A 57,671-nucleotide genomic window follows, 5' to 3' on the forward strand; every position below is an offset into this window, starting at 1 on the left:
GCTCAGCTATTTCGCTTTTCAGCTCTTCAATTTAACAATGAAGCCTCTGGCCATTTAAACCACAAACCCCTTGACCAGTACATGCCATCGCTGGCGGCTGGGTTGGGACCAATCAACGGCTTGGGGGCCTTGCTGACGGGGCTTTCAGGGTTGCGAACGTGCCTTGGGCAGACATCGATCCAGCGTTATGTAGTGCGCGCTGCGGCATACTACATGATGAGTTACGGTTGTGAAAATCAGACTAATTACGTCGTTCTGCGACCCCATGACGCATTGCGGTCACGGCGCGGATCGGGATGTTCTCAAAAAACCAATGGATTGTTCCAGTTAAATATAAAAAGTTGTACACGATTTGTGACTTCGAGCGTCTGAGGCGCGCTTGCCTATACTTGCTTTTCTATAACAAAAGTCATGACAAGAGGGCTGCGCCATGGATCACCTCGTACTCACCGTCTTCGCACCGGACAAGCCCGGGCAGGTCGAGCGCATCGCCCAATGCATTGCCGAACACGGCGGCAACTGGCTGGAAAGCCGCATGTCGCGGATGGCCGGGCAGTTTGCCGGGATTTTGCGGGTGGGCGTGCCGGCGGAGGCTTACGACGAATTAGTCGATGCCTTACAAGCACTGTCGGCTCAGGGCATTCGCGTGCTAGTGGCCGAAAGCGGTATCGAACAGGCCTGCACCTGGAAACCGATCGCCATGGAGCTGGTGGGCAATGACCGACCGGGCATCGTGCGCGACATCACCCGGCTGCTGAGCGAGCAGGGCGTGAATCTGGAAAGGTTGGTGACCGAAGTACGTCCGGCCCCCATGAGCAGTGAGCCGCTATTCCACGCTGAAGCCATTTTGGCGGTGCCGCTGACCCTGTCGCTGGACGTGCTGCAATCGCGCCTGGAAACCCTGGCCGATGACTTGATGGTCGAACTGGTGTTGCGCACCGACCTGTGAAGACGGATCGGGTTATCCAGTTTAAACCTGCACCTGCCTGTGGATAACCTGTAGAGACCGAGCGCCAGGTCACGTCCGCCGTGGCTTGGCGAGAATTGATCAAAAAACCGCCAGCATTCAGTGACTTGCGCACAAACGGCGGGGATCACGCTGTGGATAACCTTGGGAAGAAACGATACAGGCCACGAGAACCGTGGCCTGTGGAGGTTTGTGCGTTTTTTGATCAGCTGCGCCGGCGCAGACTCATCCACGCATCGACGCTGTAGACCGCCAGACCGGCCCAGATAAACATGAAGGCGATCAGCGTGCTGGACGACAGGTGCTCGCCGAACAGCAGCACGGCTTGCAGCAGCACCAGCGTCGGCGCCAGGTATTGCAGGAAACCGAGGGTGGTGTAGGGCAGGTGCCGCGCTGCCGCGTTGAAGCACACCAGCGGCACCAGCGTCACCGGACCGGCCGCCACCAGCCACCAGGCTTCGGAGGTGGTCCAGAACTCGGCCTGGGCACTGGTTGCAGTCGGATTGAACAGCAGCCACGCGATAGCGATCGGCACCAGCATCCAGGTTTCCACCACCAGCCCCGGCAACGCCTTGACCGGAGCCTGTTTGCGGATCAGCCCGTAGAAACCGAAGGTCAGCGCCAGCGCCAGCGAGACCCACGGCAGACTGCCGACCTGCCAGACCTGCTGCGCCACACCGACCGCCGCCAGACCAACCGCCAGCCACTGCATGCGCCGCAAGCGTTCGCCGAGGATCAGCATGCCCAACAACACGTTCACCAGCGGGTTGATGTAGTAACCCAGGCTCGCTTCCAGCATCCGGCCGTTGTTCACCGACCACACGTAGGTCAGCCAGTTGGCCGCGATCAAGGTGCCGCTGAGCGCGAGAATCGCCAGACGTTTCGGGTTGTTGCGCAGCTCCTGCCACCAGCCGGGATGCTTCCACACCATCAACAGCAGCGCGCCGAACAGCGCTGACCACAGCACCCGGTGAATGATGATTTCCACCGCCGGCACTTCGGCGATGGCTTTGAAGTAGAGCGGGAACAATCCCCAGATGATGTAGGCGCTCAGGCCCAGAATGTACCCGCGACGCGGGTTGGCGGCTTGCATGCAGAATCCTTGCTCAGGCAACTGACAAAGCAGCGATTGTACGGGCAGTTGTCTAGACGTGTCGTGTCAGAAAAGCTTCAACGGCTCTTCGTTCAGCGCCGCCAGTTGCTCGCGCAACGCCAGTACCTGATCGCCCCAATACCGCTCGCTGCCGAACCACGGAAAGCTGCGGGGGAACGCCGGATCATCCCAGCGCCGGGCCAGCCACGCGCTGTAATGCATTAGGCGCAGGGCGCGCAGCGGTTCGATCAGCGCCAGTTCGCGCGGGTCGAAGTCATGGAATTCGTTGTAGCCGTCCATCAATTCCGACAACTGCCCCAGACAATCCTGACGGTCGCCGGCAAGCATCATCCAGATGTCCTGCACTGCCGGGCCCATGCGGCAGTCGTCGAGGTCGACGATGTGGAACATCTCGTCGCGGCACATCATGTTGCCGGGGTGGCAGTCGCCGTGCATGCGGATGTTCTGGTGCGGCGTGTTGGCGTAGACGTCTTCCACACGCTTGAGCAGGTCGCGGGCGACGGACTCGTAGGCCGGCAGCAGGCTTTTGGGGATGAAGTTGCCTTCCAGCAGTGTGGTCAGCGAGTCATGGCCGAAGTTCTTCACCGCCAGCGCCTCGCGGTGTTCGAACGGTTTGGTGCCGCCGACCGCGTGCATGCGCCCGAGCAACTGGCCGAGGCGATACAGCTGATCGAGATTGCCCGGCTCCGGCGCCCGGCCACCGCGACGGGGAAACAGGGTGAAACGAAAACCGGCGTGTTCGTGCAGGGTTTCGCCGTTGTGGATCAGTGGCGCAACCACGGGGATTTCGACGTCGGCCAGCTCGAAGGTGAACTGGTGCTCTTCCAGGATCGCTTCGTTGGTCCAGCGCTGCGGGCGATAGAACTTGGCGATCAGCGGTTCCGAGTCTTCGATGCCGACCTGATAGACGCGGTTTTCGTAACTGTTGAGCGCCAGAATGCGCGCGTCGCTGAGGAAGCCGATGCTTTCGACGGCATCGAGCACGAGGTCTGGGGTGAGGGTTTCAAACGGGTGGGCCATGCTGACTCCTGCGCGCAGCAGGCTGCCGCGTCCGGCTCAGCATGGTAGCGCAGACGGGCTGTCTTGAGTGGGATCGTTCCCGTGCCGCGCACGGGAACGATCAGCGCGTCGTCCGATCAGGCGCCGACGATCCCGCCGTCTTCACGGGTAATCGCCATCACCGATGACCGCGGCTTGCCGTTCGGCAGGTGCTCGGGGAAGGTCGAACCGCCGTTCTCGCCCGGGTGCTGAATGCCGACGAACAGGGTTTTCTGATCCGGCGAGAAGCTGATCCCGGTGACTTCACAACCGATCGGCCCGACCATGAATCGACGAATCTCGCCGGTCGCCGGATCGGCGCAGAGCATCTGGTTGTTGCCCATCCCGGCGAAGTCACCGGTGTTGCTCGAATCACCGTCGGTGAGAATCCACAACCGTCCGGCCTTGTCGAAGCCGAGGCCGTCCGGGCTGTTGAACATGTTCTGCGGGGTGATATTCGACGAACCGCCCTTCGGTGTCCCGGCGTGCACGCCCGGGTTGCCGGCGACCACGAACAGATCCCAGGCGAACGTCTTCGCCGCGTGATCGTCGCGGTCGGTGCGCCAGCGCAGAATCTGCCCGTAGACGTTCTTCTCGCGCGGGTTCGGTCCGCCCACCGGTTGGCCGTCTTCGCCGCGCTTGGCGTTGTTGGTCAGGGTGCAATAGACCTGGCCGTCTTTCGGGCTGACCACGATCCATTCCGGACGGTCCATGCGCGTGGCGCCGACCACGCTGGCGGCGAGTCGCGCATGAATCAGCACTTCGGCCTGATCGGCGAACCCGCTGCTGGCGTCGATGCCGTTCTTGCCGTGGGTCAGTTCGATCCACTGGCCCTGGCCTTTCGGGTGATCCGGATTGCCGTCGCCGGCATCGAATTTGGCGACGTACAGCGTGCCGTGATCGAGGATGTCGCGGTTGGCCTTGGCGTTGCGGTGATTGATCTTGTCGCGGCTGACGAATTTGTAGATGAACTCGCCGCGTTCGTCGTCGCCCATGTACACCACGGCGCGACCGTCGTCGGTCTCGGCCAGCGCGGCGTTTTCATGTTTGAAGCGGCCCAGCGCGGTACGTTTGACCGGCGTCGATTGCGGGTCGAACGGATCGATCTCCACGACCCAGCCGTGACGGTTGAGTTCGTTCGGGTTCTTGGCCATGTCGAAGCGCGGATCGAATGGATGCCAGTTGATCTCACGGCTGGCGGCCGACACGCCGTAGCGCTTCTGCGCCGGGTCGAACTGTTGCTGGGCGTTGCTGCTGCCGAAGCAGTCGGTGAAGTTCTCTTCGCAGGTCAGATAAGTGCCCCACGGCGTCTTGCCGTTGGCGCAGTTCTGGAAGGTGCCGAGGACTTTCTTGCCGTGTTTGTCGGCGCTGGTTTTCATCAGCTCGTGGCCGGCGGCCGGGCCGCTGATACGCAGCGGCGAGTTGCCGTGAATGCGCCGGTTGTAGCGCGAGCCCTGGACGAACTGCCACTGACCGTTCTTGCGCTGGACTTCGATCACCGACACGCCTTCGCAGGCCAGGGCCTTGCGCACGTCCTCGGCCGACTGCGGCATGCCGCCGTGCGGGTAGAGGTAGCGGTAGTTGGTGTATTCGTTGTTGATCGCCATCAACGCGCGGTTTTTCTCGCCCGGGAATTCGAACAGGCTCATGCCGTCGTTGTTGTCGCCGAACTGCACTTCCTGTGCGGCCGCGGTGCCATTGCCGCTAGGGTCGAAGGCCGGGCCGTTCTTGTGCAGCGGCTGACCCCAACTGATCAGCACCGACGACTTGTAGCCTTTGGGCAGGCTGATGGTGTCGGTGGTGGCAGCCGGTATGCTGTCGAAGCCGAGCAGACGGCTGTTGCCGGCGCTGACACTGGCGGCCAGCACGCTGCGACTCAGCAGGTTGCCGCCGAGGAACATCGCCGCGCCACACAGCGCGCCCGCGCTGATGAAACCGCGACGGCTCAGGCCGACCATTTTTTCCAGGTCTGTGGATTGGTTTTCTTCTAATAGGCTCACATCAGGCTCCCTGCATGGTTTTGGCAGCCACCTTAATGCGGGTCGATGACGCTTTCGTTGCAGTGCGGTCAGAGCGGTGTTCCGAGCAGCACATTGGACGGGGAGAATTGCACCTGCACCGGTTGCTCGACCTTCAGACCACGGCTGCGCAAGTCCAACGGTTCGGCCAGCGCGCACAGGGTCTGGCCGTTGGGCAGGGTGATGCGCACTTCGCTCGGGCCGTCTTCGGCGTCGAGAATCGCCTCGATCCGACCGCTCAACAGGTTGTGGCCGACGGCAGGGGTGGCCTGTGGCGCGAGCAATTCGAGCCAGCCGGCCTTGATCAGCGCCACCACTTCGGTGCCCGGTTGCAGCTCCAGGTGCACGGTGCTGTCGTGGGTGATCTGTGCGTTGATCGACAGACCTTCGGCCAGTTCGAGGCGAATCAGGTCGTTGCGGCCCTGACCTTCGATCAGCACGACTTTGCCGTGCAGCTGATTGCGCGCACTGGTCCTGAGCATCAACCGACCGAGCAGATCCAGGTCGCTGGCGTCCTCGGCCGCCTCCAGCACCTGAGCCTGCAAGGCTTGCAGCTTTTGATACAGGCGCAGCACCCGCTCGCCCTCGCTCGACAATCTGGCGCCACCGCCACCCTTGCCGCCGACCGCTCGCTCGACCAGAGGCTTTTGTGCGAGGTTGTTCAACTCATCGATGGCATCCCACGCCGCCTTGTAACTCAGGCCGGCGCTTTTTGCGGCGCGGGTGATCGAGCCCTGTTCGGCGATGTGTTGCAGCAAGGCGATGCGCTGCGGACGGCGGACGATGTGCTGGGACAACAGGCTGGGCAGGGACATGGCGGGCGCTTTGTGCTGAAGGGTTGAGGAAGGACGTTGGCGACTCGTGGCGTATCCGTCAAGCCGCGTCGCCGGGTTTTGGCGTGCGGGCGAGGCAGTACACATCCACCCGCGCGGCGCCGGCGTCCATCAGCAAACGGGCCAGCGCCTGCGCGGTGGCGCCGGTGGTCAGCACGTCGTCGACCAGAGCCAGGTGTCGGCCTTTCACCTGTGCATCGGGACTGAGGGCGAAGGCATGACGCAGATTATGTTTACGCGCCTTGGCGTTGAGGGTCTGCTGGGCGTCGGTATCCTGCACGCGCAAAAGATTGTGTTCCTCGCAAGGCAGGTCGAGTGACTTGCCCAGCCACTGCGCGAGCATCGCCGCTTGATTGAAGCCGCGCTGGCGCAGGCGTTTCGGTGCAAGCGGCACCGGCAGCAGGGCATCCGGGCGAGGCAGGTCTTCTTCGAAGCGATGTTGCAGAAACTCGCTGAGAACGTCGGCGAGCAAGTGGCCAAGCGGCCATTTGCCGTTGTGCTTGAAACGGGTGATCAGGGTGTCCACCGGAAAGCTGTACGTCCAGGGTACGGCCACCTGTTCAAAGGCCGGCGGATCGTTCAGGCAGCCACCACAGGTCAGGCCGGCGGCGAGGGGCAAAGCGCAGGTCCGGCATTGATCGCCCAGCCACGGCAGATCGGTTTCACAGGCGGTGCAGATCGGGATTTGCGCGTCCGCCGGTTCATCGCACAATAAACAGTTCTGTTTGTTTTTTAACCAGATGTAAACCGGTCTTTCGTAGTGTGGTTGACAGCGCATGGCTCTTCCTTAAATATGCCGAACATCCGTGTCGTGCCTGTGGATATTCCGTTTCCCCAGGCGCCAGCCAAGCATAACCAAGGAAACGCCCATGAGCGCCAGCACCACTGCCACCCTGCGTCACGACTGGACTTTGGCCGAAGTCAAAGCACTCTTCGTTCAGCCATTCAATGACCTGCTGTTCCAGGCGCAAACGGTGCACCGCGCGCATTTCGACGCCAACCGCGTCCAGGTCTCCACGCTGCTGTCGATCAAGACCGGCGCCTGCCCGGAAGATTGCAAATATTGTCCGCAGTCCGGTCACTACAACACCGGGCTGGAAAAAGAAAAGCTGATGGAAGTGCAGAAAGTGCTCGAAGAGGCCGCCCGCGCCAAGGCCATCGGTTCGACCCGTTTCTGCATGGGCGCGGCGTGGAAACATCCATCGGCCAAGGACATGCCTTACGTGCTGAAAATGGTCGAAGGTGTGAAGGCCATGGGCCTGGAAACCTGCATGACCCTCGGTCGTCTCGATCAGGATCAGACCGAAGCCCTGGCCAAGGCCGGGCTCGATTACTACAACCACAACCTCGACACCTCGCCGGAGTTCTACGGCAGCATCATCACCACCCGCACCTATGCCGAGCGTCTGCAAACCCTGGCCTACGTGCGCGACGCGGGGATGAAAATCTGCTCCGGCGGCATCCTCGGCATGGGCGAGTCCCTCGATGACCGCGCCAACCTGCTGATCCAGCTGGCCAACCTGCCAGAGCATCCGGAGTCGGTGCCGATCAACATGCTGGTGAAAGTCGCCGGTACGCCGCTGGAAAACGCTGACGACGTCGATCCGTTCGACTTTATCCGCATGCTCGCCGTGGCGCGGATCCTGATGCCGCAATCCCACGTGCGCCTGTCCGCCGGCCGCGAAGCGATGAACGAGCAGATGCAGGCCCTGGCGTTCCTCGCCGGTGCCAATTCGATTTTCTACGGCGACAAACTGCTGACCACCGCCAACCCGCAGGCCGACAAGGACATGCAGCTGTTCGCGCGTCTGGGCATTCAGCCGGAGGCGCGCGAAGAGCACGCCGACGAAGTGCATCAGGCCGCCATCGAGCAGGCACTGGTGGAGCAGAAGAGCAGCGAGCAGTTCTACAACGCGGCGGTCTGATCGCCCGTTCTTTTTCAGGCGCTGCCTCGGGCGGCGCCTGCTGATTCATTTGCCACCCGTGAGGCTTGCATGTCTTTCGATCTCGCCGCACGCCTTGCTGCCCGTCGTGCCGACAATCTCTACCGCCAGCGCCCGCTGCTTGAGAGCCCGCAAGGGCCGCAAGTGGTGGTCGACGGCCAGCCGTTGCTGGCGTTCTGCAACAACGATTACCTGGGCCTGGCCAATCATCCGCAAGTGGTCGAAGCCTGGCGCGCCGGTGCGTCGAAGTGGGGCGTCGGCGGCGGTGCTTCGCATCTGGTGATCGGCCACAGCGGCCCGCACCACGCACTTGAAGAAGCCTTGGCCGACCTCACCGGACGGCCCCGCGCGCTGCTGTTTTCCACCGGTTACATGGCAAACCTCGGCGCGGTCACGGCGCTGGTCGGGCAGGGCGATACGGTGCTGGAGGACCGGCTCAATCATGCGTCGTTGCTGGATGCCGGATTGTTGTCCGGTGCGCGCTTCAATCGTTATCTGCACAACGATGCCGACAGCCTGGCCAAGCGACTGGAGAAAGCCACCGGCAATACTTTGGTGGTCACTGACGGCGTATTCAGCATGGACGGCGACCTTGCGGATCTGCCGGCGCTGGCCCGGGAAGCCAAGGCCAAAGGCGCGTGGCTGATGGTCGACGACGCCCACGGTTTCGGCCCGCTGGGGGCAAACGGTGGCGGGATCGTCGAGCATTTCGGTTTGAGCCAGGAGGACGTGCCGGTGCTGGTCGGCACGCTCGGCAAAGCGTTCGGCACGGCGGGCGCATTCGTTGCCGGCAGTGAAGAGCTGATCGAAAGCCTGATCCAGTTCGCCCGCCCATACATCTACACCACCAGCCAGCCGCCGGCGCTGGCCTGCGCAACCTTGAAAAGCCTGGAACTGTTGCGCAGCGAACACTGGCGCCGCGAGCATTTGCAAACGCTGATCCGCCAGTTCCGCCACGGTGCCGAACAGATCGGTCTGGAACTGATGGACAGCTTCACGCCAATCCAGCCGATCCTGATCGGCGATGCCGGTCGCGCCGTGCGTCTGTCGCAAATGCTGCGCGAGCGTGGGCTGATGGTCACCGCAATCCGTCCGCCGACTGTGCCTGCCGGCAGCGCGCGGCTGCGGGTGACGCTGACCGCCGCCCATAGCGAGGCACAGGTGCAGCTATTGTTAGAAGGACTGGCTGATTGCTTTGCTCAACTCACGTCGGAGCCAAGCCATGCGTGATCGCCTGATTCTGCTACCGGGTTGGGGGCTCGGCGTTTCGCCGCTGGAGCCACTGGCCGCTGCATTGCGCGGACTCGATGAACACCTGCAGGTCGACATCGAGCCGTTGCCGGAACTGGACTCCAGCGATCTGCAAGACTGGCTCGACGAACTCGATGAACGCATCCCCGAAGATGCCTGGCTTGGCGGCTGGTCGCTGGGCGGCATGCTCGCGTCCGAGTTGGCGGCCCGGCGTGGCGAACATTGCTGCGGCTTGCTGACCCTGGCGAGCAATCCTTCGTTTGTCGCCCATGAACAATGGTCGAGCGCGATGCCCGGCGAGACCTTCGATGCGTTTCTGGCCGGCTGCAGCGCCGACCCGCGCACGACCCTCAAGCGATTCTCTCTGCTGTGCGCCCAAGGCGCGCAAGACGCGCGCAGCTTGTCGCGGCTGTTGCTCGGCGGCGCACCGAACACCTCGCCGACGGCTTTGATGGCCGGTCTGGAGTTGTTGGCGCAGATCGATACGCGGGAAGCCTTGCAGGCGTTTCGTGGCCCGCAACTGCATCTGTTTGGCGGGCTGGACGGGCTGGTGCCGGCGGAAGCCGCGGGCGAGCTGTTCGCGTTGCTGGCGGATGTCGAGATCGGTCTGATCGAACAGGCCAGCCATGCGTTTCTTCTGGAAGACCCCCACGGTGTGGCGGGTGCGATCCAGGCGTTTTTAAGTGAGTGCGGTGATGACTGATCTGTCTGTTGCGGCGTTGCCCGGCGGCTTGCCTGACAAGCGCCAGGTCGCGGCTTCTTTTTCTCGCGCAGCGGCCAGCTATGACAGCGTCGCCGAGTTGCAGCGTGATGTCGGAACGCAGTTGATGAATCGCCTGCCGACGGAGTTTCGGCCGGCACGCTGGCTGGATCTGGGTTGTGGTACCGGTTATTTCACCCGTGCATTGGCCGAGCGATTTGGTGTGGGACTGGCGCTGGATATCGCCGAGGGCATGCTCAATCACGCCCGGCCCTTGGGCGGCGCCACGCATTTCATCGTTGGCGATGCCGAACGTTTGCCGTTGCAGGATTCGACCTGCGATCTGATCTTCTCCAGCCTCGCCGTGCAGTGGTGCGCGGATTTTGAAGCGGTGCTCGGCGAAGCGCTTCGGGTGCTGAAACCGGGGGGGATTTTTGCGTTTGCTAGTCTTTGTGCAGGGACGCTGTATGAATTGCGCGACAGCTGGCGTCAGGTCGATGGCCTGGTACACGTCAACCGCTTCCGCGAGTTCGCCCGCTACGAGCAATTGTGCGCGGGCAGTGGTCTGCGTACGGTCAGTCTGGAGAATCGGCCGCATGTGCTGCATTACCCGGATGTGCGCAGCCTGACCCATGAACTCAAGGCCCTGGGCGCACATAATCTGAACCCTGGCCGGCCGGGTGGATTGACCGGGCGGGCGCGGATTCTGGGGCTGGTCGAGGCTTACGAGCAGTTCCGTCAGCCCCAGGGGCTGCCAGCGACCTATCAGGTGGTCTACGCCGTGTTGGAGAAACCCTTATGAGCGCAGCCTATTTCATCACCGGAACCGACACTGACGTCGGCAAGACCACCGTCGCCGCGGGGTTGCTGCATGCTGCGCGGTCGGCGGGATTGAGCACGGCAGCGGGCAAACCGGTGGCGTCCGGTTGTGTGGTGACCCCCAGAGGGTTGCGCAATTCCGATGCGCTGGCGTTGCAGGCCGAATGCTCGTTGCCGTTGACGTATCAACAGGTCAACCCGGTGGCGTTCGAGCCAGCGATCGCGCCGCATCTGGCCGCGCGTGAGGCGGGTGTCGCGCTGACCGTGCAATCGTTGCTGGCGCCGATGCGCGAGATTCTGGCCATGAACGCCGACTTCACGCTGATCGAAGGCGCGGGCGGCTGGCGGGTGCCGTTGGCGGATCAGGACAATCTGTCGGATCTGGCCATTGCGTTGAAGCTGCCGGTGATTCTGGTGGTCGGTGTGCGTCTGGGGTGTATCAGCCATGCGCTGTTGACTGCCGAGGCGATTGCCCGGGACGGGCTGCAACTGGCGGGATGGGTGGCGAATATCATTGATCCGAAGACGTCGCGGCTGGAGGAGAACCTGGCGACACTGGCCGAGCGGATTCCGGCGCCGTGCCTGGGGCGGGTGCCGAAACTCAAGGCGGTCAGCGCCGAAGCGGTCGCCGATCACTTGCAACTGGATCTGCTCGACTGATTTTGGCTATGACAAGGCACTGTGCCATTAGTGTTTTTGACGGGTGTTTTTCTGACGCCTCTGGTTAAATGGCACCCATCGATCCTTCCCAAGGATGAGAGCTCCCATGGAAATCTCCGGAAACACAGCTTTTTATGCAGGTCTGAGCACCATTCAGACCGGGCAGAACCGTGTCGATCAGGCCGCCAGCCAGATTGCCAGCAGCACCATCGAGCGTTCGGTGACCAGCCAGTCTTCGCAAGTGCAGGTTGATCGTCTGCGTTCCGTGGATCCCGCCCAGCAATCAGACCTGGCGAGCAACATGGTCGAGATGGCCCAAGGCAAGTTTCAGGCGGAACTGGGCGTGAAAGTCGCCAAGGCTTCCGATGAAATGCTCGGTACGATTATCGATACGTTCGCCTGATTATTTGATCTCCGCTTTGTCAGACGCCGCGACTGTTCGCGGCGTTTTTCGTTGTAAGTCCTTCTCCCTCAACTAATCTTTTTTCAGTGCACATGGCTCGGTCGGGCGCATGTCGCGCGGCTGTGTCCGGCGTTCGGAAAATGTGATGACGAATGGCAAAAGAACGACGCTTGACAAGATTTCGGCGTAAACGTATGTTTCAAACAACTGTTTGACCGTCACAACAAATCAACGCGGTCGTTCATTCCCGGTTACATCAGCAGAGGTTTATCGCTATGCCTGACTACAAGGCCCCCTTGCGTGATATTCGCTTCGTTCGTGACGAACTGCTCGGCTACGAAGCGCACTATCAGAGCCTTCCAGCGTGTGCAGAAGCAACGCCGGACATGGTTGACGCCATTCTCGAAGAGGGCGCCAAGTTTTGTGAGCAGGTGCTGGCACCGCTGAACCGCGTGGGTGACACCGAAGGCTGCAACTGGAGCGAGTCCGGCGTGAAAACCCCGACTGGCTTCAAAGAGGCCTACAAGCAATTCGTGGAAGGCGGCTGGCCAAGCCTGGCCCATGACGTCGAGCACGGCGGTCAGGGCCTGCCTGAGTCGCTGGGTCTGGCTGTCAGCGAGATGGTCGGCGAAGCCAACTGGTCGTGGGGCATGTACCCGGGCCTGTCGCACGGCGCGATGAATACCATTTCCGAGCACGGCACCCCAGAGCAGCAGGAAGCCTATCTGACCAAACTGGTGTCCGGCGAATGGACCGGCACCATGTGCCTGACCGAGCCGCACTGCGGTACGGACCTGGGCATGCTGCGCACCAAGGCCGAACCTCAGGCCGACGGTTCCTACAAGGTTTCCGGCACCAAGATCTTCATCTCGGCCGGTGAGCACGATATGGCCGACAACATCGTCCACATCGTACTGGCCCGCCTGCCGGACGCACCGGCCGGCACCAAGGGCATTTCCCTGTTCATCGTTCCGAAGTTCCTGCCGAACGCCGACGGCACCGTCGGTGCACGCAACGCCGTGACCTGCGGTTCGATCGAACACAAGATGGGCATCCACGGCAACGCGACCTGCGTGATGAACTTCGACGGTGCGACCGGTTTCCTGATCGGCCCGGCGAACAAAGGCCTGAACTGCATGTTCACCTTCATGAACACCGCACGTCTGGGTACCGCGCTGCAAGGTCTGGCCCATGCCGAAATCGGTTTCCAGGGTGGCCTGAAATACGCTCGCGATCGCCTGCAAATGCGTTCCCTGACTGGCCCGAAAGCGCCGGACAAGGCCGCTGACCCGATCATCGTTCACCCAGACGTACGCCGCATGCTGTTGACCATGAAGGCATTTGCCGAAGGCAACCGTGCGATGGTGTACTTCACCGCCAAGCAGGTCGACATCGTCAAATACGGCGTGGACGAAGAAGAGAAGAAGAAAGCCGACGCGCTGCTGGCCTTCATGACTCCGATCGCCAAGGCGTTCATGACCGAAGTCGGTTTCGAAGCCGCCAACCACGGCGTACAGATCTACGGCGGCCACGGCTTCATCGCCGAGTGGGGCATGGAGCAGAACGTTCGCGACAGCCGCATCTCGATGCTGTACGAAGGCACCACCGGCATCCAGGCACTCGACCTGCTGGGCCGCAAAGTGCTGATGACTCAAGGCGAGGCCCTGAAAGGCTTCACCAAGATCGTCCACAAGTTCTGCCAGAACAACGAAGGCAACGAAGCCGTTAAAGAATTCGTCGCACCGTTGGCTGCACTGAACAAAGAGTGGGGCGAGCTGACCATGAAGGTCGGTATGGCCGCCATGAAAGACCGCGAAGAAGTCGGCGCGGCCTCCGTGGATTACCTGATGTACTCCGGTTATGCCTGCCTGGCCTACTTCTGGGCTGACATGGCGCGTCTGGCAGCTGAAAAACTGGCCGCCGGCACTACCGACGAGGCGTTCTACACCGCCAAGCTGCAAACCGCGCGCTTCTACTTCCAGCGCATCCTGCCGCGTACTCGTACGCACGTGGCCACCATGCTGTCGGGTGCCAACAACCTGATGGACATGAAAGAAGAAGACTTCGCACTGGGCTACTAAGCCTTAACGCGGTCCTTCAAAAAACCGCTGCGCCTTCGGGGGCAGCGGTTTTTTTTGCCCGGATTTCCCCAATCCCGGTGCTGATTCCCCAGCATTCATGACGTCGCTAATCCGCCGAACCCCTGCGCATATTGATTCAAAGTATTTCAAGAAGAGTGGCCAATTAATTGCACTGCCCGAATTACCGGTGCTAACCAGAACTGCCTGCTCCAAGAAGCAAGACGCCCGGCACTTAACAACAATCGTCAGGGTGAAGCCTATGAACATCAGTCGACTCGCTCGTTTGACCTTCTGGTTACCCATCGCGCTGTCCGTCCACCGCGCGTGGGCCGCCGACCCCGCCGTAGTCGATCCTCCCGCGCCGGAGGTGCCTTCTCTGCAATCGCTGCGCGGGAGGGTGCCCCCCGATCCGTCCGGGACCGAAGACGGGCGCAAGGTCGACCTGATGACCGACTATGTGCTCAATCGCCAGGCCGCGATCCTGCTGGGCAAAGCGCTGTTCTGGGACATGGAGGTCGGCAGCGATGGCGCCACGGCCTGCGCCTCCTGCCACTACCACGCCGGCGTCGATCACCGCATCACCAACCAGCTCAACCCCGGCCAGGCCCATACCAACGCCAACGTCGCGTCGATCTTCAACAAGCCGTTTGTAGCTTCCGACATTCCGGGGGATGTGGCGTCCTACGCGACGTTGTCCGGCGGCAAGGGCGGCCCGAACTACACGCTGAAGAAAACCGACTTCCCGACCCACGTTTTGAGCAATCCGCTGGAGCGCAACTCGCCCATCGTGTACTCGACGGACGACGTAGTAGGCTCGCAAGGCGTATTTGACGCCAACTTTGTCAAACCCAATCAGGCGCGTTTCGACAAATGCACTCAGCAACCGGACGGCATTTTTCAGGTCGGCGGCATCAACGTGCGTCGCAGCACCGGGCGCAATGCGCCGTCGGTGATCAACGCCGCGTTCAACGTGCGCAACTTCTGGGACGGCCGGGCCAACAACGTGTTCAACGGCTTCTCGCCGTTCGGCAACCGCGACCCGGATGCCGGGATTTATGTGACCAGCGAGCGCAGCACGGTCGCGACCAAAGTGCGGCTGGCGCTCAACGATGCGTCTGCCGCCTTGCAAGCCGTCGGCCCGCCCGGCAGCGCAGTAGAAATGTCCTGCGGTGGCCGCACCTTTGCCGACATCGGTCGCAGGATGCTCGACACGCTGATGCTCAAGCAGCAGCGGATCTCGTCCACCGATTCGGTACTGGCTCCGGTGTCCGGCGCACGGCGACCGACCTATCGCGAGCTGATCAAGAACGCCTTCCAGCCCCGGCTGTGGAACGCCACGCAGAACGTTCTGGTGGGCGGCGCACCGTACACCCAGATGGAGGCCAACTTCCCGCTATTCTTCGGCCTGGCGATCCAAATGTATGAGGCGACGCTGGTGTCCGATCAGGCGCCGATCGATGCCTATTTGCAAGGCGATCACGCCGCGATGAACGCGCAACAGGTCGAGGGCATGAACCTGTTTCTCGGCAAGGGCAAATGCGTCAATTGCCACGGCGGGCCGGAGCTGACCAACGCCGCCAGCCGTCTGCTGATGCACCCGCGCGAACGCATCGAACGCATGGTGATGGCCGACAACCTGATCACCCTTTACGACAACGGCTTCTACAACACCGGTGTGCGCCCGACCTCGGAAGACCTCGCCCTCGGCGGCGCGGATGCCTGGGGCAATCCATGGTCGTTCACCCGGCAGTACAACAGCGTGTTGCAGGGCGGCCGGTCGGTGGATCCGCTGGAGGTCGATGTCTGCACGTTCGAGGCGCCATTGAGCGCGGCGATTCCGTGCGATGCCACGCTCAAGCCGAATGTCGGTTTCCGCGACTCGGTCGACGGTGCGTTCAAGACCCCGACCCTGCGCAACATCGCCCTGACCGGGCCGTACTTCCACAACGGCAGCCGCTCGACGCTCAAACAGGTGATGGAGTTCTACAACCGTGGCGGTGACCGGCGCGGCGAAGACGCCAATAACACCAGCGGCTTCGAGCATCCGGCGGTGAACCAGCACAACACCTCCAACCTTGATCCGGACATGACGGCGCTGAACCTGACGCCTGACGAAATCGACGCGCTGGTGAAATTCATGGAAGTCGGCTTGACCGATCCGCGCGTGGCCTGGGAGCGAGCACCGTTCGATCATCCGTCGCTGGTGATCCCGCACGGCCATATCGGCGATGAAAATGCCGTGACTCAACGCCCGGCCAGCCCGAAAGCCACGACCCGTCAGGCGATGGACGCTTCGTTCAGTCTCAAGCCTTACGGTGCTGAAGGTCGGCCGGCAGCAGAGGGGCCATTGCAGCCGTTCTACAACGATCTCTGAGCAGTAAAAACACACCATGGCCATCAAGTATGATGGCCATGGTGGCCGTCTAGCGGCCATTACGCAAAAAACCTTACTGAATTACTCAGCAACTGCGAATGTCGGCCGTTAAAGAGACAGCCTGTGATCTGGATCACATTGTGTGTGCTTAACTGGCCACATTGCAGGCACAATGCCATCTCTTTGCCATGACGGGTCGGAGCTTTTACCCTTGCCGCGTTCTTCCGCTGTACGTTTCAGTCATTTCCTGCCTTCACTGCTGTTGTTGCTCGCGGGGCTGGCGGCTGCGTACGTCAAAGACCTCAACGTGTTCTTCACCTCGCTGTTTAACGTGCTGCCGACTCTGGTGCTGCTGTTGGGCGGTTCGTACTGTGCGGTTTACCGACGTCAGCGTGAGCTGTTTCTGATGGTCACGGTGTACATCGCCTACTTCCTGCTCGACACCCAGACCGACTATTACCGTGACAACGGCAAAGTGCGTGAAGACGCAGCGGTGGTGTTCCATCTGGTCTGTCTGCTATTGCCGCTGTTGTTCGGCCTGTTCGCCGCTTGGCAGGAACGCACGCACCTGTTTCAGGACATGGTGGCGCGCTTCGCCGTGCTGCTGGCCTTTGGCAGCGTGGCGCTGGGGCTTGAGCAAAGTTACCCGCAGGCGTTGCTGATGTGGCTTTCCGAGATCCGCTGGCCGGCGCTGCATGGCGCATGGATGAGCCTGATCCAGTTGTCGTATCCGGTGTTCATCTCGGCGTTTCTGTTGCTGGCCTGGCAATACTGGCGCAACCCGCGTCCGCTGCACGCCGCGCAACTGGTGGGCTTGCTCGGGGTGTTCTGGATGCTGCCGAAAACCTTCATCCTGCCGTTCACCCTGAACATCATGTGCAGTCAGGTGATGTTGATGATTGCGGCGGCGGTGGCGCACGAGGCTTATCAAATGGCCTTCCGCGACGAACTCACCGGTCTGCCGGGCCGCCGCGCACTCAACGAGCGCATGCAGCGTCTGGGTCGCAACTATGTGCTGGCGATGAGCGACGTCGATCACTTCAAGAAATTCAACGACACCCACGGCCACGACGTGGGGGATCAGGTCTTGCGGCTGGTCGCCAGCAAGCTGTCCAAAATCAGCGGCGGCGGTAGGGCGTATCGCTATGGCGGTGAGGAGTTCGCCCTGGTGTTTGCGGGCAAGACTCTTGAAGAGTGCATGCCGCACCTGGAAGTCATCCGTGAGTCGATTGCGTCCTACAACATCCAGCTGCGAAATCAGGAAAGCCGCCCGCAGGATGATCAGCAGGGCCGTCAGCGTCGCTCGGGGTCGGGCGCGTCCAGCGTGTCGGTCACCGTCAGCATCGGCGTGGCCGAACGTCTGGAACAGCGCACCCCGGAAGAGGTGCTGAAATCCGCCGACCAGGCCCTCTACAGCGCCAAGGGCGCAGGCCGTAACTGCGTGATGGCGTTCGGGCAGAACCGCCGTGGCGCGGTGCGCATGGACAACGCCGCAGGTTGAGTGATGACGGCGCATTCAGCGTCTGGACAGTGATTGTGGGGCAGGGTGGCCGGCAGTAGGTTGAAGCAATCTGCTGAAGGAGAAGCCACCATGCCCGAGTACAAAGCTCCCCTGCGCGACATGCGCTTTCTGATCGACCACGTCTTTGACTTCCACACCCAGTACGCGGCCCTCGGCGCTCACGACGCCAGCCCGGACATGATCAACGCGATCCTCGACGAGGGCGCGAAGTTCTGTGAGAACGTTCTGGCACCGCTCAATCGCAGCGGCGACGAAGAGGGCTGCCATTTCGACAATGGTGTGGTGACAACGCCTGCAGGCTTCAAGCAGGCCTTCGCACAATATGTCGAAGGTGGCTGGCACGGTCTGGCGGCAGATCCGGCTTACGGCGGCCAGGGCTTGCCGAGTTCGCTGGGGCTGGTGATCAGCGAAATGGTCGGCTCCAGCAACACCTCCTGGGGCATGTACCCGGGCCTGACCCACGGCGCCATGTCGGCGATCCACGCCCACGGCACCGAGGAACAGAAAAACACCTATCTGCGCAAACTCACCGCCGGCCAGTGGACCGGCACCATGTGCCTGACCGAAGCCCATTGCGGTACCGATCTGGGCATCATCAAGACCCGCGCCGTGCCCCAGGCCGACGGCAGCTATTCAGTGACCGGCAGCAAGATCTTCATCTCTGCCGGCGAGCACGACATGAGTGACAACATCATTCATCTGGTGCTGGCCAAACTGCCGGACGCACCGGCCGGGACCAAGGGCATTTCGCTGTTCATCGTGCCGAAATTCCTGCCGGATACCGCCGGCGAGGCAGGAGAGCGCAACGGCGTTTCCTGTGGCTCGATCGAACACAAAATGGGCATCAAGGCCTCGGCCACCTGCGTGCTGAACTTCGACGACGCCAAAGGCTTCCTGATCGGCGAGCCGAACAAGGGCCTGAACTGCATGTTCACCATGATGAACCATGCGCGTCTCGGCACCGGGATGCAGGGGTTGTGTCTGGGCGAAGCGAGTTTCCAGGGCGCGATTAAGTACGCCAATGACCGCTTGCAGATGCGCGCCCTGACCGGCGCCAAAGCCCCGGACAAACCGGCGGATCCGATCATCGTCCACCCGGACGTACGGCGCATGCTGCTGACGATGAAAGCTTTCAACGAGGGCAACCGCGCGCTGACCTATTTCACCGCGCAAATGCTCGATGTCGCGCACCTGAGCGCGGACGCCGAGGCGCGTCAGGAGGCCGAAGACCTGTTGGCGTTCCTGACCCCGATCTGCAAGGCGTTCATGACCGACACCGGGCTGGAAGTGACCAACCACGGCATGCAGGTGTTCGGTGGCCACGGATTTATCCGCGAGTGGGGCATGGAACAACTGGTTCGTGATTGCCGCATCGCGCCGATCTACGAGGGCACAAACGGCATTCAGGCGCTGGATCTGCTCGGGCGCAAAGTGCTGGGCAGTCAGGGCAAGCTGCTGCGTAACTTCACCAAGATTGTCCACAAATTCTGCGCGGCCAACGCCGGGCATGCGCAACTGGGTGAATTTGTCGCGCAGCTTGATGGCCTCAACCAGCAGTGGGGCGAGCTGACCATGAAGGTCGGCATGGCGGCGATGAAGAACCCGGATGAAGTGGGCGCCGCGTCGGTGGATTACCTGATGTACAGCGGTTACATCGTTCTCGCCTACCTGTGGCTGCGCATGGCGCTGGTCGCGCAGGCGCAGCTGGAGTCGGGCGAGGGTGATGGCGATTTCTGTCAGGGCAAACTGGCGACGTGCGAGTTTTACTTCAAGCGGTTGCTGCCGCGCACCGCTGCGCATCGTGCGGCGATCGAGGCGGGCAGCGATTGCCTGATGAAACTGCCGGCCCAGTTGTTCGCTCTGTAACACGGCGCTGGTAAACCAAAGAGCCCGCTGATTGCGGGCTTCTTTATGGTTGATTGCTGATGACTAAAAATAACAAATCAGTCACCGCCTGACCCTATGTGTCGCAAAAGTTGTTGGGTTACACTCCAGCTCAACGAAAACACCCTTCCACGAATCACCTGTTTAGATCTTTGCGAGGTTTGCCATGGCTGACTACAAAGCGCCGCTGCGCGATATGCGCTTCGTCCTCAATGAAGTGTTCGAAGTCGCCAAACTCTGGGCCGAACTGCCGGCCCTGGCCGAGACCGTGGACGCGGAAACCGTTGAAGCCATTCTCGAAGAGGCCGGCAAGGTCACCAGCAAAAGCATCGCGCCCCTGAGCCGCGCGGCCGACGAAGAAGGCTGCCACTGGGCCGACGGTGCCGTCACCACGCCGGCCGGTTTCCCTCAGGCCTATCAGACGTATGCCGAAGGCGGCTGGGTCGGTGTTGGCGGTGATCCGGCCTACGGCGGCATGGGCATGCCCAAAGCCGTGTCGGCTCAGGTCGAAGAAATGGTCAATTCCGCCAGCCTGTCCTTCGGTCTGTACCCGATGCTGACCGCCGGCGCCTGCCTGTCGATCAACGCCCACGCCAGCGAAGAACTGAAAGCCGCTTATTTGCCGAACATGTACGCCGGTGTCTGGGCCGGTTCCATGTGCCTGACCGAGCCGCATGCCGGCACCGACCTGGGCATCATCCGCACCAAGGCCGAACCTCAGGCCGACGGTTCCTACAAGGTCAGCGGCACCAAGATCTTCATCACCGGCGGTGAGCACGACCTGACCGAAAACATCATCCACCTGGTGCTGGCCAAGCTGCCGGATGCCCCGGCGGGTCCGAAAGGCATTTCGCTGTTCCTGGTGCCGAAGTTCATGGTCAATGCCGATGGCAGCCTGGGCGCACGCAACCCGGCCAACTGTGGTTCGATCGAACACAAGATGGGCATCCAGGCTTCGGCCACTTGCGTGATGAACTTCGATGAAGCCGTGGGTTACCTGGTCGGCGAGCCGAACAAGGGCCTGGCCGCGATGTTCACCATGATGAACTACGAGCGTCTGGGCGTCGGTATCCAAGGCCTGGCCACCGGCGAGCGCTCGTACCAGAACGCCATCGAATACGCCCGCGACCGCCTGCAAAGCCGTTCGCCGACCGGCGCGCAAAACAAGGACAAGGTGGCAGACCCGATCATCGTCCACCCGGACGTGCGTCGCATGCTGCTGACCATGAAAGCCTCGAACGAAGGCGGCCGTGCGTTCTCCACCTATGTGGCGATGCAACTCGACACCGCCAAGTTCAGCGAAGACGCTGCCACCCGTAAACGTGCGGAAGACCTGGTTGCCTTGCTGACACCTGTGGCCAAGGCGTTCCTGACTGATCTGGGTCTGGAAACCACTGTCCACGGTCAGCAGATCTTCGGCGGCCATGGCTACATCCGCGAGTGGGGCCAGGAGCAACTGGTGCGTGACGTGCGCATCACCCAGATCTACGAAGGCACCAACGGCATTCAGGCGCTGGACCTGGTGGGGCGCAAGATCGTCGGCAGCGGCGGCGCGTTCTACAAACTGTTCGCCGACGAGATCCGCCATTTCACTGCAACCGCCAGTGCCGATCTGGGCGAATTCACCCAACCGCTGAATGACGCCGTCGGCACCCTCGACGAGCTGACTTCGTGGCTGCTGGACCGGGCGAAAACCAACCCGAACGAAATCGGCGCGGCGTCGGTCGAGTATCTGCAAGTGTTCGGCTACACCGCTTACGCCTACATGTGGGCACTGATGGCCAAGGCCGCGCTGGGCAAAGAAGCGCAGGACGATTTCTACGCGAGCAAACTGGGCACGGCGCGGTTCTATTTCGCCCGTCTGCTGCCGCGGATTCACTCGTTGAGCGCGTCGGTCAAGGCCGGCAGCGAGTCGCTGTTCCTGCTGGACGCTGCACAGTTCTGATGATGTAACGTCATGTAAGCGATCTCTTACATGACGTGCTGCTGTTCTCCCATAGGCGTAGATTGGATCCAGAGCTAATCTACTTTCCATGGACGTCGCGCAGGAAGCGCAAAGCAACAACACGGACACGTAGGATTCTGCCAGGGTGGCGGAGTGAAATGGATGTCAGGGAAACAGTCTGCAAAGCCCCGCTTCGGCGGGGTTTTCTTATGCCCGCAGAAAAAGTTTTCAGCTCAGCGCGTCCAGTGGCGGCGCACCTTTCAGCGGCTTTTCCTCGCGCTGCATCACTTCCTCCAGCAACGTTCGCAACAAGGCCAATGACGCCTGCTGGCGCTGCACATCGCGACACACCAGCCCGACCTTCAACGGCACGCGCGGCTCACTCAACGGTTTCCACAGCAGATCCTGATCGTCGTGCTCCTTTTGCGAACGACCGGGCAGCACCGTCGCCAGACGCGTATGCGGCAGGCTGTCGAGAATCCCCACCATGTTGTTCAGTTCTGCCTGAACTTGCGGGCGTCGTCCGAGGCTGGCCAGTTGCGCTTGCCAGATCTGGCGGATCTGAAATTCTTCGCCCAACAGCAACATCGGCAATTCGGCGGCCTGACTCATCGAGACTTTCTTGAATTCCCGCAGCGGATGATCCGCCGGGATGACCAGCGTCAGTTCATCTTCGTACAGCATCACGCCGTGCAGCCCCGGCTGGCGAGGCGGCAGGTAGCTGATGCCGATGTCCAGCGAGCCATTGAGCAGACGCCGTTCGATCTCCAGCCCCGTCAATTCATAAATCTGCACCACCAGATGCGGCTGGGCCTTGCGCACTCGCTCCAGCATTTGCGGCACCAGGCTGGTGTGCACGGTCTGCAGCACGCCGATCGCCAGCGTACGTAATGCCTGACCCTTGAAGTTGCCCAGCGCCTCACGCGCCCGCTGCATACCGTCGAGCAGCGGCAGGGCGTGGTTGTACAACGTGTGGGCGGCTAGGGTCGGCAACAGGCGTTTGCTGCTGCGCTCGAACAGAGTGACGTCGAGGTTCTGTTCCAGATGGCGAATCTGCTGGGACAGCGCGGGCTGAGAGATCGACAGGCGCTCTGCGGCGCGTCCGACGTGACCTTCTTCGTAGACCGCGACGAAATAACGCAGTTGTTTGAAATCCATAAGTAACACTTATCGAAAATGCTGGGAAATCGAAATGGCTCGACACCGTGAACCGGCCTAGTCTAACCGCATTCACAAGGCTTACAGGGCCGGAAAGCGCAATGACCAGCGTTTGTTTCGAAAGTGTTTACATAGGCAGTTCAAAAAACCTCGATCGAGGTTTTTTTCAATGAATCTGTTCAGCTTGCGGCGCCAGACGCCGAGCCTCGATGACCTGGCTTTTGAAACCCGTGAATCGGATGCCGCTGATGGCTTGAATGCCGAGCGCCTGATGCCCAGCGTCGAGCGTCCGCAGCAGGTATTCGTTCGCGGCCAGGGTTCCTGGCTGTGGGACAACAATGACCGCGCCTACCTGGACTTTTCCCAGGCCGGCGGCGCCAACAGCCTCGGCCACAGCCCTTCGGCGCTGGTCAAGGCGATCGCCAGCCAGGCCCAGGCCCTGATCAATCCCGGTTTCAATCTGCACAACCGCGGCATGCTCAGCCTCGCCGAGCGTCTGTGTGCCAGCACTGCCAGCGATCAGGCCTACCTGCTCAACAGCGGCAGTGAGGCCTGTGAAGCGGCAATCAAACTGGCGCGCAAATGGGGTCAACTGCATCGCGGTGGCGCTTCACGGATCATTGTCGCCAGACAAGGCTGTCACGGACGTAGTCTGGCGACGATTTCGGCGTCGGACAGTTGCAACCTGCAAAACCGTTTCGCACCGTTGCTGCCCGGTTTCGATCCGGTACCGTTCAATGACCTGCCGGCGCTGCATGCAGCGGTGGATGCGCAGACCGTGGCGATCATGCTCGAACCGATCCAGAGTGATGCCGGAGTAATCGCGGCGACCGAGCATTACCTCAAAGGTGTCGAACGCCTCTGCCGTGAGCTGGGGATTCTATTGATTCTCGACGAAGTGCAGACCGGCATCGGCCGCTGCGGCACCTTGCTCGCCGAACAGTCCTACGGCGTTCGCGCCGATATCGTCGTGCTCGGCAAGGGCCTCGGCGGTGGCGTGCCACTGGCGGCGCTGCTGGCGCGAGGCAAGGCGTGCTGTTTCGACTCCGGCGAGTTGGGCGGCACTCATCATGGCAACGCACTGATGACCGCCGCAGGGCTGGTGGTGCTCGACAGCGTGCAGGATCGTGCTTTTCTCGAGCAAGTCCGGGGCAACGGCCAGTATTTGCGCGAAGGGCTCGCCCGTCTGGCCCATCGTTATGAACATGGCGATTTGCGTGGGCAAGGGCTGTTCTGGGGACTGACCCTGTCGGAGGACTCCGCCGAGGCTGTGGTCAAAGCCGCACTTCACGAAGGCTTGCTGCTCAACGCCCCACAAGCCAACTGCCTGCGCTTCACCCCGGCGCTCAACGTCAGCAAGGCCAACATCGACGAAATGCTCCTGCGCCTGGCCCGCGCCTTCTCCCGGGTCCGCACTGCGCAACTGCAATGCCGCAAAGGCATTGCCGTCTGAGCTGAAGTTTCCCACCCGAATTCAAGAACCGTCTCGCGGTATAACGCACGCCCCACGCCTGATTCTTTTGACGTGGGGCGTTTTTTTTGCGGCCGGGTAATGGCAATCAAATGGCGAGATCACGGGTTGCACTGAACCCTGACGAACGGCACAGGTCGATTAGCTTGTATGGCTCAGGTGAGCCAACCCCCAATCAGGAGCTGCCCCATGGACTTTATCCGCATCATCATTGCCATTCTGTTGCCGCCTCTGGGTGTGTTTCTGCAGGTCGGGTTCGGCGGCGCGTTCTGGCTGAACATTCTGTTGACGTTGTGCGGCTACATCCCTGGGATCGTGCATGCGGTGTACATCATCGCCAAGCGCTGAGATTTAATCCGCCAGGCCCATCACCCGCCGGTAGAACCGCCATTCCTGCTCCAGTGCATGGGCCTGATTGGCGGCCCGGCGGAAGCCGTGACGTTCATCGGCGTAGTAATGCGCTTCGACCTCAATGCCGTTTTGCTCCAGGGCCGCGACCATGTCGCGGGTCTGTTGCGGCACGACGACGGCGTCCAGTTCACCCTGAAAGAAAATCATCGGCACGCGGATGTTGCCTGCGTGCAGCAACGGCGTGCGGGCCGCGTAGCGTTCGGCGTCCTTCTCCGGATCGCCGATCAGCCAGTCCAGATAGTCGCCTTCGAACTTGTGTGTCGCGCGGGCCAGGGCCACCGGGTCGCTGACGCCGTAGAGGCTGGCGCCGGCGCGGAACACCTGATGGAACGCCAGAGCGCACAGTGTCGTGTAACCACCGGCGCTGCCGCCACGGATGAATGCACGCTCACCGTCGATCCTGCCGCGTTCGGCCAGATAGGCCACCACTGCGCAGGCGTCCTCGACATCTACCGCGCCCCAACTCAGATGCAGCGCCTGCCGATACTCCCGCCCATAGCCGCTGCTACCCCGGTAATTGAGGTCGGCGACGGCGAAACCGCGTTGCGTCCAGTACTGGATGCGCGGATCCAGCATCGGGTAGCAGGCCGACGTTGGACCACCGTGAATGAACACCACCAGCGGCGGTTTCTCATCGCCATTCGTCGCCGGGTAAAAGAAGCCGTGTGCTTCACCCGCACCGCTGGGGTAGCGCAGGGTTTGCGGTCGGCTGATGCGCTCGGCGGGCAGCGGTGCGACACCGCCGGCCAGGACATCCACTTCACGCGATTCGCGATCGATGGCGATCACCGCAGAAGGGCTGATCGGTGAGGCGCCAATGCAGTAAATGAATTGTTCATCGACGGCCAGATGACGGAAACGGCTGTAGTCGCCGGTAAAGTCTTCACCGTTAAGCGCCAGACGGCCGAAACCGCCTTCGCTCCAGCTCGCCAGAAAGCTTTCGTCAGTGGGCAACCAGGTGCAGCCGCCTAGTTGCCATGGCGCCGGCGCGTGATCGGCCGGAGCACAAGGCAGCGGTTGCAAACTTCCTGCAGACTCGACCCACGGTTGCCAATAGCCGCCACGGTCGGTCAGGCAGCCCAGTCGTCCGCTGGTATCGAAACGCGGTTGCTGGATCGACTCTTCCAGCGTTTCACCCGCCACACAACGTGGGACGGAAAATCCATTGCCCGAGCGCTCCGCGAGCATCAGCCGAGTGGACGTCCACGGCTGGTGCGGGCGGCTCCATTCGATCCACGCCAAGCGCTGGCCGTCCGGACTGATGATCGGCGACGCGTAAAAATCCGCACCTTCAACCAGCATTTGGCGGTCGCCATTCGCCAGATCGATAGCCACCAGCCGATGGCGATCACCATCCTCTTCAACGGCCAGCACCTGCCCGTCGGCGTAGTTCAGATCGCCATAGCGACACTCGCCGGACGTCAATGCCACGGGTTCGCCATCCAGCGTCTGGCGATACAACTGCTGGTCCGCCTCGTTGACGAAAACCACCCCGTCAGGCGTCAGGCAAAACGCCCCACCACCATATTCGTACACCCGACTGCGCACGCTGAAGCCCACAGGTGTCAGACATTTCACTGCGCCATCGCCCCAGTGCCAGATCCGGCAGGCGGCGTCTGTCGGGCGATATTCATTCCAGAACAAGCCATGGGCGCCGAGCTGCAATTCGGCGAAGTCCACGCCGGCAGCAACGGCGGCGATGGCGCTGAAAGGCTCAGCCTTTGGCGATGAGGCGCGAGTTTCGTTCATTGCGAAAGGCCAGTTGTTCAATGGTCTGGGTGGCGTGCTCGGCTTCTTCTCGGGCCTTGAGGATCACACCGTGATGTTCGGACTTGCTGCACACCGGGTCGGCATTGCTGGCATCGCCGGTGAGCATGAAGGCCTGGCAGCGGCAGCCGCCGAAATCCTGTTCCTTCTCGTCGCAGGAGCGGCACGGCTCGGGCATCCAGTCATAGCCGCGAAAGCGGTTGAAGCCGAACGAGTCGTACCAGATGTGCTGCATGCTGTGGTCGCGCACATTGGGAAATTGTACCGGCAGCTGTCGGGCGCCATGACAGGGCAGGGCGGTGCCGTCCGGGGTGACTGTCAGAAACAGACTGCCCCAGCCGTTCATGCAGGCTTTCGGGCGTTCTTCGTAGTAGTCCGGAGTGACGAAAATCAGCTTGCACGGATGCCCTTCGGCTTCCAGCTTGGCGCGGTATTCGTTAGTGATGCGTTCGGCCCGCACCAGTTGTTCCTTGGTCGGCAAGAGGCCGACACGATTGAGCTGCGCCCAGCCGTAGAACTGGCAAGTAGCGAGTTCGACGAAGTCGGCCTCCAGCGCAATGCACAGTTCAATGATGCGGTCGATCTTGTCGATGTTGTGCCGATGGGTGACGAAGTTCAGCACCATCGGATAGCCGTGGGCCTTCACGGCGCGGGCCATTTCCAGTTTCTGCGCGAAGGCCTTTTTCGAACCGGCGAGCAGGTTGTTCACTTGCTCGTCGCTGGCCTGGAAACTGATCTGGATGTGGTCGAGGCCGGCCTTCTTGAAGTCGCTGATCTTCTGTTCGGTCAGGCCGATGCCGGAGGTGATCAGGTTGGTGTAGAAACCCAACTGGCGCGCTTCGCGGATCAGTTCGGCGAGGTCCTGGCGCACCAGCGGTTCGCCCCCGGAAAAGCCCAGTTGCGCCGCGCCCATTTCCCGCGCTTCGCGAAACACCTTGATCCACTGCTCGGTGCTCAGCTCCTTGCCCTGCTCGGCGAAATCCAGCGGATTGGAGCAGTACGGGCATTGCAGCGGGCAGCGGTAGGTCAGCTCGGCGAGCAGCCACAACGGCAGGCCGACTTCCGGTTTGGCCGGGACCTGCACCGATGACTCAGGCAAGTTCGATCCAGTGCTGCGCACGGGCAACCTCCATGAATTGCTCGATGTCGTCACCGAGCTCGGGCACACCGGGGAACTGTTTGTCGAGCTCGGCGATGATCGCCGCGACATCCCGCTCCCCGTCGATCAGGCCGCCGATCAGCGCGGCGCTGTCATTGAGTTTGATCATGCCCTCCGGGTACAGCAGCACGTGGCCTTTCTGCGCCGGTTCGTACTGGAAACGGTAGCCGGGGCGCCAGGTCGGGGTCTTGCTGCGGTCGAAACTCATAAGGCGATTCCTTTATGCCAGACCCGTTGATCGGTGACGCTGTGATACGGCGGGCGGTTCAGTTCGTAGGCCATGCTCATGGCATCGAGCATGCTCCAAAGAATGTCCAGTTTGAACTGGAGAATTTCCAGCATGCGCTCCTGACCTTCGCGGGTCTTGTAGTGCTCCAGCGTGATCGCCAGACCATGCTCGACATCACGCCGGGCCTGGCCGAGACGGGTGCGGAAATACTCGTAGCCCGCGGGGTCGATCCACGGGTAATGCTGCGGCCAGCTGTCGAGACGCGACTGGTGGATCTGCGGCGCGAACAGCTCGGTCAGCGAACTGCTGGCGGCTTCCTGCCAACTGGCGCGGCGGGCGAAGTTGACGTAGGCATCGACGGCGAAACGCACGCCGGGCAGCACCAGTTCCTGGGAGCGCAGTTGATCCGGATCGAGACCGACGGCCTGGCCCAGACGCAGCCAGGCTTCGATGCCGCCGTCTTCACCGGGGGCGCCGTCGTGGTCGAGCAGGCGCTGGATCCACTCGCGGCGGATTTCGCGATCCGGGCAGTTGGCGAGGATCGCCGCGTCTTTCAGGGGGATGTTCACCTGATAGTAAAAGCGGTTGGCGACCCAGCCCTGAATCTGCTCGCGGGTGGCCCGGCCTTCATACATCGCCACGTGATACGGGTGATGAATGTGGTAATAGGCGCCTTTGGCGCGCAGGGCCGCTTCGAATTCGGCGGGGGACAGCGGGGTGTCGGTCATTGCGGTTCTCCGGGCCATTCGTTACAGGACGATGCTCATGCCGTCATACGCCACTTCAACATTGCGCCGAACCAGCTCCGCGCGCTCCGGGGAGTCTTCGTCGAGAATCGGGTTGGTGTTGTTGATGTGGATAAGCACCTTGCGCTGCTCGGGAAGCTGTTCCAGCACTTCGAGCATGCCGCCGGGACCGTTCTGCGCCAGGTGGCCCATTTCGCGGCCAGTGCGGGTGCCGACGCCACGACGCTGCATTTCATCGTCATCCCACATCGTCCCGTCTACCAGGACGCAGTCGCTGCCGGCCATGATTTCCAGCAGTGGCGCATCGACCTTGCCCAGGCCCGGGGCGTAGAACAGTTTGCCGCCGGTGCTGAGGTCTTCGACGATCAGGCCAATGTTGTCGCCCGGATGCGGGTCGAAGCGGTGCGGCGAATAGGGCGGCGCTGCGCTGCGCAAAGGCAGCGGCGTGAAGCGCAGGTTCGGGCACGCGGCGACGGTGAAGCTCTGGTCGAGTTCGATGCGGTTCCAGTCCAGCCCGCCGTTCCAGTGCTTGAGCATGGTGAACAGGGGGAATCCGGTGCTCAGGTCTTCGTGGACCATGTCCGTGCACCAGACCTGATGCGGGCAGCCTTCGCGCAGGCTGAGCAGGCCGGTGGTGTGGTCGATCTGGCTGTCCATCAGGATGATCGCGCTGATGCCGGTGTCACGCAGGGCCCGGCCCGGTTGCATCGGGGCGAAGCTCTGAAGCTGCGCGCGGATGTCCGGCGAGGCGTTGCACAGCACCCAGTTCACGCCGTCATCGGAAATCGCGATGGACGATTGGGTACGGGCCTGGGCATTCAGGCTGCCGTCGCGAAAGCCGGCGCAATTGACGCAGTTGCAGTTCCACTGCGGAAAACCGCCACCGGCGGCCGAACCCAGAATCTGGACGAACATGAACGCTCCATCATTTCAACGCTGAAAATAAAACGCCCCGGCGAGCCGAGGCGTTGCACTGCAATGTTCTGCTTGAGGCAGGACTCAGCGGCTGGCGAAGTACATGGTGACTTCGAAGCCGATGCGCAGGTCGGTGTAAGCAGGTTTGGTCCAAGCCATCGGGTGACTCCTTTTTCAGGTGGGTGAGATAGCGCTATCCATAGGTATAGTCCACGGCAGCGCAGGGATGTTCCAAATAGTTAGGTGGCTATGTTACTCAAAATTTCAGGGGGTTTGCCCGTGAATCTTTGAGAAAGCTCCTTGCAGCCCCGGTAATGATCATTTTGACGCTTCCCACGGTGCGCCCGGCGAAGGGCTGTTGGCCAGCACGTGCCAGCCGCCTTCGGCGCGGATCAAGCAGTGTGCGGCGGCCAGCAATGCCTCGCGGTCAAGCTGACTTATGGCATTGCTCAGTTGATTCAGGTAATCCGACGAGTGGCCGGCAAGTTTTGCCTGCCACTGCAGTTCGGCAGCCTCCTTGCCCGACAGGATGCCGGGATCCAGTTGTACGGCAAGGATCTGGCGCTGCTCGACGAGCGAGGCGTCGTCGATTGTTTCGATCAGCGCGGGGATGCTTTCGATGAACTGTTGAACGTGATCCAGCAGTTGCTCGGGAGTGACTGTCGGCGATTGCACGCCGAACTGCCATCCACCTTGGCCGTGCACCTGCCTGAAAGCACTGAACACCGCGTATCCCAGTTGCAATTCACCTCGTAGCCGCTGGTAGAACGGCGTGTGGCACAGGTGCGCAAGGAAGCGCCACGCGGCTTCGCCGGGGATGTCCGGTCTGGCGGTCGGGCAAAACAGCAGTAATGCGTGTTCGCTGGAGTCGCTGTCGAACTGATCCCACCGCAGTTGTGCGTGGAATGCCGGCAGGTACGGTAATTCAGGGGATGGCTTACCGGGTATGCGGCTCAGGGCCAGTCCCATGGCCGATTGGGAATGGGCATCAAGACCCAGCGCCAGGCCATCCCAGCGGGAAGTTGTCCACAGCTGATCGGCATCATCGGATTGCGCAACCACGGGCAGGCAACGCTCGGGCCAGACCTTGAGCAATTGACGGATCAGCATCGATGGCACTGGCGGCTCACTGCTTGGCGAGTCGGCATCAACCTGCGTCAGATATTTCAGTGCATGTTCCAGCACCATGGGCAGCGTGTCCTGCAGGCCGGTCAATTTCAGCAGCCACTGATTACCCGTAGTGCTGAAGGACAATTCGACCCCGGCCTGACGCGCGTCGTCAGACACTTCCCGCAGACTGCGTTGCAGTTTCGCTTGCAGCTCGGTCGTGGCCGCCGCTTCCGTCTGCCAGCGCACATACACCGCGCCTTCGTCACCGTTATCCGGCAGCGCCTGGCGAAATTGCATCGGCGAGCGCTCCCGGCGGCCGCGTGAGCGATCCTGAGCGAACGTGCGCAAACCTCGGTGTGCGCTGGTCTGGCCACGAATCAGGCCGGCGTTGGCCAGCGGCTCGGCTGCGCGCAGGAACGGGTTGGGGGCGGGCAGATGCCAGTGACAGCTGAAGTTATCCACAGTGCCGATTTTGCCGAGAATCACTCTAAGCGCCGTGACGGCGGAATCGGACAGGTCGCTCTCGAGTTGTTCGCTGTCGAGTCGCGCCAGCTGCACTGCACCGCTGACTTGCTGCTGCCGCTGAAGCTGTGCCGAATATTCCGCACGCAGGGACGGCCAGTCTTGCTGGGCCGCGAAGAAACTCAACCAATCGAGACATTCTGCCCGAATGGCGTCGATTGACCCGGATGTCGCAGTGAACTGAAGGTGCAGCAAAGCCTGCTCAGCAAACTGATAGGGCACACAGGCCCGCAAGCTCTGCGCCAGACCCCGCTGCTGCAAATGCGCGAGCAACCCACCGGGCTTGGCGCTGTTCAACCAGTGGCAGAGAAACGCCAGCGCTTCGGCCGACGACACTGGCAAGTCCTCCAACGCAAACAGCAGATTGTCGCGGCGCTCGCCGACCTGTTGATAACTTGCCTGAGCGGTATCCATCAAAGGAACGGGGGATATCTGTTCAGTTTTATCCCCAGCCGTCAGCTCGGCGGCAAACTGTTCGGCCAGCGTGCGCAACTCTTCGACACTTTGCGGCCCGACCAGACTCAGGGTCATCTGCCCGGTGCGGTAGAACTGCTGGTGGAAGTCTTTCAATGCCTGTTGAAAGTCCGGTTGCTCTACCGGCAGGCTGTCGCGGTTTCCGGCGTGGAAACCGCGTAACGGGTGCTTCGCTGACAACCCTTCGAACAGCGCTTCTTTCTGCTGAGCTGCAGTATCCTGCGACCACGCGACAAACTCCGCCTGCAACACTTCCCGTTCCCGCAACTGGTCGTCCGGATTCATACGCGGATGGGCGAGCATGTCTGACAGACGCTCCAGTCCTTCGGCAAAAAACGCTGGTGGCAACTCAAAAAAGAAATCGGTGGTGCGCTCGCGGGTGCTGGCATTCACCTGGCCGCCGTGACCTTGCACGTAGGCCATCAGCCCTTGCTGTGCAGGAAACCGCTCGGTGCCAAGGAACAGCAAATGCTCAAGAAAGTGCGCCAACCCTGGCCACGCCAATGACACGTCATGACTGCCGGCCGCCACTCGCAACGCAGCGCCGCTGCGTTTCAGGCCGGGCACGTGACGCAGGGTCACACGCAAGCCGTTGGCCAGGGTTTCGGTGTGGGGGCGGGGGTGAGTCGGCGCAGGCATGGGCACTTCCAGAACAGTGAAGTGCCCATGCTAGCGGATTAGCGCTTGTTGAGCGCGTCGTAAAGTTCGGGGCGGCGGTCGTTGAAGTAGCGGTTGGCGCTGCGCGAGTCGACCATCAACTGGCGATCCAGCTCGCCGACGATCAAGGCTTCGTCCAGTCCGGCCTGAGCAATGCGGCTGCCATCCGGCGCGGCGATGCTGCTTTGCCCGCAGTAATGGATGTCGCCTTCGTGGCCGCAGTAGTTGGCGTAAGCCACGTAGCACTGGTTTTCGAAGGCGCGGGAGCGCACGGAGACGTCAGCAATGAAATCGAAGGGAATCATGTTGGCTGTTGGCACCAGAATCAGCTCGGCGCCTTCAAGGGCCAGGCGCCGGGCGTTTTCCGGGAATTCCAGGTCGTAGCAGATCAGGAAACCGAGCTTCCAGCCGTTGAGCTCGACGATGGGAAATTCACCGTCGCCGGGGCTGAACATCGAACGGTCCAGATCACCGAACAGATGCGTTTTGCGGTAATTGCACAGGCGCTCGCCGTTCGAATCGATCAACTGCACGGCGTTGTAGATCTGTCCTTCGGCAGTGCGTTCAGGGTAACCGTAAAGAATCGCCAGGCCGGCAGCCTTGGCGATCCGTCCGACTTGCTGCGCCCACTCCCCGTTGTAGACCTCGGCCAATGTTGCGACCGCCTCCTTGCCGATGTTGTAGCCGGTCAGGAACATCTCCGGTACCACCAGCAGGTCGGCGCCTTTGGCCTCCATCGCCAGTTGGTGCAGGCGCTGGAGGTTGGCGGCGGGTTCCAGTGGCAGCGGTGGACATTGGTAAAGGGCTACACGCATCAGGGATTCCTCTTACTCGGGCAGGGCGATCGGGCCGATGTCGTTGAACACATCACCCGGGCCGGGGTTCTCTTTATGTGTGGACCCGCCGAAGTGCTTCATGATTCCCCACACCGCGTTGAGCGACGTCTGCACCGCGCCCTCCACCCAGGCCGGCGTCCACGACACGTCGTCGCCGGCGATGAAGATCCCGCGCTGCTCCGGCGGCATGTCGTCCTGCATGAAGTGCGCGTACATGCGCTGGTTGTAGCGATAGTGGCCGGGCAGTGCGCCCTTGAACGCGCCGAGGAAGTGCGGGTCGGCTTCCCAGGACACGGTGATCGGATCGCCGATGATCCGCGCCGCGATGTCGACTTTCGGGTAGATCTTCTTCAGTGCATCCAGCGCCAGTTTCACGCGTTTTTCCACCGGGTGGGGGAGCATCTTCAGCGCGTCGCTCATCCACGAGTAGGACAGGCAGATCACGCCGGGTTTGTCGTCGCCGTTGTCGAACAGGTAAGTGCCACGGGTCAGGCGGTCGGTAAGGGTCATGCTCATCAGGTCCCGGCCGGTTTCCGGGTCCTTGTCCTTCCAGAATGGGCGATCGACCATCACGAAGGTTTTCGACGATTGCATGTAGCGGGTGCGGTCCAGGGCCATCCACATTTTCTGCGAGAACAGGGTTTCGTCGCATTCGATCTGGGTGGTCAGCAGCCAGCTCTGGCAGGTGGTCAGTACGGCGGCGTATTCGCGGGTGTCGCCATTGTTGTCGGTGACCGCGAAACGTCCATCAGGCGCGTGGGCGATTTTCTTCACCCCGGAGCGCGGGGCACCGTGGTGCAAGGATTTCAGGCTGGTGCCTTGCGGCCAGTGTACGCAGCGTTCCGGCGCATGACGCCAGATGCCTTGTGGCACTTGCTCCACACCGCCAACCACCAGGTGCTGGTGATCGTCGCAGTTGGTCATCACCACGCGGAAGATTTCCAGCATCGAATTGGGGAAGTCCGAGTCCCAGCCGCCGGTACCGAAACCGACCTGTCCGAACACTTCGCGGTGATGAAACGACAGTTTGGCGAAGGCTTTCGACGTGGCGACGAAGTCGTAGAACGTGCGGTCGTCCCACAGCGGTACCAGGGTGTTCCACAGCTCCTTGAGGCGTGGCACGTCACGGTCGCGGATCGCTTGCTGGATATCGGAGAACTGCGAGCCGGTTTCCAGAGCGTCGGCCCAGGCGTCAGCCACTTCCTGGAACAGTGCAGGAAGATCCTTCAGGCTCTGTGCGTAGTGGGTTTTGCCTTCCAGATCGATCACGGTGCTGCCGGAAGCCGGCGTCAGCGGGTTGGGGAAGGGCTTGGTCTCCAGACCGAGTTTGTCGACGTAGTGATAGAACGCGGTGGAGGACACCGGGAAGCGCATGCCGCCAAGTTCGGCGACGATGCCGTCAGTGCCGTTGAATGCCTGGGAGCGCAGACGGCCGCCGAGCTTCGAAGCCTCATACACAACCGGTTTCAAACCGAGCTTCATCAACTCATACGCCGCCACCAGACCGGCGATGCCGGCACCGACGATCGCCACTTCGGCACCATGGTTGTGCTCGGGAATGCTGCCCAGGCCGGCCGGGTGTTCGATCCAGTCGTCAAAAGCGAAAGGAAAGTCCGGGCCGAAAATGGTGATCGGTTTCTTGCCGTCTGCGGGATGGCGATTGTTCTTGTTCATGACTGACCTTACTGGCGACCCGACGCTGGAGGCGCGTCTGAGTATAGGAAAAGATGCCAGCCATTCTAGGGAGCGTAGAACACGTTAATAAGACGCAATGTGTCGTCGTTTTGAGCGTTATTACTGCAATATGACGAAAGCAGTGATCAAACTGGATGCCCGCGATCAATCTTGCTGCTGAGAATGATCGAGGTCGTGGTCTTCTCCACGCCGTCTACGCTGCCGATCTGATCCAGAAGCTGATCGAGCTGCTCCGGCGAATCAGTCCGCAACCACGCCACATAATCAAACTCGCCACTCACCGCGCACAATTGCTGCACCTGTGCCATCGCGCTCAACCGGCGCAGCACTTCTTTGCCGGAGCGTGGCTGCACCTTGATCCCAACGTAGGCCTGCAAGCCGCCATCCACGACACGCTGCCCCAGACGTACGCCGTAACCGGTGATGACCTTGGCCTTTTCCAGTCGGGCCAGTCGCGAAGTCACGGTGGTGCGGGCGATGCCCAATTGCCGGGCCAGCATCGCCACGCTTTCGCGAGCGTTGATTTGCAGGGCAGCGATCAGCTGGCGGTCGATTTCATCGAGCACGGGTGGGCGGATGTCGGGCAAGGGACTTCTCCACGCAGGTACGAAAAAGCCGCACATAAGCGCGGCTTTTTCATGTTTGGTGGGCCCACACGGACTTGAACCGTGGACCAAAGGATTATGAGTCCTCTGCTCTAACCAACTGAGCTATAGGCCCTCAGTAGGCCGCGGATTATAGCGACGGTTTCTCGGCTGTGCTATCCGAAAAATCCGATACGGCTATGCGAAGAAACGTCGCGGCGAATTCCTCCGGCGGTAGCGGCAGGCTGACGATGTAGCCCTGGATCTGTTCGCAGCCCTCGGCGGCGAGGAATTGTTGCTGGGCCTGGGTTTCCACGCCTTCGGCAATCACGGTGAATTGCATGCTGCGGCCCAGGGCGATGATGGCGCGGACAATCGCAGCGTCGTGCGGGTCGTCGGGCAGGCCGCGGACGAAAGACTGGTCGATCTTGAGGATGTCCAGCGGCAGGCGCTTGAGGTAACTCAGTGAGGAATAGCCGGTGCCGAAGTCGTCGATGGCCAGTTGCACGCCGAGGTGTTTGAGCTGATGCAGCACAGCCAGCGCCTCTTCCGCCTGGCTCATGATGAAGTTTTCGGTAATTTCCAGTTGCAGTAATTCCGGTCGCAGACGGTTCTCCTTGAGCAGTTGCTCGATGCGTCCCAGCAGGTTCGGTTGGCGCAGTTGCGCGCCGGCGAGGTTCACCGACAGCGGGCCGAGGGATTCGTAGATCTGGCCCCACTCGAACATCTGCCGGCAGGCGGTTTCAAGCACCCAGTCGCCGATTTGCAGAATCATCCCGTTCTCTTCCGCCAGCGGAATGAAATGCTCGGGCGGCACTTCGCCGAAATTCGGGTGGCGCCAGCGAATCAGGGCTTCGGCGCCGACCAGGCTGTGATCGTCGAGACTGATTTTCGGTTGGTAATAGAGGTACAACTCCTCGCGCTCGATGGCCCGGCGAAGTTCGTGCTCCAGCGCCACCCGCTCGCTGGCCTGCGCGGTGAGATCGCGGGTGTAGCTTTCGACCCGGTTGCGGCCCTTGGCCTTGGAGCGGTACATCGCTGCGTCTGCGTTCTTGATCAGGGTCGCGACATCACAACCGTCGCGCGGGTAAAGGCTGGTGCCGATGCTGGCGCTGATGAAGAACTCATGCTCGCCGGCCTGGAATGGCGCTCCAAAGCAATTCAGCAGTTTGGTGGCGATGTTGTCAGCATCGCCGGGTTGCTGCAGGCCGGGCAGCAAAATGATGAATTCGTCGCCCCCCAGCCGCGCCACGGTGTCGATATCGCGCAGTTGCTCCTTGAGACGCACGGCGATGCCCTTGAGCAGCAGATCGCCAACCGGGTGACCGAGGCTGTCGTTGATGTGCTTGAAGCGGTCGAGGTCTAGGAACAGCACCGCGCCCTGACCGCCGTTTTCCCGCTGGCTGTTGAGTGCCGTCAGCAGGCGACTTTCGAACAGCGTACGGTTCGGCAGGCCGGTGAGCGGGTCGTGATGCGCCTGGTAGTCGAGTTTGGCCTGGGCGTGCTTGAGGCTGGAGATATCGGCGAACACCGCTACGAAGTGGGTGATGAAGTTGTCGCGGTTGCGCACGGCGCTGATGGTCAGCCAGCTGGGGTACAACTCGCCGTTCTTGCGCCGGTTGGAGATTTCGCCCTGCCAGTGACCTTCGTCCGTCAGTTGATGCCACATCGCCGCGTAAAATGCGCTGTCGTGCAGTCCGGAGGCCAGCAGGCGCGGGGTGTGACCGAGCGCTTCGCTTTCGCTGTAACCGGTGATTTCGGTGAACGCCCGGTTCACAGCGCTGATGTGTTGCTGGGTGTCGGTGATCAACACGCCTTCAGCAGTACTTTCGAACACTGTCGCTGCCTGTTGCAGTTTTTCCTGCATCAGGTGGCGTTCGGTGATGTCCCGGGCGATGGTCAGCATGCAGTCTTCGTCGCCGATCGGCAGCGGACGGCTGGACACCTCGCAGAGGCGGATCTGCCCGTCGCTGCGGCGGATATGGCAGCTGAAGTCACGAACGAACCCGTCGCGGTGCAGCAGGTCGAGCATTTGCTTGCGTTCGTTGAGGTTGACCCAGATGCCCAGATCCAGCGCCGAGCGATCCACCGACATGGCGCTGTTGAATCCGGTGATGCGACTGAAACCTTCGTTGACCTCCAGCAGCAAGCCGTCGCTTTGTCGCGACAGCAGCAGGCCGTCCGGCGAGGCGTGGAAGGCCTTGGCGAACTTTTCTTCGGAGGTTTGCAGTTGCTGCTGGGTTTCCTTGAGTTGGGTAATGTCGCGCACCACCACGACCAGCGCCGGAGTGGTGTCGAGCTCGAAAGGTTCAGCGGAAATCAGCCCGGTGAACACCTGGCCGTTGTTGCGGCGAAAGGGCATCTCCAGGTTGCGAATGCTGCCGGCTTGCAGGCGTTGAAGCAGGCCCGGGCCGACTCCGGGAATGCCCCAGATGTTGAGTTCGGTGGCGGTCTGGCCGATGACTTCTTCAGCCTTGAGCCCGATCTGCTCCTCAAAGGCTTCGTTCACTTCCAGCAGGCAGCCGTCGGATAAGCGTGCGATGACCAGAATATCGGGGCATTGCTGGAATACCGAAGCGAATTTCTGTTCCGACAGGCGCAACGCCTCTTCGGTGCGCTTGGTTTCGCTGATGTCGATCATCAGGCCGCGCATCACGGGTTCGTGGCCGTGTTCGATCAGGCTGACGATGTCGCGTACCCACAAGCAACGCCCATCAGCGGTGATTACCCGGTAATCGAGGCTGTGATCGCGTCCGGCCAGCACCTCGTGATCGCAAAAGCTTTGGGCTCGAGTCAGGTCGGCCGGGTGAATGATGTTGCGCCAGAAGCCCGGAATCAGCCAATGAGACAGCGGATAGCCGAGCAGGTCTTCGGCATGGGGCGAAACATAGCTGTAGGTGAAGTCGCTGATCCGCGCTTCCCAGGCGATGGCCGAGAGACTCTCCACCAGCCCCCGATAGTGGTATTCGCTGCTGCGCAGTTCCTGTTCGAGGTTGATACGTCGGGCGATTTCCGAGCTCAGTCGACGGTTGATGCGGATCACCACCGCCAGCACGATGACCAGAAGCGAAAGGCCCGGTAAACCGTAAACCAGCAGATCCGACCAGAATGTCCGGTGATCGAGGACGTTGCCCACCCAATGTTCCTGGATGCTGCTGATTTCCTCCGGGGACATGTCGGCCAGCACCTTGTCCAGAATCCCCACCAGCATCTTGTTGTCCCGGGGGACGGCCATTGCCAGCTGGTAGCGGTAAGGGGTTTCCCCGCTCACGTACAAGCCATCCAGTTTAAGTTGGCGCAGGCTCCAGACGCTGGAGGCCAGATCGCCGACCACAGCGTCCACTTCATCGGTGGCCAGGGCCTGCAACGCCGAGCTGACATTGGGCATCGCCACCAGATTCAGGTCGGGATGGTGGGTGCGCAGCAGTTCATGGGGGGCATAGTTTTCGACCACGGCGATTTTCAGGCCGTAAAGCTCCTCGAGCTCGCGCGGTTGCGGGCCGCCAACGTGGGCGAGAATGACGATCGGAAAGTCGAGATAGGGCCGGGTGAACGACAGGTAACGCTGACGCTCCGGGGTGGACATGATGCCCGGCAGCAGGTCGATGGTGCCGTTTTTCGCCTGTTCGAGCACGACCGTCCAGCTCACCGGCTCGATGGGGGTGAGCTTGATCGCCAGGCGCTGGCGAATCACATCGATATAGTCCGCTGCCAGGCCCTGATAGCGACTCTGGTCGTCGCGAAATTCGAAGGGCGGCCACGATGCATCGACACCCAGGCGCAAATCCGGGTGAGCCGCCAGCCAGCTACGTTCTTCATCGGTCAGAGTCAGCGCGTCAGCCGTTGCGGTCCAGATCATCAGTGACAGCAAAAAAAGCACGGACGCCAGTCTGGGCATAACGGTCTCGTTATGGCTCGGGGGAATGTTTCGAGTGTAGACGGGCTGTGCGCGGGGGGAGGGTGGTGCGAGGTATTTAATCTGCCATATAAACAAAACCCCCGGCCTGGGCCGGGGGTTCTGGTGTCACTCGTCGAGGAAGGAGCGCAAATGCTCGCTTCGGGTCGGGTGGCGCAGCTTGCGCAGCGCCTTGGCTTCGATCTGACGGATCCGCTCACGGGTCACGTCAAACTGTTTGCCGACTTCTTCGAGCGTATGGTCGGTGTTCATGTCGATACCGAAACGCATGCGCAGTACCTTGGCTTCACGGGCAGTAAGGCCGGACAGCACTTCGCGGGTCGCTTCTTTCAGGCTCTCAACAGTGGCGACATCGATTGGCGACTGCATGGTCGAGTCTTCGATGAAGTCACCCAGATGGGAGTCTTCGTCATCACCGATCGGGGTTTCCATGGAGATCGGCTCTTTGGCGATCTTCAATACCTTGCGGATCTTGTCCTCAGGCATCTCCATGCGCTCACCCAGCTCTTCCGGAGTCGGTTCGCGACCCATTTCCTGCAGCATCTGGCGGGAAATGCGGTTGAGCTTGTTGATCGTCTCGATCATGTGCACCGGAATACGGATGGTGCGGGCCTGGTCGGCGATCGAGCGAGTGATCGCCTGACGGATCCACCAGGTGGCATAGGTCGAGAACTTGTAGCCACGACGGTATTCGAACTTGTCCACCGCTTTCATCAGACCGATGTTGCCTTCCTGGATCAGATCGAGGAATTGCAGGCCACGGTTGGTGTACTTCTTGGCGATGGAGATCACCAGACGCAAGTTCGCTTCAACCATCTCTTTCTTCGCGCGGCGGGCTTTTGCCTCACCGATCGACATGCGACGGTTGATGTCCTTGATCTCGGCGATGGTCAAACCGGTCTCGGTTTCCAGCGCGGTCAGCTTCTGCTGGCAACGAATGATGTCCGGTTGCACGCGGGCAATGGCTTCGGCGTACTTGCTTTTGCCTTTGGCCAGGGCGTCGGACCAGCTTTCGTCGACTTCATTGCCCGGGAACTGGCGCAGGAAATCGGCGCGTGGCATACGTGCATCACGTACACACAGCTGCATGATCGCGCGCTCTTGCTGACGCAGACGATCCAGGGCGCTGCGAACACGCTCGACCAGGGCTTCGAATTGCTTCGGCACCAGTTTGATCGGCATGAACAGCTCGGCCAGGGCCAACAGTTCGGCAACCGCCGCCTTGTTGTGGCGACCGTGCTTTTTCAGGGCCTTGCGGGTGATTTCCATCTGGTCGGCGACAGCACCGAAGCGCTGGGCTGCAATGACCGGATCCGGACCGCTTTCGGCTTCTTCTTCGTCATCGGAAGCTTCGGCCTCGTCATCGTCGTCGGACTCTTCCGCCTTCGCCGCTTTTGCGTCGATCGGTGGCGGCACTTCGGCGGCAGGCGGCGCAATGCCGTCGTCCGGATCGATGTAACCGCTCAGAACATCAGACAGGCGTCCACCTTCGGTGGTGACGCGGGTGTATTCGGCGAGAATATGGTCAACCGTGCCAGGGAAGTGCGCGATCGCGCTCATCACTTCACGGATGCCTTCTTCGATACGTTTGGCGATTTCGATTTCGCCTTCACGAGTCAGAAGCTCGACCGTACCCATTTCACGCATGTACATGCGCACCGGATCAGTGGTACGACCGATATCGGTCTCCACCGCCGCCAACGCAGCGGCTGCTTCTTCCGCGGCGGACTCATCGGTATCGGCTTCGGCCAACAAAAGGGCATCCGCATCCGGAGCGCTCTCGTGTACCTGGATCCCCATGTCGTTGATCATGCGGATGATGTCTTCCACCTGCTCCGGATCTGAAATATCCTCGGGCAGGTGGTCGTTGACCTCTGCGTAAGTCAGGTAGCCCTGCTCACGACCCAGTTTGATCAACTCAATAATACGAGACTGCTGTTGCGCTTTTCCGGACATAACACCCTATCCACTGAAGGTCTTGGCGGGCAAAAAACAAGCCGAGGATTATACCTGAGCTATGACCTCACGCGCCAGTTGAGGTCGGGTTTGATGCGGAAACATTGCGACTTAAAAGGTCGCGCAGTTGATTTTTCTCTTCGGTGCTCAGTTCGCTTTGACGCGCTTTCCTGAGCAGTTGTTCCAGATTTCGCTCGCGTTGGCGGGCTGACAAGCTAGTAATGGTGTCGAAAAACTGTTGTTCAAGGTTGTCTCCGTCAATCAGCCATTCCTTTTCCGCCAGCGCCTTGAGCAGTCGGCCCTGTTCGGTTCCGTGCCATCGCGCGATCAACTGAAACGAGTTTAGCTTGGGATTCTTCTGTACGGCTTCGAGCAGTGCTACCAGCAGTTGTGCGTTGGTCTGGTTCTCGTCCGCGAAGTGCCCGGCGTCCTCGACTTTTTCCGCCAGTTGCGGGTGATGCAGCAAGGTCCTCAGGGCGGCCAGTGTCGGTGGTTCGACGGCGGCCGGCACGCGCGGGGCACGTGGCTGATCGCGATCGCCGCTACGCTTGCCATTCTTGTCCCACGGTTTCTTGTCCCATTTCTTGCCGCCAGTGCCGGGTTTCTTCGGCGTCCATTCCTGCTGCGGCACATACATGTCTTGTGCCTGCGGCTGATGGTAGTCGCTGTAGTCCGGCATGGCGTCGTAATCGAAGCCCGGATCGTAGGCAGGTGGTGCTTCCGCAGGCGCGCTCTGGGCCAGCTGGCTGACGCTCTCGCTGCTCAGGCCGGTGATTTCGGTCAGGCGCTGACGCATCAGGATGCGCAGGTTGGCACCGGGAACCTTGTCGATCAGCGGCGCAGCGAGCGTGGCCATATGGGCCTTGCCCTCAAGCGAGCGCGGGTCGGCCTCTTCGGTCAGTTGCTGGAAGAAGTAATCCGCCAGCGGTTGAGCGTGCTGATTGATCCGGGCGCGGAAGGCGTCAGTGCCCTCGGCGCGAATCAGCGTATCCGGGTCTTCGCCTTCGGGTAGAAACAGAAAGCGTGCACGGCGCCCGTCCTGCAGGCTGGAAAGTGTAGCTTCCAGTGCACGCCAGGCAGCATTGCGGCCGGCCTGGTCACCGTCGAAGCAAAACAGAACGTTCGGTACTACACGAAACAGACGCTTGAGGTGTTCTTCGCTGGTGGCGGTGCCCAGTGTCGCGACGGCATTGCGCAGGCCTTGCTGGGCCAGAGCGATGACGTCCATGTAGCCTTCGACGACGATGATTTCGTCGAGGTTGCGATTATTCTTGCGTGCTTCGTACAGGCCGTAGAGTTCCTGGCCTTTATGGAAGACTGGAGTCTCCGGGGAGTTCAGGTATTTCGGCTTGTCGTCGCCGAGAACCCGGCCACCGAAAGCGATGATCCGTCCGCGAGTGTCGCGGATCGGGAACATCACGCGATCGCGGAAACGGTCATAGCGTTTGCCGGTTTCGGCGTTCTCGATCAGCAGGCCGGCGTCGATCATGGCTTTCTGCTGCAAGGTGTCGCTGCTCAAATGCTTGAGCAGGTTGTCCCAGCCCGGCGGTGCGAATCCGAGGCCGAAGTCCCGGGCGATTTCGCCGGTCAGGCCGCGGCCCTTGAGATAGTCCACGGCGGCCTTGCGTGCCGGGTGGCTCTTGAGGGCCTGCCGATAAAAGTCGGCAGCAGCGGTGAGCAGTGGATAAAGCGGCGAGTCGGTCGGCTGGCGCGGTTTGTTCGAGCGACCGCCTTCTTCGCGCGGTACTTCCATGCCGGCGGCTTTGGCGAGGTCTTCGACGGCCTGGGGGAAGTCCAGGTTGTCGTGATCCATGAGAAAGCCGAGGGCATTGCCGCCGGCGCCACAGCCGAAACAGTAATAAAACTGTTTGTCGGGGCTGACGCTGAACGACGGAGTTTTCTCTTTATGGAACGGGCAGCAGGCGGTGTAGTTTTTGCCGGCCTTCTTCAATTGCACGCGCGAGCTGACCACGTCGACGATGTCGGTGCGGTTCAGAAGGTCGTCAATGAAGCTCTGGGGAATCAGCCCGGCCATGGCGTTCTCGTCTGCACTGTAATGGATCCGATGCGAAAGACGGCCGGACGCGGGTCAATGAGTGATGCGCGCACGTTGGGCGGCTCGACCGGTGTCGTTTGCGTAATCGCTGTCGGGAAGTGTATCTGCCGAAAATCCACTGACGTTAGTAATCATCAGTCTTTGACTATTCGAAAATGTTGCGCTGAATCCGCTGACGGCTGGTAATCAGTCTCGGATAGCTCATGAAGCGGGCACGCAAGCAGGTGCCTTGGGCTGATCGTCGTAAGAGGAATCAGTGGGTGTGCTCGTCAGTAGCCTTGAAAGGCTCGTCAGAAAAGACGTGCACCGCTGGCAAAAGAGCCAGGCCTGACGCGGTGAAGCGGGTTTGTCTCGGTCGCATCTGCGGCTTCGACGGTGAAGCATCAAGCGTTTTACGCAAATGCCATTAGCCCGGCTGAGGGCCGGGCTTGGCAGAAGCTTGCTACGATCGTCTGTGTATTAGTACAGACGAACGGCGCGGCGCTGTTCGCGCTGAACTTTCTTGGCGTGACGCTTAACAGCAGCAGCTGCCTTGCGCTTACGCTCAGAAGTTGGCTTCTCGTAAAATTCGCGGCTACGAACTTCAGCCAGTACACCGGCTTTTTCGCAGGAGCGCTTGAAACGACGCAGAGCTACGTCGAAGGGTTCGTTCTCTTTAACTTTGACGGCTGGCATCCAGAGCTACCTTCATTCATTACCGGGGTCAACATCCTCGCGGCAAAAGAGCACTTGAAGACGTCGGTTTTTAAGGGTTGCGGATGTTAACCCCTCATCGCTCGGAATGCAAAGCCTCTGATCGAAAACCGCTGGTCGGGGCATCACGCGGCGACTATGATGCGCGCCTTCGAATTCAGCCTAAACAAGGCGCAAACCCATGCTAGTACTGGGATTAGAAACTTCCTGCGACGAAACCGGCGTCGCATTGTACGACAGCGAGCGCGGCCTGTTGGCCGACGCGCTGTTCAGTCAGATCGACCTGCATCGCGTCTATGGCGGCGTCGTGCCGGAGCTGGCCTCGCGCGATCACGTCAAACGCATGCTGCCCCTGATTCGTCAGGTGTTGGCCGAGGCTGACTGCGTACCGACCGAGATCGACGCCATCGCCTACACCGCGGGTCCCGGCCTGGTCGGGGCGCTGCTGGTGGGGGCTTCCTGCGCTCAGGCGCTGGCGTTTGCCTGGGGCATTCCGGCGCTCGGCGTGCACCATATGGAAGGCCACCTGCTGGCGCCGATGCTGGAGCCAAAACCGCCAGAGTTCCCGTTCGTCGCTTTGTTGGTGTCCGGTGGTCATACGCAGCTGGTTCAGGTCGATGGCATCGGCCAATACAGCCTGCTCGGCGAGACGCTGGACGATGCGGCGGGCGAAGCTTTCGACAAGACCGCAAAAATGATGGGCCTGAATTATCCGGGCGGACCGGAAATCGCCAAGCTGGCAGAGAAGGGCGTCGCAGGACGCTTCACCTTCCCGCGTCCGATGTGTGATCGCCCGGGCCTGGATTTCAGCTTCAGCGGCCTGAAGACCTTCGCCCTCAACACCTGGCAGCAATGCGTCAGTGCCGGGGACGACAGCGAGCAAGCCCGTTGCGACATCGCGCTGGCGTTCCAGCAGGCCGTGGTGGAGACTTTGACCATCAAGTGCAAGCGTGCCCTGAAACAGGCCGGAATGAAGCGTCTGGTGATCGCCGGCGGCGTCAGTGCCAACAAGGCGTTGCGTGTTTCGCTGGAGAAAATGCTCGGCGACATGAAAGGCGATGTGTTCTACGCCCGTCCCGAGTTTTGCACCGATAACGGCGCGATGATTGCGTTTGCCGGCTGCCAGCGTTTGCAGGCCGGTCAGCAGGAAAGCCTGGCGATCAGCGTGCAGGCGCGTTGGCCGATGGAGCAACTGTCGGCGCTTTGATAAGTGGCGCTCACGTGCGGTATTTAAAAATGCCGTTCGCGCCCGGCGAACAGGTCGCGTAGATTGCCCCGGTGGCGCCAGACGATCAGCAGTGTCAGCGTGCTCATCGGCAGCAGCGCCGCCGGTTCCTGCCAGGCCAGCAACGGCAGGGTCAGCGGAGTGGCGATTAACGCCGCCAGCGAGCTGGTGCGGGTCAGGTAGAACGTCAGCAGCCAGGCGCACACGGCCAGCAGCGCGGCGGGTGGATACAGACCCAGCAACATGCCGGCTGCCGTGGCGACGCCCTTGCCGCCGCGAAAGCGGAAGTACAACGGGAACAGGTGACCGATCACGGCGCAGACGCCGATCCACGCCTGATCCTGCAGTGAAAGGCCCATTGCCGAAGCGATCAGCACCGGCAGCAGGCCTTTGCACAGATCACCCAGCAGGGTCAGGATCGCGAGTTTGCGACCGGCCAGGCGCAGCATGTTGGTGGCGCCGGCATTACCCGAGCCACTCATTCGCGGATCCGGATTTCCGGTCAGGCGGCTGAGCAAAATGGCGAAGGACAGAGAGCCGAGCAGGTAGGCGAGGATCGCCAGTAACCAAAACATGCTAACTATTCCGGGCGAGGACGCCCTGATTCTAACGGCGCATTGCGCCCTTGTCGTGCAGCGGAGAGAAGTGCTTGGACAGAGTGTTTATCGAAGGCCTGGAAGTCGACACCGTAGTCGGTGCCTACGACTGGGAGCGCGGCATCCGACAGTGCCTGCGTCTTGATTTGAGCTTCGCCTGGGACAATCGCCCGGCCGCTGCCGGTGACGACCTGACCCTGGCGCTCGATTACGCCAGTGTGTCCACGCGGATCCAGGCCTTTGCCGAGCAATCGCAGTATCAACTGGTCGAGACCTTCGCAGAGCGTCTGGTGGAAGTGCTGATGGGCGAATTCAAGATCACTTGGGTGCGTCTGAAGCTGACCAAGCCAGGTGCCGTGCCGGCCGCCAAGGGTGGTGTGGGTGTGGAGATCGAGCGCGGATGTCGCTGACCCAGGTCTATCTCGGGCTCGGTAGCAATATCGAGCGCGAAACCCATTTGCAGGCGGGTCTGGATGCCTTGTCCACGTTTCTGGTGGATATCCGCTGTTCGCCTGTGTTCGAAAGCCAGCCGGTGGGAATCAAGAGCGGGCCGTTCTTCAACTTCGTGGTGTCGGCGTTCACCGATCTGCCGTTGATCGAACTGGATCGCCGCTTGAAATTCATTGAAGCGGACAACGGTCGTTATGCGCCGGATCGCAAGGGCTTGCCGCTGGATATCGACGTGTTGCTGTACGGCGATCTGGCGGGCAACTTCGACGGGCTGATCCTGCCTCGGGCTGAAATCCTGAAAAATGCCTTTGTGTTGTGGCCGCTGTCGCTGATTGCGCCGGATCGGGTGCATCCTGGTGTGGGAAAAAGCTTTGCGACATTGTGGGCCGAGGCGCAGATCGATCAGGTGCTCGCCCCGGTCGGATTTGAGTGGCGCGGTACTCAGCTCACGCCTTCAGATCTGTTTTGAACGGCTTGATCCGCCCTCGGGAGGGCGGATCAAAAGTTTTCAAGACGCCGCCGATTCCTTGTATGCCTTCAGCGCCTTGAGCCGTTCGCGCTTGAGTGCCTCACCCAGTTCCGGGCCTTTGAATCCCTTCTCCAGCAACGGCTGCACCGCCACGCCGCGCGCGACATTCGCCGCGCCGCGCAGGTAATCGGCCTGTGGATAACTGCGCTGCTCAAGCCCTTTGCGGCCTCGGGCATCCATCTCGCACGCGACGATAAACTCTTCGAAACGCTGTGGTCGACGGTAAACGTCAAAGCTTTGCAGCAACTCAAGCAAAGTCGACGCTTTCAACTCCAGGGCGCGATGCCCGTGGGTGTGATATTGGCCGACCAGCAAGGCCAGTTCCTGACAGTCTTTCGGTGCCTTGAAGCGTTCGTTGACCGCTTTGATCAACTTCAGGCCCTTGTGCTCATGGGCAATGTGGCGTGGCCATTCCTCCTCCGGCGTCAGGCCTTTGCCGAGGTCGTGGAGCAGGCAAGCCCAGCGAACGGTCAGGGGCTGCTTGTACAGGGCTGACTGCTCAAGCACGCTCAGCGTATGAATGCCGCTGTCGATTTCCGGATGGTGGGCTTGCGGTTGCGGCACGCCGAACAACGCATCGACCTCCGGCATCAGCACTTTCAAGGCCCCGCAATCACGCAGTACCTGAATGAATACCTGGGGCTGATCTTCCATCAGTGCGCGGGAAATCTCTTTCCAGCTGCGTTCGGCCGTAAGGGCTTCCAGTTCGCCCGATTCACTGAGCTGACGCATCAGCGCCAGGGTCTCGGACGCCACCTTGAAACCAAGCTCCGCGTAGCGGGCGGCAAAGCGCGCAACACGCAGAACCCTGAGCGGATCTTCGGCAAATGCGGGGGAAACGTGGCGCAGAATCCGCTCTTCGAGATCGCGCCGACCATGATAGGGATCGGTCAGGTTTTGCTGATCGTCCTCGGCCATGGCGTTGATCGTAAGGTCACGGCGGATCAGGTCTTCTTCAAGCGTGACTTCGGGACTGGCGTGAAAGGTAAAACCACCATAACCGCGACCGCTCTTGCGTTCGGTACGAGCCAGGGCGTACTCCTCACCGCTTTTCGGGTGAAGAAAAACCGGGAAATCCGCGCCGACCGGGCGAAATCCCCTGGCGAGCATTTCTTCTGTCGTCGCACCGACCACCACCCAATCGATATCGGTGACCGGTTTGCCCAGCAGGCGATCACGAACTGCACCGCCGACCTTGTAAATCTGCATAAAGAACCTCCGTAGGCCCGACAGGATAACCCTTGCGCCGGATTTTCGGAGGTCTGAACGGGATCAAAGATGAATGACGGCCAGGTCAAGTCGACCGTAATCCCCCTCGCTGTGTTCGCTGCGGGGCGGAACATGGTGGGTTTTCATAATCTGATCACCTTGCAGGGTTTCCAGGTGGATGTCGAAACCCCACAGCCGGTGCAGGTGTTTAAGGACCTCCTCAGTGGAGTCGCCGAGGGGTTTGCGGTCGTGTTGCTGATGGCGCAGAGTCAACGAGCGGTCACCGCGGCGATCGATGCTGTAGATCTGTACGTTGGGTTCGCGGTTGCCCAGGTTGTATTGGGCCGCGAGCGTTTCGCGAATGATCCGGTAACCGCCCTCGTCATGGATCGCCGGTACCAGCAGATCGTCCTTCTGGTCGTCATCGAGGATGCTGAACAGTTTCAGGTCGCGGATTACTTTGGGTGACAGGTACTGCAGGATGAAACTCTCATCCTTGAAGCTGCTCATGGCGAACTTGATGGTCGATAGCCAATCGCTGCCGGCGATTTCCGGAAACCAGCGGCGGTCTTCTTCCGTGGGCTCTTCGCACATGCGCCGGATGTCGCGGTACATCGCAAAGCCCAGTGCATAGGGGTTGATGCCGTTGTAGTAAGGGCTGTCGAACCCCGGCTGGAACACCACGCTGGTGTGGGACGTCAGGAACTCCATCATGAAGCCGTCCGTCACCAGGCCTTCGTCGTACAGGTCGTTCATCAGCGTGTAGTGCCAGAACGTCGCCCAGCCTTCGTTCATCACCTGGGTCTGGCGCTGCGGATAGAAATACTGGGCGATCTTGCGCACGATCCGCACGATCTCGCGCTGCCAGGGTTCCAGCAGCGGGGCGTGTTTCTCGATGAAATACAGGATGTTTTCCTGTGGTTCGGCCGGAAAGCGTGCGTTGTCCTTGTCACTGTATTTGTCCGCGCCTTTGGGAATGGTGCGCCACAGGTCGTTGATCTGCTTCTGCAGGTGTTCTTCACGATCCTTCTGCCGACGCCGCTCTTCCTCGGCGGAAATCGGGTACGGACGTTTGTAGCGGTCGACACCGTAGTTCATCAGGGCGTGGCAGGAGTCGAGCAGATCCTCCACGGCATCAATCCCGTGGCGCTCTTCGCACTGCATGATGTACTGCTTGGCGAACACCAGGTAATCGATGATCGAACTGGCATCGGTCCAGGTGCGGAACAAATAGTTGCCCTTGAAGAAGCTGTTATGGCCGTAGCAGGCATGCGCAACCACCAGGGCCTGCATGCAGATGGTGTTTTCCTCCATCAGGTAAGCGATGCACGGATCCGAGTTGATCACGATTTCGTACGCCAGCCCCATCTGCCCGCGGCTGTAGGATTTCTCGGTGCTGAGGAAATGCTTGCCGTAGGACCAATGGTGATAGCCCAGCGGCATGCCGACCGAAGCATAGGCGTCCATCATCTGTTCGGCGGTGATCACTTCGATCTGGTTGGGATAGGTATCCAGGGCATAGCGGGCCGCGATACGGGCGATTTCGCGGTCGTAGGTCTGGATCAGCTCGAATGTCCATTCCGAGCCGGTGGAAATGGGTTGGCGCTTCTGCTCTTTGGCGGTCTTGGCGGTCATGTCACTAACCTGCGCTGGAAGAGTTCACGGAAGACCGGATAGATATCCCCGGCCGAGACCAGTTGTTGCTGGGCAAAAGTGTCGGAAAAGGCTTCGGCGATGCGCTCGTACTCGTACCACAAGGCCTGATGTTCGCGCGGGGTGATCTCAACGTAAGTGTAGTACTGCACGAACGGCATGATCTGGTTGATCAGGATGTCGCGGCAGATCGGCGAGTCGTCGTTCCAGTTGTCGCCGTCGGAAGCCTGGGCGGCGTAGATGTTCCACTCGTTGCTCGGGTAGCGCTCGGCCATGATCTCCTGCATCAGTTTCAGGGCGCTGGAAACAATGGTGCCGCCGGTTTCGCGGGAATAGAAAAATTCCTCTTCGTCCACTTCCCGGGCGCTGGTGTGGTGGCGGATGAACACCACGTCGATCTTGTCGTAGTTCCGCTTGAGGAACAGGTACAACAGGATGAAAAAACGCTTGGCGATGTCCTTGGTCGCCTGGGTCATGGAGCCGGAAACGTCCATCAGGCAGAACATCACCGCTTTGGAGCTCGGATTGGGTTGTTTGACCAGCAGGTTGTATTTCAAATCGAAGGTATCGAGAAACGGCACGCGATGGATGCGCGCACTGAGTCGCTCGATTTCTGCTTCAAGATCCTGGATATCGCCGAAATTGTCCGGCTCTTCCCGTTTCAGCCGAGCCAACTCTTCTTTGGCTTCGCGCAGTTTGGCGCGGCTGCTGCCCGACAATGCAATGCGCCTGGCATGGGCCGAGCGCAGGGTGCGGATGATGTTGATACGCGACGGATTACCTTCGTTGCTGATCCCGGCGCGTACAGTTTTGAAGGTGTCGGTGCCGGTGAGGTTGCGCTTGACCAGGTTGGGCAGCTCGAGATCCTCGAACATGAATTCGAGGAATTCTTCCTGGGTGATCTGAAAGACGAACTCGTCCATGCCTTCGCCGGAGTTGCCGGCCTTGCCCGGTCCACGGCCACCACCGCCTCCCGGCGGACGGGCAATGTGTTCGCCGGCGGTGAATTCCTTGTTGCCGGGATGAACCACGGTCTGCTTGCCGCCGCGACCATGGTGAAGCACCGGTTCGTCGATATCGCGACCGGGAATGCTGATCTGCTCACCGTGCTCCATGTCGGTAATGGAGCGCCGGCTGACCGCCTCTTCGACGGCCTTCTTGATGTGGTCACGGTAACGCCGCAGGAAGCGCTGACGGTTCACCGTGCTCTTGTTCTTGCCGTTGAGACGTCGGTCGATCACATAGCTCATGACTGCTCCTTAGAAGCTGTCCTGCAAAGGGGTGAGCGGTCATGCAGCATTGAACCGAATGCCAAGGGACGTACACGCTCCCCCAAGCGCTTTGGGTGCTGCCTGAACCTCGCTACCGCCTTTCGAACATCTTCCAGAGGCCTGTGTAGCAGAAAATGCGCGCACAGGCCTCGGACTGACGACAACCGGTCTGGCCGGTCGCGGGTTACTGTGATTTTCTGACCCGCAGATACCACTCGGAGAGCAGTCGTACCTGTTTGTCGGTGTAGCCGCGTTCGACCATTCGTGTAACGAAGTCGTTGTGTTTCTGTTGATCCTCTTTGCTGGCCTTGGCATTGAAGCTGATGACTGGCAGCAGGTCTTCGGTGTTCGAGAACATTTTCTTCTCGATGACCACCCGCAGTTTTTCGTAGCTGAGCCAGGTCGGATTCTTGCCGTTGTTGTTGGCCCGGGCACGCAACACAAAGTTGACGATCTCGTTGCGAAAATCCTTCGGATTGCTGATGCCGGCCGGTTTTTCGATCTTTTCCAGCTCCTCGTTGAGGGCGACGCGGTTGAGGATCTCGCCGGTTTCCGGATCGCGGTATTCCTGATCCTGAATCCAGAAGTCCGCATACAGCACGTAGCGGTCGAAGATGTTCTGGCCGTACTCGCTGTAAGACTCGAGGTAGGCGGTCTGGATCTCCTTGCCGATGAATTCGATATAACGCGGCGCCAGGTACTCTTTCAGGTAGCGCAGATAGCGCTCGCGGGTTTCGGCCTGGAACTGTTCCTGTTCGATCTGCTGCTCCAGCACATAAAGCAGGTGTACCGGGTTGGCGGCAATTTCGTGCGGATCGAAGTTGAAGACCTTGGACAGGATCTTGAACGCGAACCGGGTCGACAGACCGTTCATGCCTTCGTCGACGCCCGCTGCATCGCGGTATTCCTGGATCGACTTGGCCTTCGGATCGGTGTCCTTGAGATTTTCGCCGTCATACACGCGCATCTTGGAGTAGATGTTGGAGTTTTCCGGCTCTTTGAGACGTGACAGCACGGTGAACTGCGCCAGCATCTTCAGGGTGTCCGGCGCGCAATGGGCCTTGGACAGGGAGCTGTTGAACAGCAGCTTGTCGTAGATCTTCACTTCGTCGCTGACCCGCAGGCAGTACGGCACCTTGACGATGTAGATCCGGTCGATGAACGCCTCGTTGTTCTTGTTGTTGCGGAAGGTGTGCCACTCCGATTCGTTGGAGTGGGCCAGCAGGATCCCGGTGAACGGAATCGCGCCGAGGCCTTCGGTACTGTTGTAGTTGCCTTCCTGAGTGGCGGTCAGCAATGGGTGGAGCACCTTGATCGGTGCCTTGAACATTTCGACGAATTCCATCAGGCCCTGGTTGGCCCGGCACAGCGCACCGGAGTAGCTGTAGGCATCGGCGTCGTTCTGCGGGAATTCTTCGAGTTTGCGGATATCGACCTTGCCCACCAGCGCGGAGATGTCCTGGTTGTTTTCATCACCCGGTTCGGTCTTGGCCACGGCGATCTGGTTGAGGATCGACGGGTACAGCTTGACCACGCGGAACTGGCTGATGTCGCCGCCGAATTCGGCCAGGCGCTTGGTGGCCCATGGCGACATGATGGTGTTCAGGTAGCGCCGTGGGATGCCGAAGTCTTCCTCGAGGATTGCGCCATCTTCGGTGGCGTTGAACAGGCCCAGAGGCGATTCGAATACCGGCGAGCCCTTGATGGCATAGAAGGGCACTTTTTCCATCAGTTGTTTCAGCTTCTCGGCCAGGGACGATTTACCACCGCCGACAGGGCCGAGCAGATAGAGGATCTGTTTCTTCTCTTCCAGGCCCTGAGCGGCATGGCGGAAATACGACACGATCTGGTCGATGCATTCTTCCATCCCGTGGAAGTCTTCAAAGGCCGGATAGCGGCGGATCACCTTGTTGGAAAAGATTCGCGACAGCCTCGAGTTGGTCGAGGTGTCGAGCAGTTCCGGTTCGCCGATGGCCATTAACAGACGCTCGGCGGCGGAAACGTAGGCACTGCGATCCTCTTTGCACAGTTCCAGGTACTCCTGCAGGGAGAGTTCTTCCTGGCGTGTGGACTCGAAGCGTTGTTGGAAGTGGCTAAAGATACTCATGACGTCACCTCGCTCGATACGTGGAGCCGACGCCGGATCACTCAGTCGATGCTGGCAGCAGCCGCGATGGCAGCTGTTGTTTACCCCCCAGAACCCTTCCACGATCGACAATCGCGAAAGTTACTCCCGATGACCCGTGCGCCGGTGTACCGGCTCTCCCCTGTTTTGGATGGCCTGGGCTTAAGGATAGTTGGGAATTCGGGAGGTAAAGGCGAGATACGTAATTATGTGTGCCAAGACCGTTCGTCTGCCGGCGCAGGCCCGCGGAAGCCGGGGCCTGCACGTTACAAAAAAAATTATTCGGAGATGCCTTGCGCGGTTTCCGAAGGAAAAGTCGTACGCCACAGTTCGAAGCCGCCGTCCATGCTGTAGACGTCGGAGAAGCCCTGGCTCACGAGATACGCGGCGGCACCCTGGCTCGAGTTACCGTGGTAGCAGACCACGACGGTCGGGGCATCGAGGTCGGCGCCCTGAATGAAAGCATGCAGGGAATGATTGTCCAGATGCTTCGAGCCGCTGATGTGCAGTGCGGCAAATGTTGCCGGGTCACGGACGTCGACGACCACGGCGCCTTGCTCGCGCAGGGCCTGGGCCTGTTCAGGGGGGATACGTTTGAATTCGCTCATGGCGGGCTCCTGTGGCTCGGCTGAAAACGCAGTCTAGCGCGGGGCGCTGACGGGAGAAGATTCGGTGATCAGTGGCGCGACGGTGGGCAGGACGGCCCCGTGTTCGTCGCATTTGCATGACAGGCGTTCGCCGCTGTCGACATTCATCAGGGTCAGGCTGCCGCCCCACACACAACCGGTGTCGAGGGCTGAAATGCCTGGCTCGAGCACGTTGCCTTCCAGCGCCGCCCAGTGACCGAAGATGATCCGCAGGCCACGGGTCTTGCGCTCCTTGTGCTGGAACCAGGGCTTGTAGCCCGGCGGTGCGGTGTCGACGCCTTCCTTGCTCTTGAGGTCGAGCTTGCCTTCGGCGGTGCAAAAACGCATGCGGGTGAAGTAATTGGTGATGACCCGCAGGCGTGTCACGCCTTTGAGGTCGCTGTCCCATTTCGCCGGGTCGTTGCCGTACATGCCGTCGAGGTAGGCGGGGAACAGATTGTCGTCGCGCAGGGCTGTTTCAACTTCGGCGGCGCACTTCAGGGCGCGCCGCAGGGACCATTGCGGTGGAATGCCCGCATGCACCATGGCCACTTCGCGCTGCTCGTCGTAGTGCATGAGTTTCTGCTGGCGCAGCCATTCCATCAGTTCGGCACAGTCGGGCGCTTCAAGAATTTCACGCAGGGTGTCGGACTTCTTCATGCGCTCGATGTTTTTCGCTGCTGCCAGCAAGTGCAGGTCATGGTTACCGAGCACGCACACCAGCGAGTCGCGCATGCCATAAAGGAAGCGCAGCGTTTCCAGTGACTGCGGGCCACGGTTGACCAGATCGCCCACCAGCCACAGGCGATCCAGCGCTGGGTCGAACGCAACCTGCCTGAGCAGGCATTTGAGCGGTTCGAGGCAGCCTTGCAGGTCGCCGACGGCATACGTCGCCATCAGTGCAGGGCTCCGGGAACGGCGAGGCGGAAGGGCTTGATGATCGCGTCGAAATGCTTGCCGTCGTCGGCGACCATTTCGTAAGAGCCCTGCATGGTGCCGACCTTGGTGGTCATCACCGTGCCGCTGCTGTAGGTGTGACTCTTGCCGACGCCGATCAACGGTTGCTGGCCGACCACGCCGGCGCCCCGCACTTCTTCGACATGTCCGTCGCCATCGGTGATGACCCAGTGGCGCGACATCAGGCGGGCCGGTTGCTCGCCATTGTTCTGCACAGTGATGGTGTAGGCGAAGGCAAAACGCTCGTGCTCGGGTTGCGATTGGTCTGCTAGATAGTGGGTAACGACACTGACATCGACCTGGTAGCGGGGATCGGACATGCAAAAGGCCTTAAAAGCGAAGCGGGACGCGGGGCGTAGCTGATTGGGATTCAGTCTAGGCAAGTATCGGGCAGTAGACCAGAGTTGGCGTCCCGCCCGATAGCGATCATTGCCGGTCAGTCGGCGTCAGGTGCTTTCGCCGGCTGCTCGGCGAGCTGGTCTGCAAGACGCACGAACGCGGCGAGGTCGAGCTGTTCGGGACGCAGGCTGCCATCGACGCCGGCAGCTTCGATCTCGGCGTTGCTCAGCAATTGCTTGAGGGTGTTGCGCAGGGTCTTGCGACGCTGGTTGAAGGCTTCGCGTACCACGCGTTCGAGCAGGCGATGATCCTTGGCCGGATGCGGCAGCACCGCATGCGGCACCAGGCGCACGATCGCCGAGTCGACCTTCGGCGGCGGATTGAATGCGCCAGGACCGACGTTGAACAGGTGTTCGACCCGGCAGTGGTACTGAACCATGATCGACAGACGACCCCAATCGCCGCCACCGGGGCCTGCGGCCAGACGCTCGACCACTTCCTTCTGCAGCATGAAGTGCATGTCGCGGATGATGCCGGCGTTGTTCAGCAGGTGGAAAATCAGCGGCGTGGAGATGTTGTACGGCAGGTTGCCGACCACGCGCAGGCTGTTGGGTGCAGCGTTCAGGCTGTTGAAGTCGAACTTCAGTGCATCGCCCTGATGCAGGTTGAAATTGCTCTTGCCGGCAAACTGCTGGTTGAGGATCGGGATCAGGTCCTTGTCCAGCTCCACCACGTCCAGCTGTGCGCCGGAATTGAGGATGCCGGCGGTCAATGCGCCCTGGCCCGGGCCGATTTCCAGCATGCGGTCGCCGGCCTTGGCACTGATGGAGCGCAGGATGCGGTCGATGACGCCGGCATCGTGCAGGAAGTTCTGGCCAAAGCGTTTGCGCGCCTTGTGTTGGTATTGCTCGGTCATAAACGGGTCTCGGCCATCTGGTAGGCGGTTTCCAGAGCGACTTGCAGGCTGCCGGTGTCGATCCTGCCGCTGCCGGCCAGATCCAGGGCGGTGCCGTGGTCGACCGAGGTGCGGATGATCGGCAGGCCCAGGGTCACGTTGACTGCAGCGCCAAAGCCTTTGTACTTGAGCACGGGCAGGCCCTGGTCGTGGTACATCGCCAGCACCGCGTCGCAGTGCTCCAGATATTTGGGGGTAAACAGAGTGTCGGCAGGCAGCGGGCCACGAAGGTCCATGCCCTCGCCGCGCAGGCGCTCCAATGTGGGTTCGATGATGTCGATTTCTTCATGGCCCAGGTGTCCGCCTTCACCGGCGTGCGGGTTGAGCCCGCAGACCAGGATGCGCGGTTGGGCGATGCCGAATTTTTGTTGCAGATCGGCGTGCAGAATCCGCGTGACCCGTTCCAGCCGCTCCGGCGTAATCGCATCGGCGATGTCGCGCAAGGGCAGGTGAGTGGTGACCAGTGCCACGCGCAAACCGCGGGTGGCGAGCATCATCACCACTTGGGCGGTGTGGGTCAGGTCGGCGAGAAATTCGGTGTGACCGGAAAACGCGATGCCCGATTCGTTGATCACGCCCTTGTGAACCGGGGCGGTGATCATCCCGGCGAAATCGCCGTTCAGACAGCCATTGCCGGCGCGGGTCAGGGTCTCAAGAACGAAAGCGGCGTTGGCCTTGTCCAGTTGCCCGGCGACCACGGGGGCGCTGAGCGGGGTGTCCCAGACATACAGGCTGTTGGCGGGCGCCGGAGCGTCCGGCCAGTGGTCAGGCGCCACTTCCAGCAGGCTGACGGCCAGCCCCAGTTGCGCGGCCCGCTCTTGGAGCAGGTCGCGGCTGGTGATGGCAATCAGGGGGTGTGGCTGGGCTTGCGAGGCAAGCAGCAGGCACAGGTCGGGACCGATGCCGGCCGGTTCGCCGGGTGTCAGCGCGAAACGCTTGGGTTTCACTGCGCTGCCTGGTCTGCACCAGGGAGTTTGATCTCTACGTACGCTTCGTCACGGATCTGACGCAGCCAGGTTTGCAGCTCTTCGTCGTATTTGCGGTTACGCAGTACGGTCATCGCTTGCTGCTCACGGGCCTGTTCGGTGCTGTCGGTGGCGCGACGGCCAAGGACTTCCAGAACGTGCCAGCCGTATTGGGTCTGGAACGGCTTGGACAGCTGACCCTGTGGGGACTTGGCCATCACGGCGCGGAATTCCGGTACCAGTGCGTTCGGGTCGATCCAGTTCAGGTCGCCGCCGTTGAGGGCAGAACCCGGGTCTTCCGAGTACTTCTTGGCCAGTTCGGCGAAATCTTCACCGGCTTCGATGCGGTTGTAGAGCGACTGAGCCAGTTCCTTGGTCTTGGCTTCGTCGCGAACCGGACTTGGCTTGACCAGGATGTGGCGCACATGCACTTCGTCGCGCATCTGGCTCTCGCCACCACGCTTTTCCAGCAGCTTCAGGATGATGAAGCCGCCTGGAGTGCGTGCCGGTTGAGTGATGTCGCCAGCCGTCATGCTGCTCAGTTCACGGTCGAACGGCGGTGGCAGTTGAGCGGCTTTGCGCCAGCCCATGTCGCCGCCTTCCAGCGCGTTGTCACTGGCGGAGTTGGCCACGGCCATCTGGCCGAAGTCAGCACCTTGCTTGAGTTGCTGGTAAACCTCCATCGCCTTGCGTGCAGCGCTCTGAATCGCTTCGGAGTTGGCGCTTTCCGGGGTCGGGATCAGGATGTTGGCCAGGTGCAGCTCTTCGGACAGTTGCATCTTGCCCAGGTCGGAGGCGAGGAAGTTCTTCACTTCCTGTTCCGACACCTGAATGCGCTCGGCCACGCGGCGCTGGCGCACACGG

General features: G+C 61.0%; 48 protein-coding genes and 1 tRNA gene (1 of these 49 running past the window's edge). 17 read left to right on the top strand and 32 right to left on the bottom strand.

The annotated features are described in order from the left end of the window. The first annotated feature begins 430 nt into the window (after positions 1-430). Entirely contained in the window at positions 431-949 is a 519-nt protein-coding gene (locus tag L6D81_RS10035; protein WP_011336250.1) for a glycine cleavage system transcriptional repressor, read from the top strand. A gap of 223 nt (positions 950-1,172) precedes the next feature. Here L6D81_RS10035 and rarD read toward each other — a convergent pair whose 3' ends face one another. The 5 genes from rarD to L6D81_RS10060 all read right to left on the bottom strand — a co-directional run bounded on the left by rarD (position 1,173) and on the right by L6D81_RS10060 (position 6,748). After that, positions 1,173-2,060 (bottom strand): EamA family transporter RarD, encoded by an 888-nt coding sequence (gene rarD / locus L6D81_RS10040; protein ID WP_236178927.1) that lies wholly within the window; start codon positions 2,058-2,060, stop codon positions 1,173-1,175. A gap of 66 nt (positions 2,061-2,126) precedes the next feature. Next, complete coding sequence (locus L6D81_RS10045) at positions 2,127-3,101, bottom strand: serine/threonine protein kinase (protein ID WP_007959832.1); 975 nt, start codon at positions 3,099-3,101, stop codon at positions 2,127-2,129. Positions 3,102-3,217: 116 nt separating this feature from the next. Further along, positions 3,218-5,119, bottom strand: a complete 1,902-nt coding sequence (locus L6D81_RS10050) for a PhoX family protein (protein ID WP_236178928.1) — start codon at positions 5,117-5,119, stop codon at positions 3,218-3,220. A 68-nt stretch (positions 5,120-5,187) separates the two neighbouring features. Next, a complete protein-coding gene (locus tag L6D81_RS10055; protein ID WP_236178929.1) occupies positions 5,188-5,952 on the bottom strand; it encodes a TOBE domain-containing protein in 765 nt (254 codons plus the stop codon). A gap of 58 nt (positions 5,953-6,010) precedes the next feature. Further along, entirely contained in the window at positions 6,011-6,748 is a 738-nt protein-coding gene (locus L6D81_RS10060; protein ID WP_236178930.1) for a ComF family protein, read from the bottom strand. 91 nt (positions 6,749-6,839) lie between these two features. On the opposite strand from L6D81_RS10060, the gene bioB reads away from it, so the two are divergent. The 11 genes from bioB (at position 6,840) to L6D81_RS10115 (ending at position 21,552) form a co-directional block, all read left to right on the top strand. Beyond that, positions 6,840-7,895, top strand: coding sequence for a biotin synthase BioB (bioB, locus tag L6D81_RS10065; RefSeq protein WP_236178931.1), 1,056 nt, complete (start codon positions 6,840-6,842; stop codon positions 7,893-7,895). A gap of 69 nt (positions 7,896-7,964) precedes the next feature. Next, the gene (gene bioF / locus L6D81_RS10070; protein WP_236178932.1) at positions 7,965-9,143 is read left to right on the top strand and encodes an 8-amino-7-oxononanoate synthase; all 1,179 of its coding nucleotides are present in this window, start codon (positions 7,965-7,967) and stop codon (positions 9,141-9,143) included. Next, on the top strand, positions 9,136-9,867 hold the full coding sequence (locus L6D81_RS10075; RefSeq protein WP_236178933.1) for an alpha/beta fold hydrolase: 732 nt from the start codon (positions 9,136-9,138) through the stop codon (positions 9,865-9,867). The genes bioF and L6D81_RS10075 overlap by 8 nt, the downstream gene beginning before the upstream one ends. Next, on the top strand, positions 9,860-10,666 hold the full coding sequence (gene bioC, locus L6D81_RS10080) for a malonyl-ACP O-methyltransferase BioC (protein WP_236178934.1): 807 nt from the start codon (positions 9,860-9,862) through the stop codon (positions 10,664-10,666). The genes L6D81_RS10075 and bioC overlap by 8 nt, the downstream gene beginning before the upstream one ends. Beyond that, positions 10,663-11,343, top strand: coding sequence for a dethiobiotin synthase (bioD, locus tag L6D81_RS10085; protein ID WP_007959854.1), 681 nt, complete (start codon positions 10,663-10,665; stop codon positions 11,341-11,343). Before bioC ends, bioD begins: the two co-directional genes overlap by 4 nt. 106 nt (positions 11,344-11,449) lie before the next feature. Continuing rightward, complete coding sequence (locus L6D81_RS10090) at positions 11,450-11,746, top strand: pyrroloquinoline quinone biosynthesis protein PqqE (protein ID WP_236178935.1); 297 nt, start codon at positions 11,450-11,452, stop codon at positions 11,744-11,746. Positions 11,747-12,021: 275 nt separating this feature from the next. Further along, a complete protein-coding gene (locus tag L6D81_RS10095) occupies positions 12,022-13,827 on the top strand; it encodes a phenylacyl-CoA dehydrogenase (protein ID WP_236178936.1) in 1,806 nt (601 codons plus the stop codon). 259 nt (positions 13,828-14,086) lie between these two features. Next, positions 14,087-16,201 carry a cytochrome-c peroxidase gene (locus L6D81_RS10100; RefSeq protein ID WP_236178937.1) on the top strand — a complete coding sequence of 705 codons (2,115 nt, stop codon included), beginning with the start codon at positions 14,087-14,089 and terminating at the stop codon, positions 16,199-16,201. 211 nt (positions 16,202-16,412) lie between these two features. Next, the gene (locus tag L6D81_RS10105; protein WP_007959861.1) at positions 16,413-17,702 is read left to right on the top strand and encodes a GGDEF domain-containing protein; all 1,290 of its coding nucleotides are present in this window, start codon (positions 16,413-16,415) and stop codon (positions 17,700-17,702) included. Positions 17,703-17,792: 90 nt separating this feature from the next. Beyond that, a complete protein-coding gene (locus tag L6D81_RS10110; RefSeq protein ID WP_236178938.1) occupies positions 17,793-19,589 on the top strand; it encodes an acyl-CoA dehydrogenase C-terminal domain-containing protein in 1,797 nt (598 codons plus the stop codon). Between the two features lie 184 nt (positions 19,590-19,773). Further along, positions 19,774-21,552 (top strand): acyl-CoA dehydrogenase C-terminal domain-containing protein, encoded by a 1,779-nt coding sequence (locus L6D81_RS10115; RefSeq protein ID WP_236178939.1) that lies wholly within the window; start codon positions 19,774-19,776, stop codon positions 21,550-21,552. Positions 21,553-21,780: 228 nt separating this feature from the next. Here the strand turns inward: L6D81_RS10115 and L6D81_RS10120 are convergent, their stop codons facing one another. After that, positions 21,781-22,710, bottom strand: a complete 930-nt coding sequence (locus L6D81_RS10120; RefSeq protein WP_236178940.1) for a LysR family transcriptional regulator — start codon at positions 22,708-22,710, stop codon at positions 21,781-21,783. 169 nt (positions 22,711-22,879) lie between these two features. On the opposite strand from L6D81_RS10120, the gene L6D81_RS10125 reads away from it, so the two are divergent. Together L6D81_RS10125 and L6D81_RS10130 are read left to right on the top strand one after the other, a co-directional pair. Next, positions 22,880-24,163, top strand: a complete 1,284-nt coding sequence (locus L6D81_RS10125; protein ID WP_236178941.1) for an aspartate aminotransferase family protein — start codon at positions 22,880-22,882, stop codon at positions 24,161-24,163. Between the two features lie 207 nt (positions 24,164-24,370). Next, complete coding sequence (locus L6D81_RS10130) at positions 24,371-24,529, top strand: YqaE/Pmp3 family membrane protein (protein ID WP_003228885.1); 159 nt, start codon at positions 24,371-24,373, stop codon at positions 24,527-24,529. Positions 24,530-24,532: 3 nt separating this feature from the next. Here the strand turns inward: L6D81_RS10130 and L6D81_RS10135 are convergent, their stop codons facing one another. The 15 genes from L6D81_RS10135 to rpsU all read right to left on the bottom strand — a co-directional run bounded on the left by L6D81_RS10135 (position 24,533) and on the right by rpsU (position 43,889). Then, complete coding sequence (locus tag L6D81_RS10135; protein ID WP_236178942.1) at positions 24,533-26,341, bottom strand: S9 family peptidase; 1,809 nt, start codon at positions 26,339-26,341, stop codon at positions 24,533-24,535. After that, positions 26,307-27,479: a pyrroloquinoline quinone biosynthesis protein PqqE gene (gene pqqE, locus L6D81_RS10140; RefSeq protein ID WP_192559139.1), complete on the bottom strand. Its 1,173-nt coding sequence runs from the start codon at positions 27,477-27,479 to the stop codon at positions 26,307-26,309. The genes L6D81_RS10135 and pqqE overlap by 35 nt, the downstream gene beginning before the upstream one ends. Beyond that, positions 27,451-27,726: a pyrroloquinoline quinone biosynthesis peptide chaperone PqqD gene (gene pqqD, locus L6D81_RS10145; RefSeq protein WP_236178943.1), complete on the bottom strand. Its 276-nt coding sequence runs from the start codon at positions 27,724-27,726 to the stop codon at positions 27,451-27,453. The genes pqqE and pqqD overlap by 29 nt, the downstream gene beginning before the upstream one ends. Next, positions 27,723-28,475, bottom strand: a complete 753-nt coding sequence (gene pqqC, locus L6D81_RS10150; protein ID WP_011336228.1) for a pyrroloquinoline-quinone synthase PqqC — start codon at positions 28,473-28,475, stop codon at positions 27,723-27,725. Before pqqC ends, pqqD begins: the two co-directional genes overlap by 4 nt. A 21-nt stretch (positions 28,476-28,496) precedes the next feature. Further along, positions 28,497-29,408 carry a pyrroloquinoline quinone biosynthesis protein PqqB gene (pqqB, locus tag L6D81_RS10155; protein ID WP_007959878.1) on the bottom strand — a complete coding sequence of 304 codons (912 nt, stop codon included), beginning with the start codon at positions 29,406-29,408 and terminating at the stop codon, positions 28,497-28,499. An 84-nt stretch (positions 29,409-29,492) separates the two neighbouring features. Next, on the bottom strand, positions 29,493-29,567 hold the full coding sequence (gene pqqA / locus L6D81_RS10160) for a pyrroloquinoline quinone precursor peptide PqqA (protein ID WP_003444522.1): 75 nt from the start codon (positions 29,565-29,567) through the stop codon (positions 29,493-29,495). A 159-nt stretch (positions 29,568-29,726) separates the two neighbouring features. Beyond that, positions 29,727-32,153: a pyrroloquinoline quinone biosynthesis protein PqqF gene (pqqF, locus tag L6D81_RS10165; RefSeq protein WP_236178944.1), complete on the bottom strand. Its 2,427-nt coding sequence runs from the start codon at positions 32,151-32,153 to the stop codon at positions 29,727-29,729. Between the two features lie 38 nt (positions 32,154-32,191). Beyond that, positions 32,192-32,986: a carbon-nitrogen hydrolase family protein gene (locus L6D81_RS10170; protein WP_007959880.1), complete on the bottom strand. Its 795-nt coding sequence runs from the start codon at positions 32,984-32,986 to the stop codon at positions 32,192-32,194. Positions 32,987-32,998: 12 nt separating this feature from the next. Beyond that, entirely contained in the window at positions 32,999-34,681 is a 1,683-nt protein-coding gene (locus L6D81_RS10175; protein WP_236178945.1) for a flavin monoamine oxidase family protein, read from the bottom strand. Positions 34,682-34,827: 146 nt separating this feature from the next. Continuing rightward, positions 34,828-35,289: an Lrp/AsnC family transcriptional regulator gene (locus L6D81_RS10180; RefSeq protein ID WP_007959884.1), complete on the bottom strand. Its 462-nt coding sequence runs from the start codon at positions 35,287-35,289 to the stop codon at positions 34,828-34,830. A 56-nt stretch (positions 35,290-35,345) separates the two neighbouring features. Then, positions 35,346-35,422 (bottom strand) — tRNA-Ile (locus tag L6D81_RS10185). Positions 35,423-35,437: 15 nt separating this feature from the next. Then, on the bottom strand, positions 35,438-39,184 hold the full coding sequence (locus L6D81_RS10190) for a bifunctional diguanylate cyclase/phosphodiesterase (RefSeq protein ID WP_236178946.1): 3,747 nt from the start codon (positions 39,182-39,184) through the stop codon (positions 35,438-35,440). A gap of 126 nt (positions 39,185-39,310) precedes the next feature. Then, positions 39,311-41,158, bottom strand: coding sequence for an RNA polymerase sigma factor RpoD (rpoD, locus tag L6D81_RS10195; protein ID WP_236178947.1), 1,848 nt, complete (start codon positions 41,156-41,158; stop codon positions 39,311-39,313). A gap of 67 nt (positions 41,159-41,225) precedes the next feature. Continuing rightward, positions 41,226-43,193 (bottom strand): DNA primase, encoded by a 1,968-nt coding sequence (gene dnaG, locus L6D81_RS10200; RefSeq protein ID WP_236178948.1) that lies wholly within the window; start codon positions 43,191-43,193, stop codon positions 41,226-41,228. A gap of 480 nt (positions 43,194-43,673) precedes the next feature. Beyond that, entirely contained in the window at positions 43,674-43,889 is a 216-nt protein-coding gene (gene rpsU, locus L6D81_RS10205; protein ID WP_002551877.1) for a 30S ribosomal protein S21, read from the bottom strand. Positions 43,890-44,088: 199 nt separating this feature from the next. On the opposite strand from rpsU, the gene tsaD reads away from it, so the two are divergent. Beyond that, positions 44,089-45,114 (top strand): tRNA (adenosine(37)-N6)-threonylcarbamoyltransferase complex transferase subunit TsaD, encoded by a 1,026-nt coding sequence (gene tsaD / locus L6D81_RS10210; protein ID WP_039768071.1) that lies wholly within the window; start codon positions 44,089-44,091, stop codon positions 45,112-45,114. Between the two features lie 23 nt (positions 45,115-45,137). Here the strand turns inward: tsaD and plsY are convergent, their stop codons facing one another. Further along, on the bottom strand, positions 45,138-45,707 hold the full coding sequence (plsY, locus tag L6D81_RS10215) for a glycerol-3-phosphate 1-O-acyltransferase PlsY (protein ID WP_007959895.1): 570 nt from the start codon (positions 45,705-45,707) through the stop codon (positions 45,138-45,140). A 74-nt stretch (positions 45,708-45,781) separates the two neighbouring features. Here plsY and folB point away from each other — a divergent pair, with 74 nt between their 5' ends. After that, positions 45,782-46,138 (top strand): dihydroneopterin aldolase, encoded by a 357-nt coding sequence (gene folB, locus L6D81_RS10220; RefSeq protein ID WP_236178949.1) that lies wholly within the window; start codon positions 45,782-45,784, stop codon positions 46,136-46,138. Then, complete coding sequence (folK, locus tag L6D81_RS10225; protein WP_236178950.1) at positions 46,129-46,647, top strand: 2-amino-4-hydroxy-6-hydroxymethyldihydropteridine diphosphokinase; 519 nt, start codon at positions 46,129-46,131, stop codon at positions 46,645-46,647. The genes folB and folK overlap by 10 nt, the downstream gene beginning before the upstream one ends. Positions 46,648-46,686: 39 nt before the next feature. On the opposite strand, the gene L6D81_RS10230 is transcribed toward folK, so the two are convergent. The 10 genes from L6D81_RS10230 to surA all read right to left on the bottom strand — a co-directional run. Continuing rightward, entirely contained in the window at positions 46,687-47,916 is a 1,230-nt protein-coding gene (locus L6D81_RS10230; protein ID WP_236178951.1) for a multifunctional CCA addition/repair protein, read from the bottom strand. A 63-nt stretch (positions 47,917-47,979) separates the two neighbouring features. Then, complete coding sequence (locus tag L6D81_RS10235) at positions 47,980-49,551, bottom strand: SpoVR family protein (protein ID WP_011336213.1); 1,572 nt, start codon at positions 49,549-49,551, stop codon at positions 47,980-47,982. After that, positions 49,548-50,819, bottom strand: a complete 1,272-nt coding sequence (locus L6D81_RS10240; protein WP_064599841.1) for a YeaH/YhbH family protein — start codon at positions 50,817-50,819, stop codon at positions 49,548-49,550. Before L6D81_RS10240 ends, L6D81_RS10235 begins: the two co-directional genes overlap by 4 nt. Before the next feature lie 205 nt (positions 50,820-51,024). Next, a complete protein-coding gene (locus L6D81_RS10245; RefSeq protein ID WP_236178952.1) occupies positions 51,025-52,947 on the bottom strand; it encodes a PrkA family serine protein kinase in 1,923 nt (640 codons plus the stop codon). 296 nt (positions 52,948-53,243) lie between these two features. Continuing rightward, positions 53,244-53,573 (bottom strand): thiosulfate sulfurtransferase GlpE, encoded by a 330-nt coding sequence (glpE, locus tag L6D81_RS10250; RefSeq protein ID WP_102619787.1) that lies wholly within the window; start codon positions 53,571-53,573, stop codon positions 53,244-53,246. A 33-nt stretch (positions 53,574-53,606) separates the two neighbouring features. Continuing rightward, positions 53,607-54,488 carry a symmetrical bis(5'-nucleosyl)-tetraphosphatase gene (locus tag L6D81_RS10255; protein WP_236178953.1) on the bottom strand — a complete coding sequence of 294 codons (882 nt, stop codon included), beginning with the start codon at positions 54,486-54,488 and terminating at the stop codon, positions 53,607-53,609. Next, a complete protein-coding gene (gene apaG / locus L6D81_RS10260) occupies positions 54,488-54,868 on the bottom strand; it encodes a Co2+/Mg2+ efflux protein ApaG (protein WP_236178954.1) in 381 nt (126 codons plus the stop codon). Before apaG ends, L6D81_RS10255 begins: the two co-directional genes overlap by 1 nt. Positions 54,869-54,984: 116 nt before the next feature. Then, complete coding sequence (rsmA, locus tag L6D81_RS10265; protein WP_236178955.1) at positions 54,985-55,803, bottom strand: 16S rRNA (adenine(1518)-N(6)/adenine(1519)-N(6))-dimethyltransferase RsmA; 819 nt, start codon at positions 55,801-55,803, stop codon at positions 54,985-54,987. After that, positions 55,800-56,789, bottom strand: coding sequence for a 4-hydroxythreonine-4-phosphate dehydrogenase PdxA (gene pdxA, locus L6D81_RS10270; protein WP_236178956.1), 990 nt, complete (start codon positions 56,787-56,789; stop codon positions 55,800-55,802). Before pdxA ends, rsmA begins: the two co-directional genes overlap by 4 nt. Beyond that, on the bottom strand, positions 56,786-57,671 hold the 3' portion of the coding sequence (surA, locus tag L6D81_RS10275; RefSeq protein ID WP_236178957.1) for a peptidylprolyl isomerase SurA. 431 nt of this gene lie beyond the right edge of the window; the window shows 886 of its 1,317 coding nt (coding positions 432-1,317); its start codon lies beyond the right edge, outside the window — the gene reads right to left on this strand; its stop codon occupies positions 56,786-56,788. Before surA ends, pdxA begins: the two co-directional genes overlap by 4 nt.

Source organism: Pseudomonas sputi (assembly GCF_021603585.1).
In the GTDB taxonomy this organism is placed as follows: Bacteria; Pseudomonadota; Gammaproteobacteria; order Pseudomonadales; family Pseudomonadaceae; genus Aquipseudomonas; species Aquipseudomonas sputi.

Excerpts from the sequence above, each read along its gene's own strand:
- L6D81_RS10035 (WP_011336250.1), top strand. The coding sequence starts at position 431 with ATGGATCACCTCGTACTCACCGTCTTCGCACCGGACAAGCCCGGGCAG.
- rarD (WP_236178927.1), bottom strand. The coding sequence starts at position 2,060 with ATGCAAGCCGCCAACCCGCGTCGCGGGTACATTCTGGGCCTGAGCGCC.
- L6D81_RS10045 (WP_007959832.1), bottom strand. The coding sequence starts at position 3,101 with ATGGCCCACCCGTTTGAAACCCTCACCCCAGACCTCGTGCTCGATGCC.
- L6D81_RS10055 (WP_236178929.1), bottom strand. The coding sequence starts at position 5,952 with ATGTCCCTGCCCAGCCTGTTGTCCCAGCACATCGTCCGCCGTCCGCAG.
- L6D81_RS10060 (WP_236178930.1), bottom strand. The coding sequence starts at position 6,748 with ATGCGCTGTCAACCACACTACGAAAGACCGGTTTACATCTGGTTAAAA.
- bioB (WP_236178931.1), top strand. The coding sequence starts at position 6,840 with ATGAGCGCCAGCACCACTGCCACCCTGCGTCACGACTGGACTTTGGCC.
- bioF (WP_236178932.1), top strand. The coding sequence starts at position 7,965 with ATGTCTTTCGATCTCGCCGCACGCCTTGCTGCCCGTCGTGCCGACAAT.
- L6D81_RS10075 (WP_236178933.1), top strand. The coding sequence starts at position 9,136 with ATGCGTGATCGCCTGATTCTGCTACCGGGTTGGGGGCTCGGCGTTTCG.
- bioC (WP_236178934.1), top strand. The coding sequence starts at position 9,860 with ATGACTGATCTGTCTGTTGCGGCGTTGCCCGGCGGCTTGCCTGACAAG.
- bioD (WP_007959854.1), top strand. The coding sequence starts at position 10,663 with ATGAGCGCAGCCTATTTCATCACCGGAACCGACACTGACGTCGGCAAG.
- L6D81_RS10090 (WP_236178935.1), top strand. The coding sequence starts at position 11,450 with ATGGAAATCTCCGGAAACACAGCTTTTTATGCAGGTCTGAGCACCATT.
- L6D81_RS10095 (WP_236178936.1), top strand. The coding sequence starts at position 12,022 with ATGCCTGACTACAAGGCCCCCTTGCGTGATATTCGCTTCGTTCGTGAC.
- L6D81_RS10100 (WP_236178937.1), top strand. The coding sequence starts at position 14,087 with ATGAACATCAGTCGACTCGCTCGTTTGACCTTCTGGTTACCCATCGCG.
- L6D81_RS10110 (WP_236178938.1), top strand. The coding sequence starts at position 17,793 with ATGCCCGAGTACAAAGCTCCCCTGCGCGACATGCGCTTTCTGATCGAC.
- L6D81_RS10115 (WP_236178939.1), top strand. The coding sequence starts at position 19,774 with ATGGCTGACTACAAAGCGCCGCTGCGCGATATGCGCTTCGTCCTCAAT.
- L6D81_RS10120 (WP_236178940.1), bottom strand. The coding sequence starts at position 22,710 with ATGGATTTCAAACAACTGCGTTATTTCGTCGCGGTCTACGAAGAAGGT.
- L6D81_RS10125 (WP_236178941.1), top strand. The coding sequence starts at position 22,880 with ATGAATCTGTTCAGCTTGCGGCGCCAGACGCCGAGCCTCGATGACCTG.
- L6D81_RS10130 (WP_003228885.1), top strand. The coding sequence starts at position 24,371 with ATGGACTTTATCCGCATCATCATTGCCATTCTGTTGCCGCCTCTGGGT.
- L6D81_RS10135 (WP_236178942.1), bottom strand. The coding sequence starts at position 26,341 with ATGAACGAAACTCGCGCCTCATCGCCAAAGGCTGAGCCTTTCAGCGCC.
- pqqD (WP_236178943.1), bottom strand. The coding sequence starts at position 27,726 with ATGAGTTTCGACCGCAGCAAGACCCCGACCTGGCGCCCCGGCTACCGT.
- pqqC (WP_011336228.1), bottom strand. The coding sequence starts at position 28,475 with ATGACCGACACCCCGCTGTCCCCCGCCGAATTCGAAGCGGCCCTGCGC.
- pqqB (WP_007959878.1), bottom strand. The coding sequence starts at position 29,408 with ATGTTCGTCCAGATTCTGGGTTCGGCCGCCGGTGGCGGTTTTCCGCAG.
- pqqF (WP_236178944.1), bottom strand. The coding sequence starts at position 32,153 with ATGCCTGCGCCGACTCACCCCCGCCCCCACACCGAAACCCTGGCCAAC.
- L6D81_RS10170 (WP_007959880.1), bottom strand. The coding sequence starts at position 32,986 with ATGCGTGTAGCCCTTTACCAATGTCCACCGCTGCCACTGGAACCCGCC.
- L6D81_RS10175 (WP_236178945.1), bottom strand. The coding sequence starts at position 34,681 with ATGAACAAGAACAATCGCCATCCCGCAGACGGCAAGAAACCGATCACC.
- L6D81_RS10190 (WP_236178946.1), bottom strand. The coding sequence starts at position 39,184 with ATGCCCAGACTGGCGTCCGTGCTTTTTTTGCTGTCACTGATGATCTGG.
- rpoD (WP_236178947.1), bottom strand. The coding sequence starts at position 41,158 with ATGTCCGGAAAAGCGCAACAGCAGTCTCGTATTATTGAGTTGATCAAA.
- dnaG (WP_236178948.1), bottom strand. The coding sequence starts at position 43,193 with ATGGCCGGGCTGATTCCCCAGAGCTTCATTGACGACCTTCTGAACCGC.
- rpsU (WP_002551877.1), bottom strand. The coding sequence starts at position 43,889 with ATGCCAGCCGTCAAAGTTAAAGAGAACGAACCCTTCGACGTAGCTCTG.
- tsaD (WP_039768071.1), top strand. The coding sequence starts at position 44,089 with ATGCTAGTACTGGGATTAGAAACTTCCTGCGACGAAACCGGCGTCGCA.
- plsY (WP_007959895.1), bottom strand. The coding sequence starts at position 45,707 with ATGTTTTGGTTACTGGCGATCCTCGCCTACCTGCTCGGCTCTCTGTCC.
- folK (WP_236178950.1), top strand. The coding sequence starts at position 46,129 with ATGTCGCTGACCCAGGTCTATCTCGGGCTCGGTAGCAATATCGAGCGC.
- L6D81_RS10230 (WP_236178951.1), bottom strand. The coding sequence starts at position 47,916 with ATGCAGATTTACAAGGTCGGCGGTGCAGTTCGTGATCGCCTGCTGGGC.
- L6D81_RS10235 (WP_011336213.1), bottom strand. The coding sequence starts at position 49,551 with ATGACCGCCAAGACCGCCAAAGAGCAGAAGCGCCAACCCATTTCCACC.
- L6D81_RS10240 (WP_064599841.1), bottom strand. The coding sequence starts at position 50,819 with ATGAGCTATGTGATCGACCGACGTCTCAACGGCAAGAACAAGAGCACG.
- L6D81_RS10245 (WP_236178952.1), bottom strand. The coding sequence starts at position 52,947 with ATGAGTATCTTTAGCCACTTCCAACAACGCTTCGAGTCCACACGCCAG.
- glpE (WP_102619787.1), bottom strand. The coding sequence starts at position 53,573 with ATGAGCGAATTCAAACGTATCCCCCCTGAACAGGCCCAGGCCCTGCGC.
- L6D81_RS10255 (WP_236178953.1), bottom strand. The coding sequence starts at position 54,488 with ATGGCGACGTATGCCGTCGGCGACCTGCAAGGCTGCCTCGAACCGCTC.
- apaG (WP_236178954.1), bottom strand. The coding sequence starts at position 54,868 with ATGTCCGATCCCCGCTACCAGGTCGATGTCAGTGTCGTTACCCACTAT.
- rsmA (WP_236178955.1), bottom strand. The coding sequence starts at position 55,803 with ATGACCGAGCAATACCAACACAAGGCGCGCAAACGCTTTGGCCAGAAC.